General features: G+C 53.3%; 50 protein-coding genes, 1 pseudogene and 1 other annotated feature (1 of these 52 running past the window's edge). Of the genes and pseudogenes, 14 read left to right on the top strand and 37 right to left on the bottom strand.

Annotated features, from left to right (window positions below):
* The 6 genes from ABD796_RS09730 to ABD796_RS09705 form a co-directional block, all read right to left on the bottom strand.
* Positions 1-551 carry the 5' portion of a LacI family DNA-binding transcriptional regulator gene (locus tag ABD796_RS09730; RefSeq protein ID WP_344906583.1) on the bottom strand. The gene continues 430 nt to the left of window position 1, outside the view, so 551 of the gene's 981 nt are visible here — the first part of the coding sequence; it begins with the start codon at positions 549-551; the stop codon falls past the left edge of the window.
* A gap of 152 nt (positions 552-703) precedes the next feature.
* Positions 704-1,900: a radical SAM family heme chaperone HemW gene (gene hemW / locus ABD796_RS09725; RefSeq protein WP_344906580.1), complete on the bottom strand. Its 1,197-nt coding sequence runs from the start codon at positions 1,898-1,900 to the stop codon at positions 704-706.
* Between the two features lie 40 nt (positions 1,901-1,940).
* Entirely contained in the window at positions 1,941-3,755 is a 1,815-nt protein-coding gene (lepA, locus tag ABD796_RS09720) for a translation elongation factor 4 (protein ID WP_344906577.1), read from the bottom strand.
* 232 nt (positions 3,756-3,987) lie between these two features.
* Complete coding sequence (locus tag ABD796_RS09715; protein WP_344906574.1) at positions 3,988-5,697, bottom strand: hypothetical protein; 1,710 nt, start codon at positions 5,695-5,697, stop codon at positions 3,988-3,990.
* 262 nt (positions 5,698-5,959) lie between these two features.
* Positions 5,960-6,778 (bottom strand): squalene/phytoene synthase family protein, encoded by an 819-nt coding sequence (locus tag ABD796_RS09710; RefSeq protein WP_344907418.1) that lies wholly within the window; start codon positions 6,776-6,778, stop codon positions 5,960-5,962.
* A gap of 303 nt (positions 6,779-7,081) precedes the next feature.
* Entirely contained in the window at positions 7,082-7,606 is a 525-nt protein-coding gene (locus tag ABD796_RS09705; RefSeq protein WP_344906571.1) for an ADP-heptose synthase, read from the bottom strand.
* A 323-nt stretch (positions 7,607-7,929) separates the two neighbouring features.
* On the opposite strand from ABD796_RS09705, the gene ABD796_RS09700 reads away from it, so the two are divergent.
* Entirely contained in the window at positions 7,930-8,733 is an 804-nt protein-coding gene (locus ABD796_RS09700; protein ID WP_344906568.1) for a (2Fe-2S)-binding protein, read from the top strand.
* A 72-nt stretch (positions 8,734-8,805) separates the two neighbouring features.
* Here ABD796_RS09700 and ABD796_RS09695 read toward each other — a convergent pair whose 3' ends face one another.
* From ABD796_RS09695 to ABD796_RS09670, 6 genes are all read right to left on the bottom strand, one after another.
* Positions 8,806-9,255, bottom strand: coding sequence for a DUF3679 domain-containing protein (locus ABD796_RS09695; RefSeq protein WP_344906566.1), 450 nt, complete (start codon positions 9,253-9,255; stop codon positions 8,806-8,808).
* A gap of 41 nt (positions 9,256-9,296) precedes the next feature.
* Complete coding sequence (spoIIP, locus tag ABD796_RS09690; protein WP_344906563.1) at positions 9,297-10,619, bottom strand: stage II sporulation protein P; 1,323 nt, start codon at positions 10,617-10,619, stop codon at positions 9,297-9,299.
* Between the two features lie 64 nt (positions 10,620-10,683).
* On the bottom strand, positions 10,684-11,925 hold the full coding sequence (gene spoIIP / locus ABD796_RS09685; protein ID WP_344906560.1) for a stage II sporulation protein P: 1,242 nt from the start codon (positions 11,923-11,925) through the stop codon (positions 10,684-10,686).
* A gap of 196 nt (positions 11,926-12,121) precedes the next feature.
* A complete protein-coding gene (locus ABD796_RS09680) occupies positions 12,122-13,279 on the bottom strand; it encodes a hypothetical protein (protein ID WP_344906557.1) in 1,158 nt (385 codons plus the stop codon).
* Positions 13,280-13,427: 148 nt separating this feature from the next.
* The gene (locus ABD796_RS09675) at positions 13,428-15,008 is read right to left on the bottom strand and encodes an MDR family MFS transporter (protein WP_344907415.1); all 1,581 of its coding nucleotides are present in this window, start codon (positions 15,006-15,008) and stop codon (positions 13,428-13,430) included.
* Positions 15,009-15,115: 107 nt separating this feature from the next.
* On the bottom strand, positions 15,116-16,402 hold the full coding sequence (locus ABD796_RS09670; RefSeq protein ID WP_344906554.1) for a Gfo/Idh/MocA family oxidoreductase: 1,287 nt from the start codon (positions 16,400-16,402) through the stop codon (positions 15,116-15,118).
* A 171-nt stretch (positions 16,403-16,573) separates the two neighbouring features.
* Here ABD796_RS09670 and ABD796_RS09665 point away from each other — a divergent pair, with 171 nt between their 5' ends.
* Positions 16,574-17,404, top strand: a complete 831-nt coding sequence (locus ABD796_RS09665) for a helix-turn-helix transcriptional regulator (protein ID WP_344906551.1) — start codon at positions 16,574-16,576, stop codon at positions 17,402-17,404.
* A gap of 7 nt (positions 17,405-17,411) precedes the next feature.
* Here the strand turns inward: ABD796_RS09665 and gpr are convergent, their stop codons facing one another.
* Positions 17,412-18,416: a GPR endopeptidase gene (gene gpr / locus ABD796_RS09660; RefSeq protein ID WP_344906548.1), complete on the bottom strand. Its 1,005-nt coding sequence runs from the start codon at positions 18,414-18,416 to the stop codon at positions 17,412-17,414.
* 206 nt (positions 18,417-18,622) lie between these two features.
* Between gpr and rpsT the strand changes: the two genes are divergently transcribed.
* The gene (gene rpsT / locus ABD796_RS09655; protein WP_344906546.1) at positions 18,623-18,895 is read left to right on the top strand and encodes a 30S ribosomal protein S20; all 273 of its coding nucleotides are present in this window, start codon (positions 18,623-18,625) and stop codon (positions 18,893-18,895) included.
* Between the two features lie 188 nt (positions 18,896-19,083).
* Here the strand turns inward: rpsT and holA are convergent, their stop codons facing one another.
* The 3 genes from holA to ABD796_RS09640 all read right to left on the bottom strand — a co-directional run bounded on the left by holA (position 19,084) and on the right by ABD796_RS09640 (position 22,349).
* On the bottom strand, positions 19,084-20,097 hold the full coding sequence (holA, locus tag ABD796_RS09650; RefSeq protein WP_344906543.1) for a DNA polymerase III subunit delta: 1,014 nt from the start codon (positions 20,095-20,097) through the stop codon (positions 19,084-19,086).
* Positions 20,098-20,394: 297 nt separating this feature from the next.
* Positions 20,395-21,786, bottom strand: a complete 1,392-nt coding sequence (locus tag ABD796_RS09645; RefSeq protein WP_344907410.1) for a zf-HC2 domain-containing protein — start codon at positions 21,784-21,786, stop codon at positions 20,395-20,397.
* Between the two features lie 14 nt (positions 21,787-21,800).
* Entirely contained in the window at positions 21,801-22,349 is a 549-nt protein-coding gene (locus ABD796_RS09640; RefSeq protein WP_344906541.1) for an RNA polymerase sigma factor, read from the bottom strand.
* Positions 22,350-22,586: 237 nt separating this feature from the next.
* On the opposite strand from ABD796_RS09640, the gene ABD796_RS09635 reads away from it, so the two are divergent.
* The 3 genes from ABD796_RS09635 to ABD796_RS09625 all read left to right on the top strand — a co-directional run bounded on the left by ABD796_RS09635 (position 22,587) and on the right by ABD796_RS09625 (position 24,556).
* Positions 22,587-23,006, top strand: coding sequence for a BlaI/MecI/CopY family transcriptional regulator (locus ABD796_RS09635; RefSeq protein ID WP_344906538.1), 420 nt, complete (start codon positions 22,587-22,589; stop codon positions 23,004-23,006).
* Entirely contained in the window at positions 23,003-23,863 is an 861-nt protein-coding gene (locus tag ABD796_RS09630; RefSeq protein WP_344906535.1) for a M56 family metallopeptidase, read from the top strand. Before ABD796_RS09635 ends, ABD796_RS09630 begins: the two co-directional genes overlap by 4 nt.
* A gap of 102 nt (positions 23,864-23,965) precedes the next feature.
* Complete coding sequence (locus ABD796_RS09625; protein ID WP_344906532.1) at positions 23,966-24,556, top strand: thioredoxin-like domain-containing protein; 591 nt, start codon at positions 23,966-23,968, stop codon at positions 24,554-24,556.
* Positions 24,557-24,675: 119 nt separating this feature from the next.
* Here the strand turns inward: ABD796_RS09625 and ABD796_RS09620 are convergent, their stop codons facing one another.
* Complete coding sequence (locus ABD796_RS09620; protein WP_344906529.1) at positions 24,676-25,758, bottom strand: VanZ family protein; 1,083 nt, start codon at positions 25,756-25,758, stop codon at positions 24,676-24,678.
* A 144-nt stretch (positions 25,759-25,902) separates the two neighbouring features.
* Entirely contained in the window at positions 25,903-27,156 is a 1,254-nt protein-coding gene (tyrS, locus tag ABD796_RS09615; RefSeq protein WP_344907408.1) for a tyrosine--tRNA ligase, read from the bottom strand.
* 90 nt (positions 27,157-27,246) lie between these two features.
* Positions 27,247-27,487, bottom strand: a binding site (T-box leader).
* 304 nt (positions 27,488-27,791) lie between these two features.
* Here tyrS and ABD796_RS09610 point away from each other — a divergent pair.
* Both ABD796_RS09610 and ABD796_RS09605 read left to right on the top strand, forming a co-directional pair.
* Positions 27,792-27,998, top strand: coding sequence for a cold-shock protein (locus ABD796_RS09610; RefSeq protein ID WP_344906526.1), 207 nt, complete (start codon positions 27,792-27,794; stop codon positions 27,996-27,998).
* A gap of 122 nt (positions 27,999-28,120) precedes the next feature.
* Complete coding sequence (locus tag ABD796_RS09605; protein ID WP_344906523.1) at positions 28,121-28,426, top strand: HU family DNA-binding protein; 306 nt, start codon at positions 28,121-28,123, stop codon at positions 28,424-28,426.
* Positions 28,427-28,540: 114 nt separating this feature from the next.
* On the opposite strand, the gene ABD796_RS09600 is transcribed toward ABD796_RS09605, so the two are convergent.
* From ABD796_RS09600 to ABD796_RS09575, 6 genes are all read right to left on the bottom strand, one after another.
* Positions 28,541-29,182 carry an SOS response-associated peptidase gene (locus ABD796_RS09600; protein WP_344906520.1) on the bottom strand — a complete coding sequence of 214 codons (642 nt, stop codon included), beginning with the start codon at positions 29,180-29,182 and terminating at the stop codon, positions 28,541-28,543.
* Between the two features lie 133 nt (positions 29,183-29,315).
* Entirely contained in the window at positions 29,316-30,401 is a 1,086-nt protein-coding gene (locus tag ABD796_RS09595; protein WP_344906517.1) for a TolB family protein, read from the bottom strand.
* A gap of 30 nt (positions 30,402-30,431) precedes the next feature.
* A complete protein-coding gene (locus ABD796_RS09590; RefSeq protein ID WP_344906514.1) occupies positions 30,432-32,762 on the bottom strand; it encodes a helix-turn-helix domain-containing protein in 2,331 nt (776 codons plus the stop codon).
* A gap of 29 nt (positions 32,763-32,791) precedes the next feature.
* Entirely contained in the window at positions 32,792-34,381 is a 1,590-nt protein-coding gene (locus ABD796_RS09585) for an extracellular solute-binding protein (RefSeq protein WP_344906511.1), read from the bottom strand.
* Between the two features lie 80 nt (positions 34,382-34,461).
* Positions 34,462-35,331: a carbohydrate ABC transporter permease gene (locus ABD796_RS09580; protein WP_344906508.1), complete on the bottom strand. Its 870-nt coding sequence runs from the start codon at positions 35,329-35,331 to the stop codon at positions 34,462-34,464.
* A gap of 27 nt (positions 35,332-35,358) precedes the next feature.
* Positions 35,359-36,324 (bottom strand): ABC transporter permease, encoded by a 966-nt coding sequence (locus tag ABD796_RS09575; RefSeq protein WP_344906505.1) that lies wholly within the window; start codon positions 36,322-36,324, stop codon positions 35,359-35,361.
* Positions 36,325-36,601: 277 nt separating this feature from the next.
* On the opposite strand from ABD796_RS09575, the gene ABD796_RS09570 reads away from it, so the two are divergent.
* The 6 genes from ABD796_RS09570 (at position 36,602) to ABD796_RS09545 (ending at position 45,057) form a co-directional block, all read left to right on the top strand.
* Entirely contained in the window at positions 36,602-38,374 is a 1,773-nt protein-coding gene (locus ABD796_RS09570) for a glycoside hydrolase family 2 protein (protein WP_344906502.1), read from the top strand.
* Positions 38,375-38,407: 33 nt separating this feature from the next.
* A complete protein-coding gene (locus tag ABD796_RS09565) occupies positions 38,408-39,295 on the top strand; it encodes a carbohydrate ABC transporter permease (RefSeq protein WP_344906499.1) in 888 nt (295 codons plus the stop codon).
* A 20-nt stretch (positions 39,296-39,315) separates the two neighbouring features.
* A complete protein-coding gene (locus tag ABD796_RS09560) occupies positions 39,316-40,149 on the top strand; it encodes a carbohydrate ABC transporter permease (protein WP_344906496.1) in 834 nt (277 codons plus the stop codon).
* Positions 40,150-40,251: 102 nt separating this feature from the next.
* The gene (locus ABD796_RS09555; protein WP_344906493.1) at positions 40,252-41,595 is read left to right on the top strand and encodes an ABC transporter substrate-binding protein; all 1,344 of its coding nucleotides are present in this window, start codon (positions 40,252-40,254) and stop codon (positions 41,593-41,595) included.
* Positions 41,596-41,672: 77 nt separating this feature from the next.
* On the top strand, positions 41,673-43,493 hold the full coding sequence (locus ABD796_RS09550; RefSeq protein ID WP_344906490.1) for a sensor histidine kinase: 1,821 nt from the start codon (positions 41,673-41,675) through the stop codon (positions 43,491-43,493).
* Positions 43,471-45,057, top strand: a complete 1,587-nt coding sequence (locus ABD796_RS09545) for a response regulator transcription factor (RefSeq protein WP_344906487.1) — start codon at positions 43,471-43,473, stop codon at positions 45,055-45,057. Before ABD796_RS09550 ends, ABD796_RS09545 begins: the two co-directional genes overlap by 23 nt.
* A gap of 131 nt (positions 45,058-45,188) precedes the next feature.
* Here the strand turns inward: ABD796_RS09545 and aroC are convergent, their stop codons facing one another.
* The 13 genes and pseudogenes from aroC to ABD796_RS09475 form a co-directional block, all read right to left on the bottom strand.
* Positions 45,189-46,244 carry a chorismate synthase gene (gene aroC / locus ABD796_RS09540; RefSeq protein WP_344906484.1) on the bottom strand — a complete coding sequence of 352 codons (1,056 nt, stop codon included), beginning with the start codon at positions 46,242-46,244 and terminating at the stop codon, positions 45,189-45,191.
* Between the two features lie 272 nt (positions 46,245-46,516).
* The gene (locus tag ABD796_RS09535; protein ID WP_344906481.1) at positions 46,517-47,236 is read right to left on the bottom strand and encodes an amino acid ABC transporter permease; all 720 of its coding nucleotides are present in this window, start codon (positions 47,234-47,236) and stop codon (positions 46,517-46,519) included.
* 12 nt (positions 47,237-47,248) lie between these two features.
* Positions 47,249-47,941 (bottom strand): amino acid ABC transporter permease, encoded by a 693-nt coding sequence (locus ABD796_RS09530; protein ID WP_344907405.1) that lies wholly within the window; start codon positions 47,939-47,941, stop codon positions 47,249-47,251.
* Positions 47,942-47,974: 33 nt separating this feature from the next.
* Positions 47,975-48,850: a transporter substrate-binding domain-containing protein gene (locus tag ABD796_RS09525; RefSeq protein ID WP_344906479.1), complete on the bottom strand. Its 876-nt coding sequence runs from the start codon at positions 48,848-48,850 to the stop codon at positions 47,975-47,977.
* 28 nt (positions 48,851-48,878) lie between these two features.
* Positions 48,879-49,631: an amino acid ABC transporter ATP-binding protein gene (locus ABD796_RS09520; RefSeq protein WP_344906477.1), complete on the bottom strand. Its 753-nt coding sequence runs from the start codon at positions 49,629-49,631 to the stop codon at positions 48,879-48,881.
* Between the two features lie 48 nt (positions 49,632-49,679).
* Complete coding sequence (locus ABD796_RS09515; RefSeq protein ID WP_344907402.1) at positions 49,680-50,978, bottom strand: LLM class flavin-dependent oxidoreductase; 1,299 nt, start codon at positions 50,976-50,978, stop codon at positions 49,680-49,682.
* A gap of 48 nt (positions 50,979-51,026) precedes the next feature.
* Positions 51,027-52,010, bottom strand: coding sequence for an MBL fold metallo-hydrolase (locus ABD796_RS09510; protein WP_344906474.1), 984 nt, complete (start codon positions 52,008-52,010; stop codon positions 51,027-51,029).
* A gap of 13 nt (positions 52,011-52,023) precedes the next feature.
* A complete protein-coding gene (locus tag ABD796_RS09505; RefSeq protein ID WP_344906471.1) occupies positions 52,024-53,223 on the bottom strand; it encodes an aminotransferase-like domain-containing protein in 1,200 nt (399 codons plus the stop codon).
* Positions 53,224-53,236: 13 nt separating this feature from the next.
* On the bottom strand, positions 53,237-53,509 hold the full coding sequence (locus ABD796_RS09500; RefSeq protein ID WP_344906468.1) for a YciI family protein: 273 nt from the start codon (positions 53,507-53,509) through the stop codon (positions 53,237-53,239).
* Between the two features lie 348 nt (positions 53,510-53,857).
* Positions 53,858-55,450: an ABC transporter permease gene (locus tag ABD796_RS09495; protein WP_344906465.1), complete on the bottom strand. Its 1,593-nt coding sequence runs from the start codon at positions 55,448-55,450 to the stop codon at positions 53,858-53,860.
* Positions 55,447-56,328, bottom strand: coding sequence for an ABC transporter ATP-binding protein (locus ABD796_RS09490; RefSeq protein WP_344906462.1), 882 nt, complete (start codon positions 56,326-56,328; stop codon positions 55,447-55,449). Before ABD796_RS09490 ends, ABD796_RS09495 begins: the two co-directional genes overlap by 4 nt.
* Positions 56,325-56,966, bottom strand: coding sequence for a TetR/AcrR family transcriptional regulator (locus ABD796_RS09485; protein ID WP_344906459.1), 642 nt, complete (start codon positions 56,964-56,966; stop codon positions 56,325-56,327). Before ABD796_RS09485 ends, ABD796_RS09490 begins: the two co-directional genes overlap by 4 nt.
* Before the next feature lie 446 nt (positions 56,967-57,412).
* Positions 57,413-57,671, bottom strand: a pseudogene (locus ABD796_RS09475) (glycosyltransferase family 4 protein); the annotation flags it as partial.

Genomic DNA, 57,671 nt, shown 5'->3' with positions numbered 1-57,671 from the left:
AATTTGTCGGTTCTCGCCCCCAAAAAAGCGATCCGTCGGTGTCCCAATTCGGCCAAATGCCGCACAGCTTTGCAAACTGCGCCTTTCCGGTCGATTTCCAAACAAAACGTATGCCCGTTGGGCCGGTACCCAACCTCCAAAATGGTTCCGTGAAACGATTGCTTTGCCGCCGCAAACGATGCAGTCTCCTCCGCATACACCCAATGGATCACTTTGTCGATAAAATGTTCCTGAAAAGAGGCTAGGGCGTCCTCCGGCTCAGCCACCGAAAGCATAATTCTGTATCCGCGTCCGGACGCCTCCTGTTGAATCCGTTCGCTTAGGCGGTAAAAAAACAAGCCTTCGAATTTCGGCCAAATGATGCCGATGCAATTCGCAGAACGATCCACCATCCGCTTTGCCGCCAAATTCGGCACATAATTCATCTGTTCGGCGATCGCGCGTATTTTGGCCCTTGTTTTCTCGCTGACCCCCGGTTCGTCATTTAACGCCCTGGAGACGGTCCCGTATGTAACGCCGGCCTGCTTGGCGATATCCTTGATCGTGATCATCCTTCAGCCCTCAACCCTCAATTTCTTCTTAATAGCTTTACATTACACAAACGTTTGCTTTTCTGTCAATCTATTTTTGCCGACATAAAAAAACGATCCCTCTCCAAACGGAAGAGAGCGGGATCGTTTGAACATATTTGCCTGAAGCTGTTTTATTCCAAAAACGTTCCAAACACGTCGTTGCCGAACAACAAGCCCTGTTCCGACAGCCGGTAGCCGACATCGTCGGCGATCAGCATGTTCAGCCCCAGCAGCCGATCCAGCTTGTCTCCGAACGGCTCCTCGATGGAGACGCCGAACTGGTTGCGGAACGCTTCCTTGCGTACGCCGGACAACAGGCGCAGCCCGACCATCATGAAATCCTCCATTGCCTCCCGGCGGCTGACCCGGTGCGTCTCCTTGACCGGCAGACCGTTTCGGCAGGCGTCGATATAGGCTTGAACGCCCTTGATATTGAAATGACGTTCCCCGTTCGCGTAGCCGTGAGCTCCGGCGCCAAGGCCGTAATAGGCCAGATTGCGCCAGTACGCCTTGTTGTGCCGGCTTTCCTTGCCCGGCTTGGCGAAATTGCTGATCTCGTACTGGATGTAGCCAGCCTCCTTCATGCGGCGCATGACGGTCAGATACATCTCCAGCTCGTCGTCCTCGTCGGGCAGCGGCAGCTTGTTCTTATGATAAAGCGTATGGAACAGCGTGTTCTCCTCGATCTTCAAGCTGTAGGCGGACATATGCTCCAGTCCGAGCCCGAGCGCCGCATCGAGCGTGGCGTTCATCGCCTCGACCGTCTGATTCGGAAGCCCGAGCATCAGATCGATGGACAAATTGCCGAAACCGGCGCGGCGGGCGTTCTCGATGCTTCGGTAGACGTCGTCCGTGCTGTGGATGCGGCCGATGCCGGCCAGCAGCTTGTCGTCGAACGACTGCACGCCGAAGCTGATCCGGTTGATGCCGCCCTCGCGCATCGCCGCCAGCTTATCCGGATCGGTCGTCCCCGGATTCGCTTCCATCGTAATCTCGCAATCCGCCAGGCGATCGGCGAAATACGTCTGCACCGTGCCGAGAAAATAGCGCATCTGCTCCGGAGTCAATACGGTCGGCGTTCCTCCGCCGATAAAAATCGACTCGATCCGTTCCGCAGGCATCCGTTCGACCGTCAGCTCCATCTCCCGCTCCAGCGCGCGCAAGTAGTCCATGACCGGCTGTCCCTGCACGACGTACGAGTTGAAGTCGCAATAATGGCACTTGTTCGTGCAGAACGGAATGTGAATATAGACGGCTTTCGGCGGGGCCTGTTTGTAGTCGGGCCGCCCGCCGGCGCCTGTTTGCTCGCTTGCCTCGTTGTGCGTCATGGGCGCTCAGTCCTTTCCGTCGTCTTCGCCGCCTGCGGCTTTATTCGTCGATTTTCAGCACGGCCATGAACGCTTCCTGAGGCACCTCGACGTTGCCGACCTGCTTCATCCGCTTCTTGCCTTCCTTCTGCTTCTCCAGCAGCTTCCGTTTCCGCGAAATGTCGCCGCCGTAGCATTTGGCCAAGACGTTTTTGCGCATCGCCTTGATCGTTTCCCGGGCGACCACCTTCTGGCCGACCGCAGCCTGAATCGGCACCTCAAACATTTGCCGGGGAATGATATCCTTCAGCTTCTCGCAAATGATGCGTCCACGGTTGTAAGCCCGGTCGCGGTGCACGATGAACGAAAGCGCATCGACCTGCTCCCCGTTCAGCAAAATATCCATCTTGACCAGACTGGACTGGCGGTAGCCGGACACCTCGTAGTCGAACGAAGCGTAGCCCTTCGTGCTCGATTTGAGCTGGTCGAAGAAGTCGTATACGATTTCCGACAAAGGCACGTCATAGATGAGCGTCACCCGCGTCGCATCGAGATATTCCATATTGATGAATTCGCCGCGCTTGCCTTGGCACAGCTCCATGATCGCGCCGACATAGTCTTTGGGCACGATAATCGACGCTTTGACGTAAGGCTCCTCGACGAAATCGATCCGCCCGGTTTCCGGGTAGTTGGACGGATTGTCGATAAGCAGCGTTTCGCCGCTTGTCAGCGTGACCCGGAAAATAACGCTCGGCGCCGTCGTAATAAGCGGTATGTTGAACTCGCGCTCGATCCGCTCCTGGATGATCTCCATGTGCAGCAAGCCGAGAAAGCCGCAGCGGAAGCCGAAGCCGAGCGCCGTGGACGTCTCCGGCTCGTAGCGCAAGGAAGCGTCGTTCAGCTCCAGCTTCTCCAGCGCCTCGCGCAGATCGTTGTAGTCCGCCGTATCGATCGGGTACAGCCCGCAGTAGACCATCGGGTTGATTCTCCGGTAGCCTGGCAGCGGCTCCAGTGCCGGATTGCGGGAGTCGGTAATCGTATCGCCGACGCGCGTGTCCTTCACGTTCTTGATGCCCGCGACGACGAAACCTACATCGCCTACGGTCAGCTCGTCCACGACCGTCATGCGCGGCTTGAACGCTCCGACTTCGATAACCTCGAACTCCGCGCCGGTCGCCATGAAGCGGATCGGCGTTCCTTTGCGCATCGTGCCGTCGATTACGCGCACGTAGACGATTACGCCTTTGTACGCATCGTAGTGGGAGTCGAAAATAAGCGCCTTGAGCGGCTTGTCGCGATCCCCTCCCGGAGGAGGCACCTTCTTCACGACCTGCTCGAGAATGTCCTTGATGCCGATTCCGGCTTTAGCCGAAGCGAGCACCGCTTCGCTGGCATCGAGACCGATGACGTCTTCGATCTCCTGCTTCACCCGCTCCGGCTCCGCGCTGGGCAGATCGATTTTATTGATGACCGGCAAAATCTCCAGGTTGTTGTCGAGCGCCAAATACACGTTGGCCAGCGTCTGGGCTTCGATCCCTTGGGCAGCATCCACGACGAGCAGCGCTCCTTCGCAGGCTGCGAGACTGCGGGACACTTCATAAGTGAAGTCGACGTGTCCCGGCGTGTCGATCAGGTTCAATATATATTCGTTGCCGTCGTCAGCCCGATAAGCGAGCCGTACCGCCTGCAGCTTGATCGTGATGCCCCGCTCGCGTTCCAGGTCCATCTGGTCGAGCACCTGCTCCTGCATCTCCCGCGAGGACAGCGCTCCGGTAAATTCCAATATACGGTCGGCAAGTGTCGATTTGCCGTGATCGATATGGGCGATGATGCTGAAATTGCGTATCATGCTTTGTTTGTCCGTGCTTTGCGGCATGTTGACCCTCCCGATTTTCGCGCATTACACTCCATTATATCAAATATAGGGCACGCGCTTCAATGGAGGCTGCCGAAAGATGGATCAGGTCCCGGACGATGTGCAAAAACGCCCCCGTCACCGCTATTGAAGCGGCAAGGGAAGCGTTTTGCCTGCGAATGCCCGTCGACGGGCCTCCATCCAACATGAACTTCGGAATCGCCTTGACGTTCCGATCGGCCAAATAACTTAGCTACGCGTCATCCGCCATTACTCCGCTCCGGATAACACCCTCGCCCGCCGATTCCAGCTCGCGGTACGTCTTGTACCAGTCCGGCAGCATCCGCTCGGGAATCAGAATGTGACGCAATACCCCGAAGCCGTATACCCGGCGCCATAGCCTTTCCGTTAAGCGCAGCCGTTCCTTCATCGCCGCAACCGCCGATTCGCCGGGTTCCTCTCCGATAATTTCGTCCAGTCGCATCAGCTCGGCTTTCAGGTACAAATGGCCGAACGCCCATTCCTGCCATTCGTGCGTGCGCACTTCCGGCTCGACGGCACGCAAGGCTGCCGTCCATTCGTCGGCCCGCGATCCATCGAGCATCTCCATCTCCAGCAGCACGTCGACAAGCTTTCGGAGAGCCGCGCCGCGGAGCCGGTACATCATTCTGCCATAAAACTCGGCAATTTCGCGCACATCCCGCTCCGTATTCCAGCCCAGCAAACCGGCGGCAAATGCATTGAAATGATCACCAAACGATTCGTTGTAGGTCATAAAGCCCCGGCAATCCGCAGCGGCGAAAGACCGCAACACCGACTGAATGCGCCGCGATGCGCTATGTATGCCCGTCTTCGTATAAACATCCCTCCGGTCATGCGAAAAGCCGATATGCAAGAAGCAGCCCAAAGCCATGCCGCCAACCTTGCTTCGAATATCGTCCGGTAAAGCGAATACCCCGTAGGAAGCACTGTACTGAAAAGCCCCGAACCAGTCCCGGGCCGCACCTTCCGTCAAATCCTGCAATTGACGGCTTTCTTCCTCTGACGTCCACCAACCGCATATATCTACCTTCAATTCGGGATACAACGGACTTACGGTTTCATACACATCGCGCACCAGCTGCAGAAAGACCGGATAATAGGGCTGGCATGCGGCACAGCCGCAGCCGCCGTCGTCATACGGCGCGCAGACGATTTTGGCGATTTGAATGCCGGAACGGCGCAAATCCTCGAACAACCGCTGCTGATTGCCCAGGATGACTTCACGGGCGGCCCGGTTGGACGGACATAGCACCTGACCCTGCACGCGCAGCTTGTGATCGCGGACGCCGACCCATTCCGGCCGCATCTGGTCGGTGTACCCGATATTCGGGGTAACGACCAGCACGTTATCCAAACCGAGCTGCTGACTGTAAGCGAGCCATTCTTTTTTGCGGCGCCACAAGAACATCGACGTGCTATGGTAAACGTGCGGATTGTAAGGGTCCGGCATATCGTTGGGGTCGAACCAATCCCCATAGCCGCTCGCTCCTGCCAAAGCGAGATCTTCCAAGTATCGCCGCATCTCTCCGCTCCAGCATACTTCGAACGAGTTGCCGAAGTGGCCCGGCATGTAATGAACGCGGTCCCGGATTTGCGGAACCTCTTCCCATAATCCGGCTGCCAAGCCGGGCGTGACGCGGACGGAGCCTTCCTCCCCGCAATCCGCCGCAGCGAGCAAGCGGTTGAGCAGTTCCCCCAGCCCGGCTATGAAGTTTCTGCTCCGCTTGGCGCCGATCGTGGCTTCCAGCGGAGCCGTCACGTCCAGCACGTATCCTTCCGTGTCGCGTTCGGCGAACGTCAAGCGAAAAGGCATAGCTTCTCCGGCCGTCTCAAGTTCGCCGAACCGCTCGGCGGCGATTCGCGCCGCCTCTGCCGCCTCCGGACAGACGCAGCGGCACTCCAACAACAACCATGCATTCACGTTATCGCCCCCTTCTAGGTACGCTTCTAAAGCATCGCTTTTGCTTCGGCGATCTTCTTGTTCATATCTACCGGTGAAATCGCAAAAATGACCGAAGTAGAATCTTGCAAAATGCGTAATAACGCTTTCATTTGTTTAAGAATAAATGAGGGATGAGTTATTGTCAACAATATTATAGTAGACAACATAAATGGATTTACCCGCGCCAAAAAGGGAGCCATTGCGCTTGGCTCCCTCATGTCCCGTTTCATTTCTATACCGTTTAAGATTTCAACGCCCCGGTCACCCGGTTAACAATAGCCAGCACATCGGCTCTTTTCAGCTTGCTTCCCGCTGCCACCGCTTTCAGCGAACCGCGGGCGAGCGCGAGAGGAATGCTGCAAAACCGATAAATCGGCCCGGGCGGAATTTCCGCCAAGTAAGCGTCGGCCTGCTCCATATTTTTGCGGATATACGCCCCCATCTCCTCCATGCCCCAGCCGTCGGGAAAAAAGGTGACGCCTCTCGCCTGATCTTCTTTGCGGTTGAGAACAATATTCACGGCTTGAAGCGTGCGGCCGAAAGCGACGGCTTTCTCGCGATCCGTCTCCGTCCCGTCATACCACTTCCACAAATCCGTCAGCAGCTCGCCGACGGCTCCGGCCACGCAATACGTATAATAGTCCAAATCTTCTTCGGTTTCGATCTTCCAATTTCTTCCTACCCATTCCGCCATCTGCTCCGCCATCTGCGCCGTGCCTTGCAGAACGCGGTCGACAGTCGTATTCGGGCACAGATCGATCCAGTCGCTCAAGCGCAAAGTAACCTCATGCAGCGTTTCTTTGTACGGCTCGAATAAAGACTGTAGCGCATCTCTTCTCGACGGTTGCTCCACGGTCCCGCTAATGCCGGTTAACAGCTCCATCTTAACGTCCCGCGGCAAATTCGGGTGATCCTCCACCTCGTCAATCGCGCGCATGCAAAGATAAGCCGAAGCAACGGCCTCCTTCAAGCCCGCAACGAGCCCGCTGATCGGAATTAAAAACGTTCTGCTCGTGGAGGCCAGCATATTCATCGCATCTTTTGTCAGCTCATTCATCATTTTCACTAGTTGCCCGCTCCAAATGTATTCATTTATGATACAGTCGTTCCGACTATCTTTGCTCCATCAGAAGGCGGACAACCGCAACATTCTTTACTTTCCGCTCCCGAAACGAACTGCCTTATTCAAAAAGTATCACAATCCTTCTACTACTTTCAATGTTTTTACCCCATTTGGCGGCGAATATGTCACCGTTACATGAACATTTGATGAATATTCCGTGAATCCCATTATTCCGCAACGCCAATTACGCCTTCGAACCGCTGCTTGACGGTTGAAGGCGTCTTGGGCTTTTCCGGAATCTCAGATCGACTTCCAGTCTTCTTCCGTCAATTGCTCATCCAGCGCAAATTCGAAATCCTCGACGTCGTATGTTTGAACGGGTACTTCCCCGTCGATCACCTTGTCAAGAAACTCCAGCTGGTCCGTGACGATCGGCGCCTTCTCATGCAGCGCGGTCAAGATCAGCTCCGTCTCCACGGGATCGAACGTTTCTCCGTAGTGGGCGTTGTCGATTGAGTACACGACCGTGAACGTCACCTCGTCGTTGACAAGCAGCGGCGGGCTTTTCTTCCACGGCATTTGCAGGGCGCGCTCGATCTTTTTGCGGTTGAACGATTCCTCGAAAAACGCAATCAGCTCGTTAATTTTTTGTTTCACATGGGCATCGTCGTCCTGCTCGGGCATGACGGGTTCGTCGCTGTCTCTCATTTCGTACAGCTCCTGAATGGTGGAATACGGGACCAAATACTCCACGGGACGGCCCGGCACCAGCAGTTGACCGTATACGGCAACCAGGACGGCTTCGATGACAAAGCGCCGGCTCATCTTGATTCCTCCTTCGGGCTTTGCGAAGCAAAGCTTTCTTCAATAAGCACCACTCGGGCTTTGCTTGGCAAAGCTTCCTTCGTAAGCGTTCACTCATTCCACCCTATCATACCATTTGCGCACCGGACAAACCAGCGGGTGTTTGACCAATCCGGCGCCGGCGGCTTCCACCGCTCTGTCTGGCAGTCCTTCGACGCGCCTTACCGGGTAAAAATTGCCGTTCCCCCGCTTTCGGGCCGGACGGTTATCGGGTATAATGTTGAAGATGATAATCGTTCTCGAACGGAATCGCTTGCAACATTTCGCATAAGGAGGAAGGCCGCATGCAGCCAACGTTGGACATTTCTTTGGCCGACAAATTTTTTCACATTACCCCGCACGGGTCCGAGCACCCGGTTCTCTCCATGCCCGCCGTTTCACTGCTGGAACCGGAAACGATGCGCAGCCTGCTCGTCGCCGGACGCGACATGCTGAAAGGTCTCGGTCTGGACATCAGCTTGTCCTTCTTCGGGCTGGGCGTGTTCGGCCTCCCTGCCGTCGTCCATACTTATATGTGGCAGTACGACCAGGTGCTTGATTTATCGATCGAGAATATAACCGTGCAGGTGGAGACCCACAACGATCATGCCCATCTCGTGCTGTGCATCGACGAGGTCCGGTGGAAGCCGCTCCCTGCCGAAGGACGCCGGGAAGCGATAGCCGCCGAGCTGGAGCAGCTGTTTCGTCATACGGTCACCCCGCTGATCGAAGCGGCCGCGGCCTGCGCCGGCCTGAAGCCCGATCTGGTGTGGAACCAGTTCGGAGCCCGGATGATTTCCGTCAGCGACTATGTGCTCCAGCACGCGCCCAATGAAGCGTTGAAGGACAAATACCGCGCAGACCTCGAGCTGCTGAGAACCGGACTGCCGGCAGAAGTATTCCACCGCCGTAAAAACCCGTACGAGCATAAGCCCCGCTTCGTGGAAAGCCCGACCGATGCCGGGAAGCAGCTGCTGATCCGCTCGTCGTGCTGCATGTGGTACCGCCGGGAGCAGGGGGTCAAGTGCTACACATGCCCGATTCTAAACGACGCCCAGCGCGAGGAAATGAAATGCCAGATGCGCGAAAAGCAGGGCCATTCGGCTTGATTTTGCGATTAAAGCCGGTCTACCGCCCGGCTGCCAGGCGCCAATCGGATGCCGCTGCCGCCCCGTCACTCTTCAATTGACGATGCTGTCCAGCAGCGACACGATCGCGCGGATCGTCCCATGAGCGGCCGTCTGCAGCATATCGCCGATCTGGTTGCCGACGCGGTTCATGCCGGAATCGACCGCCAAAGGCTGCGGCTTGGGCGGCTGCGGCTGAGCAGCGACGGGCGCGTCCCCTTTGCCTGCCGAAGCCGTGCCCCCCATTCCCTTATCAGCACCCGCCTGGACGCCAGAGCGGTAAGGCTGACCGTTGGCGCCGCCCGTCCCCCCGGCCGCGCCCGGCTGCACACCGCCGGACGCCGGAGCAGACGGCTGGATCGCCCCCGTCCCGCCCTGCGCGGGATAACCGCCAACCGGACCCTGGATGCGTTCCATCCCGCGCGTAGCCAGCTCGATTCCAAAAAAAACTCCAAAGCACAGCATCAGCACTATAACAATGAACGTGACCGAGTGGCGGTTCATAGGCGAGCTCCCCTTTCGTTGGCCGGCTTCAGCGGCCTGCTTCACGGCTTTACGGCGAGCGCCGTCGACGCTCCCGCTGCGGTTTTGGCGACCGCGTTCACTTTCTCGGCGTCCCAGTACAGCCCTGCGATCGTCTTGGCCAGCACGTCAGCCGTCCGGTACGACTCTTCCAGCGTATTGTAAGGACCGCCGACCTCGATCAGAATACTGTTCGGCGAAAGCGACTGGTTGTATTCCGCATGTCCGCCGCTCCCTTTGTCCCAAATCCCCCGCGACAGCCCCGGATAATCGGCTTCCAGCTTCTCGTTAATCCGTTTGGCGAACGCCTCGTTTTGCTCCCAGCGCTCGTTCTTTTTCCCTACGATAAAATACACTTTGGCGTAATCCGTGCCGCCGATCTTCGCTGTCGTCACATCGCGTCCGGCCGAATCGCGGTGGATGTCGAAGAGAAACGCAATGTCTTTGTTTTGCGCGAACGCTTCCTTCACCGTCTGCAGCGAATATTTGTACGAATAGTTCCAGTTGTAGCCCTGCACCGCTGTCGGATAATCGGTATTGGACTGCTGGCTGCCGATGCCCAGCGCTTCCAGCTTGTCCACCAGACGCCGTCCGACGAGCGTAATGTTCGTCTTGGCGTTCTCCGCTTCCCCGGCGTTTTGAACGTTCAGCTCCGGCACCCACGATTCCCGCGGATGGGAATGGTAGACAAAGACGACTTTCCGCCCTTCGGTCGTCAAATGCGCCGGAGCGGATGCAGGCTCGCTTCCTTCCGCCACAGGCGCCGTCCCCGTCGGCTGCGGGACAATCGGCTCCTGCGTCGGCGGCGCGGCGGCGACGGCTCCGGTACCAGCACCGGTTCCCGCATCCGGCACAAGCGTTCCCGGATGGTCCTTGCCGGCTTCAACCGTCTGGCCTCCGTCTGTTCCGGCTAAGCCCGGAGGTTCCGGCGAACCGTTCGCCGTCTGTGCCGTACCCGACGCCATCAGGCGGCCGCGCATTCCCGGCATTTCGCTGGCCAGCAGCGACTTCGGCTCGACCGGATTGACATGCAGCAGCGACTCCGCCAAATAACCGCCGATCTTTTTGCCTGTAAAGGTCGTTTCCCCGGATCGCTTCAACGGAGCGGCCTCCAGCCCGAGCATATCGATGAAAAATTGCGGCGATACCGAAGCGGCCATCCTTTTCATCGCGTTTTTCGGCTTCACTGTCGCGTGCGCCTGCCATAGCGCCGTTGCCGCCGCCAGGGCCAGCAAGAGCAGCGCGACTCCGATATAGGCGGCAAACACGCGCCGCAGCACGCTGCCTTCCACTCTCCCGGGCCGTTCAGACTTCCAAACGCCTACCCACCTCGTCCACATGCTCATCCTCATGCCCCCTTTATCGCCCCTGTTCCGCTTGGCGTGGCCCCGTTGTCCCTTGGGCTCCCGCCTAACGCCCCGTGCTTGCGGCTCCGGCCGGCGCGTTGGCCTTGACCGCGTTGCGCTGAAGCTCGACGATAATGTCGGCCAGCAGATCGGCGGTGCGGTACATTTCCTGAAGCGTATTGTACGGGCCGCCGATTTCCATCAGAATGCTGTTGGGCGACAGTGACTGGTTGTATTCCCCGTTGCCGTTGGACGCCTTGCCGTACACCCCGCGCGAGATGCCAGGCATTTTTGTCTCCAGGGCGTTATGAATGCTGCTGGCGAATTCCGAATTGCGCTCCCACCCCGGATTTTTTTTACCGACCACAAAATACACCTGAGCGTAATCCTGATTCCCGATACGGACCGTCGTCTTGTCGCGGGCGAGCGAATCCCGGTGAATGTCGAAGATCATGCCGAGCTTGCTGTGCTGGGCCATCGCTTCCTTGACGGTTACCGCCGAATAGGCGTAAGACTTGGCGTAATTGAAATCTTTGACGCTCGTCGGGTAATCGGCGGTCGATTGCATCGCCGGAATGCCGAGCGCCTCCACTTTCTCTTTCAACCTTTTGCCGACCAGCGTGACGTTCACATCCTCGTCGTAGGCCAGGTCGGGCTTCGTGATTCCTTTCGCTTTCAGCTCAGGCAGGAACGATTCCCGGTTATGCGAGTGGTAAATGAAGATTTGCGGCTCCATGGCTGCGACGTCTCGTAGCGGCTGGGCGGGCGGCTGCGCCGTTCCGGCCTGGGGCTGGGCGGGGCTTTGCTCCGCCGGCGGGGCGACGGGGGCGTCGGCCAGCCCTTGTCCGGCGCGAAAGGCGTCGGGCGGCGGCGTAAAGTCGGCCGGCCCGTCGGTATCCTTCGTCGCCTGACCGGAATAGAGCAAGGCGCTCGCCTCGCCGCGCATCCCCGGCAGTTCGCTGGCCAGCAGGCTGGCCGGATCGGCCGGATGAATGCCGATCAAGTAGCGGACAAGGAAGGTCGCGGTGTTTTTGGGGGAGAAAGTGGCCGGCTTCATGTTTCCTTCGAGTTGGGGCATTTCCATAGCCAGCATATCCATAAAAAACGAGGCGGACAGCGAAGCGGCCGCCCCTTTCATTGTCGAGGACGACGTAACCGACCAATTGGCAAGGCCCATCAGGCCGGTAACGAACAAAAACAAAAGAACGGCTCCCGCAAGAGTCGCAAAGACGCGGCTCATGGAACGGACGGCGCGCAGCATGCGCGTCACGGTACTGACATTCATCGTGGCAACGACCCATTTCATGCAATTCCCTCCCGGTTGTCTAGCGATTCTATCTGTTATCAATCTATGAAACGCAAGACGTCGCTAGAACGGCCGGAAGCAAAAAAACCGCATCCGGCGGAGGCGGCATACCTATCAATCTGCCAATCTTTCACGGCTTTCGATGCGAAACGAAGCGGCCTGCGCTTTGCATTCGCGCAGGCCACCGTTCCAGTGCTTACATATCCATCCCCGAAATCGTCCAGGGGGAGGATACGGTATCGCGGGCAAACTTGACGCGGAACGTCTGTCGCTTCAGCCCGCCGCCGCGGCCGTCCAAGGTCGCTTTTACCGCCACCTCGGCCGAAAGTGATTCGGCAAAATCAACCGAGCCGTCAGCCGACTCGGCCCGCACGCCCTCGATGGTCTGCATCAGCTTCCCGAACGCCTCCAGCGTCGGGGCCGGCGCCCCGTGCAGGACGGCGCGAAGCAAAGCCCCGTCCTGCTGATGGAGCGCAACGAACAGCGCGTCCGCCAGCCGTGCGGGAGTCGCCGGCCGCAGCAGCTCTTGAAGTTTGCCGGCTGCCTTGTGCACCATCAGCTGGTGGGCCATATCTTCCTGGCCCGAGCGATGCGTGGAGCTGCCGAGAAAGTGGATGCAGAAATGGCCCGAGAAGTCGTTATCCGGTATACCGTCGCCGCCATGCGGCATGCCGTGCATGGAAGACGCGATCGGCGGCCGGCCTTCGGTGCGGACGAGAATCGCCCTTCTTTTCCAGCTCCAGGTCCCGCCGTATATCTGCTTCATCACCGCCGTATCGCTCTTCGTCAACGGCTGCACGTCGGCATGGCTGCTGCCGGCCCGCCTTTGCGCACGAAACGACAGCCCCGTCTCCAGATCGACGACGTCGACGTAGCTTTTGAGCGGAACCTGCGACTTCGCCTCGCTCCAAGGCACGGCTTCTCCGTAATGCCGCTTGCGCAGCTTCGCCGCCTGGCGGAGCCATTGACGGCGGATGCCGGCCGGCAGCTCCACGCTGCGGGCGGGGGCGGGTCCGAGTTCCAGCAGAACGCCGTCCTCGCGAAGGGCGTATTTCCGCACGGCGCCGGAATCTTCCACGTTCACGAAGCTGTCGGTATAAACGACCGTATCCGCCGTCTGCTCCTTCGCCTCCGCTCCTCGCCAAGCCCTTTCCCAGTCTTTGCGCAAAAACGTTTCGGCAGTAGCAAGCGAGGCTTCCTCACTGGCCTGTACGGCTATCGTAAACCGGATGGCCGGTTGTTGTTCCTTCTCTTCGGCGTATGCGCGGCCCGCAGAACCCGCTTCCGAACCGATAAGCGGTAGAAGAGTTAGAACAACAGCCAACCATGCCGGCAAGATGCTGCAAGATCTCATGACCGAACCTCCGGCTGTCAGGATGTATGTATTCATTGTTCGCCGAGACAGGCAAAATATGTGCGCAGGCGACGAAAAGCCAAAAAAGCCCTCCGCCCCTCCTAAGAAGGGCAGAAGACTTCAAGCATACAAAGCCCACAGATGGCTTTTAAACGGCGGCAGACGTTTCCGTCCGTTCTTCCGCCCGAGCGGTCTGCTTCGCCCGGGGGAGCAGCAGCGACGCCGCCGCGCCGAGCGCGGCAATGCCAAGCAGCAGCCAAAACAAATGATGCAGACCGAATACGAGCGCTTCTCTCAGCACACCCTGCACGTCGGCCGGAAGCTGTCCGGCCGCTTCGGGATTGATCAGCTCGTTCATCTGGCCGATTCCGGCCTGCCGTCCCCCGGAGGCCTCGGTTTCCGTCAGCCGCGCGCTCACCTTGGCGTTGAAGAAGGTGCCGAATACGGCCACGCCCACCGTTTGACCGAGCGTGCGAAAAAACATATTCGTGGCCGTCGCCGCACCCCGCAGCTCCCATCCGACCGCGGACTGCACCAACACCGTACACAGCGTAAAAACGGTACCGAAGCCGACGCCGATCACGGCGGTAATTGCATAAAAATGCAGCGTCGAAGACGACTGCCCTAGCGGCAGCAGCCATAAAGAGCTAACTGCCACCAGCGCCATACCGAGAAGCGCTATCGTTCGGGGGCTCCGCTTCAGCATCAGGCTGCCGCAAATAAACGAGCCGAACAGCCACGTAATCGACATCGGCGTCAATATAAAGCCGGCCACGGTGGCGCCGTAGCCGAGCACGCCTTGTACCCACATCGGAATGTATACCATAATGCCGATCAACAGGGCGTTGATTAGGAAGCTTACCGCATTGGAGGCAGTCATGCCCGAGATCGAGAACAGGTGGAGCGGAATAAGCGGCTCCTTGACCTTCGTCTCGATCCAGACGAACAAGCCTAGCAGGATAACCGATCCTAGCAGCAGCGCCAGCACCGTAGGAGAGGTCCAGCCTCCGGTTTCGCCGCCCCGCTGCATCGCGAACAGCAAGCCGAACATACCGATCGCGAACGTAGCCGTCCCCCAATAGTCGATGCTTTGCTTTTTCTTGTTCAGCTTCTCGTGCAGCGATACCGCGATCATCGCCATCGCGACGATTCCGAACGGAATGTTCATGAAGAAAATCCAATGCCAAGACATTTGATCCACAAAAAAACCGCCGACGAGCGGACCGGCGATTCCGGCGATGGCCCAGATCGTTCCGATGACCCCGATCATCTTGGCCCTTTTCTCGTAAGGATATATGTCGGCCATAATCGTCGACGTGACCGGCAGCACCGCGCCCGCGCCTATCCCTTGAATGGCCCGGAAGACGATAAGCTGCTCCATCGTGCCGGCGATCCCGCATAACGAGGAGCCGATCAGGAACACGAACGTTCCGGCCATGAACACTTTCTTGCGGCCGAACAAGTCGGACAGCTTGCCGAAAACGGGGACGGTTACGGCCGATAGCAGTAAATATACCGCGAAAACCCAGTTCATCAGCTCGATGCCGTGCAAGTCGCTGACGATTTTGGGCATGGCCGTACTGACGACCGTTCCCTCGATTGCCGTCAAAAACGTAGCGACGAGCAAAGCCGCGGTTACAATCCGCGTATTGGTTTGTTTGCCTTGCATGTGTTTCATCCTCTCTCTCTGTCTATCCAAAGGCGCGAGCTTAACAAACTTATTATATATTTTAGTATCATAATAGTCTACGACTATTTCTGCGGTACAATCAACGCAAAAAAGCCTCCGGGTCCGCTTGCGCAGAGTACCGGAGGCTTCCGCTTTGCTATATAGATTTAGAAACGGACCAGATCCCCGATCCGCACCGGCTGGCCGGTCTGCATCGACAAATTGCCGGCTACGCCGGTCAAAATCGAAACGGCCCCGTCGACGTGGGAAGCGGCACGCTCGAAGCGGTCCTCGACGCGCTCGCCGAACAGATCGTTCAACAGCAGCGGATCGCCGCCGCCGTGTCCGCCCGGACGCTCCTCGATCTCCACCTCGTAGGCACGCTCGAACATCGGCTGGACGGTAAGCACCTTGTACGACAGGGCGCCTTCGTCTTCCTTGCGGCCGCCGGAATTGACGTACGCCCGCTCGACCACTTTCATCTCTATCCGGCCTTTGCTTCCGTTGAATACGACATTGTAGCCTTCCCAAGGCAAGTAAGCGTTAAGCGAATACGTCATCACCGCTTTGTTCTGGTAACGGACCATAACGGCCAGCGTATCCTCGATGCTGATCCCGTCGCCGAAGACGCTTTGATCGCGCTGGTAGCCATCGTCCTTCTCCGCGTCGAGATAAAGCGCTTTGAGATGGGCGTTGTTCTCCAAGTGGATGGCAAACGGATCGTTCCGGGCAGCCTCGCTGCCGTGCGTGCGCTGGTAAAATTCCGTTACTCCGCGGCGCTCGGCATTTTCGCGGCCGTAGAACATCAGGCCGCCCATGGCGAACACCGTCTCCGGCTTCGTGCCGAGCCAGAAGTTGACGAGGTCGAAATGATGCGTCGATTTATGAACGAGCAGGCCGCCGCTGTTGCGCTTGTCGCGATGCCACCGGCGGAAGTAGTCCGCGCCGTGCATCGTGTTGAGCAGCCATTCGAAATGCACGGAGTGGACGTCGCCGATCGTTCCGTCCATAATCAGCTCGCGGATTTTCGTATTGTGCGGAGCGTACCGGTAATTGAACGCGACGCGCAGATCGCGGCCGGTTCTGTGAACCGCGTCGACGATCAGCTGGCATTTTTCCGCATCGATCGTCATCGGCTTCTCGGTCACCACGTCGCAGCCGAGCTCCATCGCGCGAATAATATACGTATGGTGCGTCCGGTCCACCGACGTGACGATAACCGTATCCGGCTGTTCCTGACGAATCATTTCGTCGAATTGCCCGCTTGCATACAGACGGACTTCCGGATGATCGTATTTTTCCTTCAACAAGCGGTTCGCATATTCCAGGCGAGTCCGGTTAATGTCGCAGAAGGCGACAAGCTCGCATTTTTCCCGAAAATCCCGGGCCAGCGCGCCGTAAAAAAACTCGGCCCGGCCTCCGGTACCGACCAGTACGTATTTTTTCTTTGCCATGAGAGAGCACTTCCTTATATGAAAAATAACTACGCTTTCATTCTATAGCAATATTTTAATGATTTCTTCCTAATTATTGCTCGATTCGACCGATTTTTGCACATATCTTGCTCATCTTTTCGTTACATTCCTGCCTTCGCTGTAGTACAATTCAGATGGGGGCGATGCGTGGTGAAGGAACCGTTTTATATTCATTTCAACCAAGTCAGCGGCTATCATTCGATGCCGTCCAATCATTTTCACGAGCCGTACGAAATTTATTATTTGCTGGCCGGGGAACGCAATTACTTCATTAAAGACCATACGTATAGGATCGGCAAAGGCGACCTCGTGTTTATCGCCAAAAACGAGCTGCACAAAACGAGCGATGCCGGGGTGCCGAATCACGAACGGATTTTGGTCAATTTCAACGACTACTTCGTTGAGCGGTTCGCCGAGCCGCTTCTATTCGAGCCGTTCCACGGCAAAATACGCCGGCTGCGGCTTAATTTGCCGGAGCGGGAATGGGTCGAGCGCGTGCTATTCGAGATGCTGCAGGAGGAGCAGGAGACGTTCGCGGGGAAGACGGCATCCCTGCAATCCCGTCTCGTCATGCTGCTCCTCTGGTGCGGACGCAAGCTGGAACGGCAGGCGGCGGAGCAGGACGTTTACGAGCACGAAAGCCCGGCGCACAAAAAAATTTCCGAGATCGTCGAGTTCATCAACGACTCCTACGAGATGCCGCTGTCTCTGGACATGGTGGCCAAATCTCATTATATAAGCGCTTTCCATCTCAGCCGGATGTTCAAGCGGGTAACCGGGTTTTCTTTCGTGGAATACGTCAATACCGTGCGGGTTCGCGAGGCTCAGCGGCTGCTCAAGGAGACGGACTGGAAGGTGACTCGGATCGCGGAGACGGTCGGATACGAGAATATCGGCCATTTTGGACGCGTTTTCAAACAAATGACCAAAACAAACCCGCTTGACTACCGCAAATCGGTCAAGCGGGCGGGGGACCGGTGAATCCGGCTCAATGCGTATAAGCGGCCACGTTGCTCTGGTCGATCGCATCATGCAGCGCCGCGTTGAGCCCGCTGGCGATAATGTTGGCCATGTCCTCGATGAACTGGTCGATATCTTTGGGCGTCACGAGCAGATTGTGGCCAACCGGGTCCAGCACTTCGCGGACGAGCTGCAGCCGCTCGTTTTCCTCCATGCTTTCGAGCATGCCGAAAATTTGGTTCGCATTGCTCGTCTGGTTTTTGAAATGGTTCAGCATCATATCCATCGTACTGTTGACGATGGTCGAGGCGTATACGACCGTAGGCACGCCGATGGCTATCACCGGCACGTTCAGGAAATCTTTCGTCAGCCCTTTGCGCTTGTTGCCTACGCCGGAGCCCGGATGGATGCCCGTGTCGGCGATCTGGATCGTCGTGTTCACCCGCTCCAAAGCTCTCGAAGCGAGCGCGTCTATGGCGATTACGAGGTCGGGACGCGATTTTTCCACGATGCCCTGCACGATCTCGCTCGTCTCGATGCCGGTCGTCCCAAGCACCCCTGGCGCGACTGCGCTCACCTGCCGGTAACCCGGACTTACCTGCTCCGGCATCAGCTCGAAATAATGCCGCGTGACCATGACATTGTCCACGACCAACGGGCCGAGCGCGTCCGGAGTAACGTTATTGTTGCCGAGTCCGATAATCAGAACCTTGGCTTCCTTGCCGATGCCGATCCGCAGCAGGAATGCCGCGAATTCCTGAGCGAACCGCGTCGCCACGCGATCCTGAAGGTCGGAATCTTTCTCCCGCAGCCGCGGCACCTCCAGCGTGACATAGTGGCCCGGCAGCTTGCCGACAGCCTGCGCCCCTTGTTCGTTATCGATATCCATAACGGTCACGATCATATCTCCGTCGTCGTCGGACACTTCCGTATGTACGCCCGGTATTGCGCCTCCCAGCTTGCCCGAAGCGATTTCGTTCGCTTCCAGCGCCAGGTCGGTGCGAACCGAATACAAGCTCAAATCCAGCTCCATCTGCACACTCTCCTTTCTCTTGCCGCTGGTCGTTAGTGTGTGAGAATGGAACGGCGATTATACAGGAATGCCGCGGGAATTGCGATTGCATTTTGGATTAGCCCATGGTAAAATGTATAAAGTTGTCGACATACCTGACATACTTTGATCGGATGTCCTGGACATAGTCGCAAGCACGTTTTTGTTTCGTAAGGAGGTGAACGATCGTGCCTAACATTAAATCCGCCATCAAGCGCGTAAAGACGAACGACAAGCGTCGCCTGCAGAACGCTTCGCAAAGATCGGCTCTGCGTACGGCAGTCAAAACGTTCGAAACCGCAGCTGCTTCCCAAAATGTTGAATCGGCCAAAGAAGCCCTGATTACAGCTTCCAAGAAGCTGGACAAAGCTGTCACCAAAGGCTTGATTCATAAAAATGCGGCAGCCCGCAAAAAATCCCGCTTGGCTAAACAGCTGAATGTGCTGTCCGCCAAAGGCTAAAACGAAAAAGTAATCCTTGCTCGTCTCGCGTAACGGGTCTCCCTTTCGAGGGAGTTATACCAGAAGTGGTTCAAAAAGCCAGCGGCTCTCCGCTGGCTTTTTGGTATATTGCTGCTTTTCTTCGAAAGAAAGCAGCCGCCCTCCTGTATTCTTCCAAGGAGAACGGCCGCCCTTCGCCATTAAGCTATTCAAGCCGCCAAACGCAGCAAAAACATTTCTAGCCCCAGCACCTTGTCCACCTTGCCACTCTTCATCTTGTAATCCAGATCGGCCAACTGCTGCACGATTTGCTCCAGCTGCTCTGGCGCAAACTTCTGTCCCTGCTCGGCCGCCACCTTGACCGCATACGGATGGAGCCCCAGTTGAGAGGCGATCTGCTGATGCGACAGCCCCAGCTTTGCCAGCTCCTTGACCTGCAGCACGATCCGGAACTGTCTGGCGATCAGCAGCACGAGCTTCACCGGCTCTTCCCGCTGCTTCAGCAGATCGTATAAAATTTGAAAGGCGCGGTTAAGCCTCAGCCTCACGATATCGTCGATCAGGATGAAGACGTTCTGCTCCGTGCTGCGCGTGACCAGCTTGTCCACGATGGTTCCGTCGGCGATCCCTTCCGGACCGACGTACAGCGACAGCTTCTCGATCTCCGCGGCAAGCGTCTGCAAGCCCGCCCCGGCGTATAAAATCAGCTGATCGGCCGCCCCGTCGGCGAACGAGAACGATTTGCGCTCCGCCTGCCGGATGACCCACTGCAGCAAGCTTTCGGCGTTCATCGGGACGAACGGAATTGCGACGTCTTTGAGCGCTTTGACGATTTTTTTGCGCTCATCGAGCTTCTCCGCCGCCACCGTGAGGACGAGAACGGCAAAATCGGACGGCTCTTTCATAAACTCAAGCAGCTTCTCCGGCTGGTGCTGCACCTTGCCGCTTTCCTTCGCGCCGGTAAAAAACACGGCGTTATCGGCGATAACGAGCTTTTTCTGCGCCATGAATGGGGGCGTCCGCGCGTCCTCCAGAACCGTTTCAAGGCTGGTTTCCGCCAAGTCGTATTTGCTGACGGCAAAATCCCGGTATTCCGGCTCGATGAGCTTATTCGTCAAAAAGCCGAGAAACTCGCGCAGCAAATACTGCTCGCTTCCGTAGCATAAGTACACGGGCGACAGGTTGCCCTTGCCGATCTCTCGCGCCGCGGCTTTGTAATCCAAGCTTGCTCCCTCCACATCCGTTGCCGTTATGGAAACAATCATAACAAAAAACGTTCGCCAGCGTCCACTTCGCCGGCCGCGCAAAAATAAAAGGATCACGCCAAAGCGACAACGCTTTGACATCATCCCTTTATCCCAGCGCATCTATATAAACATCCGGCCAAGGCTCCCAGGCGCCCGCCGCCGGACGGTCATACGTGCTTTCCTGCAACGAACTGTCTTGTTGCTATACTATATGATGCCGCGAGAAAAAGGTGCGGGCTCGCGGCCCGATCGACAAAGAAAAAGCCGAAAGCGTCAAGCTTTCGGCTCCTGCACCGACTCCTTATTGCGGGCAATGTCGATGACCATCGTTTTCGTCGTCTTGCCGTCGCCGGAGGCGATCGTATACGTCAGTTGGGCGCTTCCTTTCCACTGGACCAGCTTAGCCGTTTCGTTGGGACCCCAGGAAGCGGATATGAACATTTGCGTCCGCTTTTCGTCGGCGGTCGTCACCACAATCCAACGCTTCGAAGCATCGATCGAGGCTACCAGCACGCCGTCCTCGGATACAAGCTGCTCTCCGGCGATAGCCATCAGTCCGGCCATGCCCGGGGGCTGGGTTACTCCCTGGCTTTTGTCCGTCGGCCGGCGCTCCGGCGACGCTTTGTCCTCGCTCTTGTCCTTCGTATCCGCGGCCGCTCCTCCAGCAGCGGAGCCTCCGGTAGCGGAACCGCCATCTGCCGATTTCGTCTCCTGGGAAGACGCGAAGCCGAATCCGGTCTCGCCTCCCAACGGAGCTTTCGACTCCGATGCGGCAGGGGGCGGCGCCTCTTCCGGAACGGGCGTCTTCGGCGTCTCGCCTGCAGCCATGCCGGACGAAGGGGGAGTTGAACCGCTTGAACCGCTCCCGGTTGAAGCGTTTTGCCCGGCGTCCTTGGCGTTCGACATAAAGTCGTCCGTATTGGCCGCAGGCGCGCTCAAGCTTTTCCCCAGTTCTCCGCCGCCGCTGGCCGGCTCTTCCGAACGGGCAGGCTCCTTTTGGGCCGACGTCTGATCGGTCAGCTTGAGAGGAGGCGCTGCGGGAGCAAGCTCCGTACCGGACGCGACGGGAGTGCCGGAAGCAGGTCCTGCGTCCGCGCCTTCCGTTTCTTTCGGAGCATTCTGCGACGTCTGCATGTCCGTATCGGCCTTGTCCGGAGTCGCTTCCTGTGCGGATTTCTGCTCCTCCTTGGCATTGCTTTTGCTCATCACCCGGTCCTGTGCCGACGACGATGATTCGCTTCTGCCGGCCTGCGGGAGCAGCTGCGAATCTTCCGCGACCTTCGTTCCGTCCATATCGCTTATGAAAATAGCCAGCAGCAACCCGGCTGCGACGATACCCCCGGCGGCCGCCATGGACCAGGCCGCACGGAAGCGGCTCGGGCGCTCCGTCGTCATCGGAATTCCGACCGGCTCCGCGGCTCCTATGGCTGCGGCCGACACGGCCGGGCGGCCGGCATCGCGGTCTATCTCGGCAAGCTGCGGCAATATCGAATCGACCAAACTAAACGGGGGCGTCACTTTCGGCAGGCTGGCGAGTTCTTGGGACAATTGCTGCAATCTGGTGAACATTTCCTCGCAATCCGGACACTGCTGCATATGAGCTCGCATCGCCTTCTGCTCCTCGTCGTTCAAATCATGATCCAGATGTCGTTGCATCAGTTCCATCACCTCGTGACAATTCATCCCCGCACACCGCCTTTCTGATAATCTTGGAGTAATACTTGCAACTGCTGTCTCGCCCGGTATAAATACGATTTCACCGTATTGAGAGGCAGATCGAGGGAATCGGCGATTTCGTTGTACGAGAAATCCTGCAAATAACGAAGCACGACAACGGCCCGATGATGCTCCGGAAGATGATCGATGGCCTGCTGGATATCTTTGGCTACAAACGTGGACATCAGCTCGTCTTCCACGCTGTTATCCGCTGAAAATACCATATTGTGCTCCTCGATCGAAACGGTAGCCTTCGTCCGGCGAAACTTGTCGATGCAAATGTTGGTTACGATCCGCTGCACCCACGTTTTAAATTGCGCCTTCTCCTCATAGGAATTAATTTTCGAATATATGCGAATCAACGCCTCCTGAGCGGCGTCTTTGGCGTCCTGTTCATTCCCGAGAATGTAATAAGCCGTACGGTACACATGTGTTTCGATTTCTCGCAATAGGGTAATTAGAGCGTCGCGATCGCCCGATTGGGCAGCTTTGATCAGTTGCTGCTCTACCACAAGGATCCCCCTCTCTTGCAACCTTTTAAACGGGTGTTGTCGAAAAAAGGTTGCACCTGACTTTAAAAAATGTCGATCGTCCGATACTAGAATAACAGAAAACGCAGAGACGGTATACGGCGCCGTTTATTGAAGAAGGCCAAGGAATGGTTCCTCCGCCCCGGCCGAAGCCCGCCGTCTTGGCCGCTTGACGATTGAGCGTCCTCACACTACAATGAGTAGTGTGAGGTGACGCCGATGAAACTGCATCATTTTAAAGTAAATGAAAAAGGGCTGAACCGCTTCTTTGGACCGCTTGAAGCACGGGTTATGGACATTGTCTGGACAGACCCGGATATTTCGATCCGTGACGTTCAAGCCAGTCTGTCGCCGGAGACGACCGTCAGCTTCAATACCGTTATGACCGTATTGAACCGGCTGGCCGACAAGGAGCTGCTGTTCAAGCGGGTCGAAGGCCGGCAAACGCTGTATCGTCCGGTCTTGTCCAGAGAACAGTTCATGCACACCCGCTCCCGCGAGCTGACCCATGAGCTGGTCGAGGAATTCGGCCCCCTCGTCGTCAACCATATGCTCGACGCTCTGGAGGAGGCCGATCCCGCGTTGATCGCGCAGCTGGAGCAGAAGCTCCAATCGATGAAAAAGGACGCCCCGTCATGATGTGGCATACCCGATCCCAAAAACTGTTGTGGGCCTCGACGTCCATCGCCGGACTCGTCTTGGCGCAAATGATCGCTTACGCGCTTCAACTCTTGCTGGACCGCAGCTTCGGCTTCAACGTGTTCTCCGTATGCAGCGGCTGGCTGCATGCGATCGGCATGCCGGCGCTCGCCTACGGGCTGGACGCGCTGATCGCGTATACGTTTCTGTACGGGGCGTGGCAGTTGGCGAGACAGCTGTACTGGACTCGCCGCACATGGAGCGCTTTCCGGATGTCGGCGGATATGAAGAAGACGGAGCAGTTGGCGCAAAAGTTCGGTTTAGCCGGTAGCGCCGCCCCGCTGGTCGTCGCGAGCCGCAAGCCGCTGGCGCTGACGATCGGAATCGCTCGCCCGCGCATCGTCGTCTCCGACGGGCTGCTCCGGCTGCTGGACGACAACGAGCTGATGGCGGTCCTCGATCATGAGCGCCACCATCAGGCGTCGCGCGATCCGTTCGCATCATTCGTCCTGTCCTGGCTTGCCTCGGTCGTCTGGTATTTGCCCATCCTCCGCTGGACGAGCGAGCAATACCGTATCGCCCGCGAAGTGTTGGCGGATCAGTTTGCGATGTCCCGCTCCGGTTCCATGGAGCCTGTGGCGAGCGCCCTGCTCAAGCTGCTGCGCCTCGGACGTCCCGATGCTCCACGCCAAGGAGTCGTATACGCCTCGTTCGCGGAAACGTCGATCAATTACCGGCTGCAGCAACTGATCGATCCGCATGCGGCGCCGCAATTGCGCCTGCCGCTGCGCCCGATGGTCGTGTCCGTGCACGCCGCCGCTTTCCTGACGGCAGCCTTCGTGTGCATGCTCTGGTGAAGAGACGCCGCAACGCCGCTCTGACTTTACGAGTCGGAGCATATTTTTCGCCCCAATACACTACGCAATGTAGTGTTTATAAAATCAAGGAGCTGATTCACGATGGACAAGACCCGAACGACCGCCGCACAGCCGTCAAAGGCTGTGAACAAGAAGACGCATGCCGCTCTGCGCGCCGAAGAAACAAGAAGGCGGCAATGGCGCAAAAGAGCGGGATGGATCGGCGGAGCGGCGCTGCTCGTCGCCGCGCTGATCGTGCTGATCGCCAACCGTCCCCCTAAGCCGGGCGAACGGGTCGCCGTCATGCCCGACCAATCGCATATCGCCAATGCCGGCTCTCCGCACAAGCCCTACAACTCCGATCCCCCGACAAGCGGCCAGCATCTGCCTTACATAGCGCCTTGGGGCGTGCATAAGGAGCCTCTTCCGAAGGAGCTGCTCGTGCACAATCTGGAGGACGCCGGGGTCGTGATCTACTACAACGGTCAGACCGACGAGGAAACCGTCGGCAAGCTGGAGACGGTCGTACGGCGTTACCCGCAATACGTCCTCGTCAATCCTTATAAGGAAATGCCCAATGCCATCACTTTGACGGCTTGGGGCAGGATCGACCGGCTGGACGCGTTCGACGAGAAACGGATCGTCGACTTCATCAAGGCGTACAAAGGGATCGATCATCACCCGCGCAGCTGACGGACAAGGCTCGCATGCGTATCGCGTCCAGCCGGACCCAGCAACGTCAAGAGCCTTCGATCAGCCGCTTATGCGGCCGCGAAGGCTCTGTTTGTTTTTCCCCTTTTCCCCTTTTGCCCCTATACGATCTCATGCTCCGTGCGGCTCCAGCGCTCGTAGAACAACGTCTTGTCCTTGCGGAACAGCTTGGGCGCCGCATGCACGGCGAACACCAGATCGACGAGGCCCGCCGTCAGGAAACAGGCGGCAATCCCGATCGGCGGCAGCCCGCGCACGTATTGGTCGAACAGCGCCGCATTGACGCCTCCGATCGCTCCGTACAGCACCCCATACCGGATGAGCAGCTCGTGGAGCCGGATACGCGGACCCTTTCCTTTTACCCGGATCCGCACGATGAATTTCCCCAACGTCCGGCCGTTCGTCACATACGGCAGCACAATGAAATACCCGAAACAAACTGCGCCATAGATAACCAAGCTGGATTGCTTCATGAACAGCGCCAGCAGCGGAAGCAGCACCAGCAGATCGAGCTGCAGGGCGACCAGCCGCCGCGTAAAGCCGATCCGTTCCGTTTTCAGATCCACCCGCTCGTCCAGCCGCCTCGCCTCGGGCAGCAGCTTCGTCAAAAGCGGAGCCGCCGCATAGCCGACCGCCCCTCCGAGCGTATTCAGCATCAGATCGTCCACATCGAACAGCCGGTAAGGGCACATATAGATCCCGTACAGTCCGGTCACTTGGGTGATCTCGAAAAACAGCGACAAGCCGAACGCAGCCGCGATGGCTTTGACCGGACCGAAGCGGAAATAATAGCGCAAATAGACGCCGAGCGGCACGAGCAGCAGCACGTTGAAGGCCGCCTGGAGAAACGCCCGTTCCCGGAACAGCCGCAAGTAAGTCGAGGGCTCGGCGAACCGCACGCCCGTCTCCCGCAGGAAGTCGTTGACGAATTGGAACGGAATCCAGGACATGTACGACTCCCGCAGCCCGCTGCACGTATTCCGCGTGGCGGGAAGCGGCAGGATAACCAGATAGAGCGCGGTCAGCAGATAGAGCAGTAGCGAATAGATGACGAGCACGCGGATTTTGTTCAAATACCCGTACTTGCGATACTGGATGACCAGAAACGGGAGCGTGAACAGGAAGGCCAGCATCGGAAACGTCAGCAGCGCGTATCCGATCGGCAGCCAATACGCGTCGAGCATAACAGACCTCCCCGTCTCGGCAAAATAGGAGCTTTCCCCGGTACCGGGAATCCGTGCGCTTCCCGCACGAAAGCGACGGCGTCCCCGGCTGCCGGAGAAGGCTTGTGGGATACGGACGAGCTGCGCTCCCCCGGCGAGCCCGAATTACTGAAACTTAACGAGGTAGTAATTTTTTTTGCCGCGCCGCAGGACCGCATATTTACCGTGCAGCCGCTGATCCGGCCCGATTGTGCTGTCAATGCCGCTGACGCGCTCCCCGTTGACATATACCGCACCGCTCTCAATGTCCTGCTTCGCCTGGCGGCGGGAAGGCGCTGCTTTGACCGCGACAAGCAGATCGATGATGCCGGTTTCCGGCTGATCCTCCAGCACCGTCGTCGGCATATCCTGAAGCGCCTCGACAAGCTCCTCTTCGTTCAGCTTCGTCACCTCGCCCGAGAACAGCGCCTGCGTAATATTCTCCGCGCTTTCCACCGCTTCCTGACCGTGAACGATCCGGGTCACTTCGCGCGCCAGCTCGCGTTGGGCGACGCGCTTCTCCGGCCGCTCCTGCACTTCTTTCTCCAGCTCCGCAATCTGCTCCCGCGTCAGGAACGTGAAATATTTCAAAAACTTCACGACATCCTGATCGTCGGTATTGATCCAGAACTGATAAAATTGATAAGCCGACGTTTTGCTGCGGTCGAGCCAAATCGCGCCGGATTCGGATTTGCCGAACTTTTTACCGTCGCTCTTCGTCACCAGCGGCATAGTGATGCCGAAAGCGTCGCCCCCGCCCATCTTGCCGATCAAGTCGAGACCGGCCGTAATGTTGCCCCATTGATCGCTGCCGCCAAGCTGTAAGGAGCAGTTATGCTCCTGATGGAGCTTGTGGAAATCGTACGCCTGAAGAATCATGTAGCTGAACTCGGTGAACGAGATGCCGTTCGCAAGGCGCGAATCGACCGAATCTTTGGCCAGCATGTAATTGACCGTGAAGTTTTTGCCCACGTCGCGCAGAAACGAGATGGCATCCAGCGGGGCGAGCCAGTCGTAGTTGCTGACCAGCTTGGCCGGATTGTCCGCCAGCTCGAAATCGAGGAAGCGGGACAGCTGCCGCTGCAGACTGGACGTCCACTGCGCGACCGTGTCGGCCGTATTGAGGGAGCGCTCGGTCGAGCGTCCGCTCGGATCGCCGATCAGACCGGTGCCGCCGCCGACAAGCGCGATCGAATGATGCCCGGCCAGCTGAAATCGTTTCAAGCACAGAATCGGCAGCAGACTGCCGATGTGCAGGCTGTCTGCCGTCGGATCGAACCCGCAGTACAGAACGACCCGTTCCGATTCGAGTTTCTTTTGCAGCCCTTCGCGGTCCGTCACCTGATAGACGAGCCCTCTGTATTCGAGGTCCTCCAGCAATTGCGCATCGGTTATACGTGTTTCGCTCAACATGCATCTCTCCTTGTGTAAAGTTCGCGGAAACCAAAAAAGACCCGTCTCCTGTTCATGAACAGGGACGAGTCATCGCGGTACCACCCTAATTGACAGCTTCCGGGTAAGGGAAAAACTGTCCGCTTGCAAACGGATAACGGCCGTTTCGTCCGTCCTTCCCCTTCCGCGAGAAATCCCGCGACTTCGGTTCGGATGCTCCGGGACGTAATTCGCCTGCGTCCGCGCTCCGGCTCGCACCTTCCGCCGGCTCTCTGAAGCGCTGCTTACGCTGACTACTGATTCCCTTCCCAGCATATCTTCAACGTATTTCGTTTGATTCTTTATACCATTTTTCGCGGCCAACTGTCAATTCGGGACGTACGTCGCCACTGGCACCCGAACCGGACCACAGGTATCCGTTCGGATTCGGACTTGGACCGCGGTCCTCCGCAAAGACGGGTTGCTTATTTGGCCTGGCTATGGTAAGATTGATACAATTATAGAGTTCAAATCCAATTCACATATTGAAAAGGGCTTCATTTTATAATGGATCTCTTCTCAATGTGTGAATTTTTTTATTTTAAAAATGAACATGTTAAAACAATCTTCGGGAGGTTTTCCATTTGCAAACAGGTACAGTAAAATGGTTCAACAATGATAAGGGCTTTGGCTTTATCGAAGTCGAAGGCGGCGGCAGCGACGTATTCGTCCATTTCAGCGCAATTGAGGGCGACGGCTACAAATCGCTGGACGAAGGCCAACGCGTCCAATTCAACGTGACTCAAGGGAACCGCGGTCCCCAAGCGGAAAACGTATCGAAAATTTATTGAGTTTTCCCGGCTTGCTCCCTAGCAAACCGATACCGATTTGTCTGTTTCCCTTATTCCAAAGGCGTGCGAACGAGCATGCTGCCGATGTGCAAAAGAGTATAAGAAAGAGCGAGGTGTCGGGTATGAATAAGGAAGAGCTGATTGAAAAAGTGGCAAAAACAAGCGGATTTACGAAGAAAAATGCCGAAAAGGCCGTATCGTGCGTGCTGGATTCGATCTCGGACGCTTTGGTGCAAAACGAGAAGGTACAGCTGCTTGGCTTCGGCACCTTCGATGTCCGCGAACGCGAGGCCCGTATGGGACGCAACAGCAAAACCGGCAAGGAAGTCGAGCTGCCGGCAGGAAAAGTGCCCGTTTTCTCGGCAGGGAAAACGCTGAAGGATGCTCTGAACGAGCCTGAAGCGTCCCGGACTCCGGCACCGCAATAAACCGCTACGAAACAAAAACCTCCGTCGCCCTTCTATATGGGCTGCGGAGGTTTTTGTTTCGTAGCGGATCTATCCGGCCCTGCGCTGTTTCCATTAGCTCGCGTGCGACGGGGCTTACGCCGGAAACGGCTGCAGCCCTTCCCCTTCCTCCGCAGCCGGCTCGCCATACGGATACGTCAGGTTGCGCGGCTGCGCATCGACGATCGTCTCCACCATATCGCGAACGCCGAGCTTGTCCATAAACTCCGCCGACAGCCACGCCTCCGTCTGCTCCGGCCCGAGCACGATCGGCACCTGCTCGTCCCGGCCCGGGGCGGCGGAGGTCACCGACAAGATCGTGCACGTGCGCAGCTCCTCGCCCTGCGGACTGATGCGAATGTCGTATACGCCGGCAAGCGCCAACGGCTGTCCTTGCAGCAGCAGGACGCGCTCGGCTTTTTTCCGGCCTTGCTCCGGCACGTGGCGATAATAGGCGCTGCAAGGGATGACGCATCTTTGCCGCTTCAGTAGATAATCGAACGACTTGTTCCCCAGAATCGACAGCCCATCCGCGTGCACCGCATTGCGGGCCCAGAAGGGCAGAAGCCCCCAGCGAAATTCGTCCAATACGCGTTCCTGGCCTCTGCCGCAAATGGCCGATACGTATCCGGTCGGGGCGTATTCCCGCTCGCTCTCGATATAGGCCAGCAGCTGCGTGACCCCGAAATGCTCGGTTAACAGGCGGGCGTCCGCCTGCAAAGTAAAACGATAGCTCATCGGTAGGGACTCTCCTTCATCGCGGTGTCCGCTTTGGATATTTTCCCCTTTTACTATGCGCTATCGATTCCAGACTTATCCTTGCCAGGCACAAAAAAGAAACGCGCTCCAGAAAAGAGCGCGTTCCCAGCATTCATCCGGGCGAGCAGTCGGCGAGATCGATGATGCCCACCCGAAGCACATCCCGCTCATCCGAGAACGTGAATGCGATCTTGCGGCTGTCCGGACTAAACGACGGGTGCGGATGTCCGGGATGCACGCCGCGGCACGGCAATTCGCACAGCAGCTTCGATTGCTTCGCAGCTATGTCGATCAGGACGATTTTGGAAACGCCGGGCTCCTGCGTATCCGCCACGGCATACCGGCCGTCGGGACTGATGCCCGCATGCCAGTACTTGTAGTCCCCATTCACGAATTCGCTCCGCTCGCCCCGCTTCTCCGCGAAATAAACGCCTGTCGGTTTATCCGGACTTTGGGGATATTTTACGAAAATCAGCCCGCTGCCGTCATAGGCCCACATCTCGTGCCCGACATATTCCGCCAGTCGTCCGTCTTCGTCTTTTTTTTGTAAAAAGACGTTAACCGATTGTCCGCTACGGATGTCCGCGACCCATAGCCGATCCGGAATATGCTCGGTTTTCCCCTCATGGGCGTAGAATACAAGCTCGGGATCCGCCGGACTGATCATCGCATGATTCGCCACCGGATAAGGCTCGTCGAACAAGGGACGGGCCGCTTCGCGAACGACTCCGGTATCCGCATGCACGGTGCCGATCACCCACTGCTCTGCCTGCCCAGGAAGCTGTTCCTTCCAGTAGACGCCAAGCGTCCTGCCGTCGTTTGTAATCGATAAGGGGCCATGAAAAGAGCAATGCTCCCCAAGCTTGCATACCGTGCGCCGCGCTCCGCTCCACGCGTCGATGGCGTACAGCTCGTTGTTGTCGAACAAGTACAGGACGTCCTCGCACGAAACGACGCCTCGTCCCCAGCCCAGCCGCCTTTCCTCCAGCACCTGGGCCTCGCCCGTTTCCGTATCGAAGCGGACGACGTTTCCCGTCAGCTTCTCCCGGTCGATATCCGTATGGACGATCAAATGCCGGCTGTTCGTCAGCCACGTCATCGCCGTAAAATATTGATGCGCCGTATCGCTTTCTTCACACCCGATAGCGTAAATCGGCAGTCCGGTCATGGTATCCGCAAATGCCGTTTTCTTCAGCATCGAGCTCGCCTCCAGTAGGTTTCGTTCGAATTAGGGTTCCCCGGCCTCGCCGCGCGACTGCTCCCGTTCGCGGTATTCGCCGGGCGTAAATCCGCTGCTCTTCTTGAAAATCCGTACAAAGCTGTTGACGTTCGTGTAGCCGACCGCGCCGGATATATCCCGGATGAGCATATCCGTGTCCGCAAGCAGTTCTTTCGCTTTCTTCAACCGGATGCCCATCAAATAGTCGATGAAGTTGCCCCCCGTCCGTTCCTTGAACAGACGGCTCATATGCGACACGCTCAGCTTGAACTCGCTAGCCAGCACATTCAATGACAAATCGCTGTGCATATAGCGCGCGTCGATAAACGCGATGATCCGCTCGATAACGTCATTCCGTTCCCGGCTGCTCCGCCTCTCCCCGATTTGCGCCGCATACCGGCCAAGCTGCTCGTTCACGTAATCGGAAAGCTCGCGAATGCTCTCATACTGGTTCAGCAGGTCGAACAGCCGATGCGGAGGCGCCTCCTCCAGCAGCGCCGGGTCGATCTCGCCCACGGCTTTGGCCGCCTTCATCATAAACTGCACGACAAGCTGCCGGATCATATCGGGCGCAGCGCCGCTGCCGGCCATTTCCGCAAACCAACGTTCCGTCTGCTTCGCCATCTTCTCGCTATCCGTCAACCGCAGCGAGTCGATGATCGCATCCGTCATCCCGAGAAGATGGATGAATTCGCCGCTTGCCGGCTCGCGAATATCTTCACTGGAGATAATCGCGTTGCCGCCAAGAATCATTTTGTACGAAAGCGCCGCGAGCGCATCGTGGTAAGAAGACTGAAGCGTATCCGCCCCTTGCGTCATCCGGCCCAGTCCGATGGAAATCGTCCGCTTGAACTGCTCCTTCGTGTAGCTCTTGATCATATCCGCGATCGCCAGAGCCCGCAATGCATTCGCTTCGCCATCCGTCTCGGCGAAGCTGATGACGATAGCGACAAGTCCGTCGCGGGCTTCGATGGCAACGCCGCGGTATTCGGTGTTGATGATTTCTTCCGCCACGTTGCAGAGCGCGTAGCAATACAGGTGAAGATCCCGCGGCGAAGCAATTTCCGCTTGCCGATCGAATGCCGCAGCCATAACCATCGCCTGGACGGGGTGCAGCGGGAACCCGATCGCTTCGAGACTGGCCAGCAGCTCCGGATTTTTGCGCGCCCCGATCAAAGCATCCATCGCAAGCCGCCATTTGACGACCGGCTGCGTTTCGCGCATATGCCGAAACATGCGGTCGCTTTCCGCCAAAATATGCGATAGCGAAACTTCTATACCGGCCAATTCGTCGTCCGCCATTTGTCCCGTTTTGCTTTCATAGGCGCGGTGCGACTGAAGCTGGTTCGTCACATTGGAGAGCACCCGGTACACCGGCCGGAACATCCAGCGATTGACCGCCGCCGACATGCCGACGGCGAGCGCCAGCAGCACGAGAATAATCATGACCAGCATGTTCCGCACTTGGACAAGCGGCTTGCTAAGCTCCGTGTCGGATACGACGCTGACGATCTCCCAGCCCGTGAACGGACTTTTCATATAAAAAACCGTATTGTTCACGCCGTTCAGCTTCGTGCGGAACTGTCCTTCGCTTTTCTCGTTCATTTGGGCCGACCAGAGCGCTTCGCTCGTCCTCGTTCCGATCAGCGATTTATCCGCATGGCTGATAATCGTTCCTTGCGCGTCGGCAATAAACATGTAGCCGAGAGAAGGGTCGACCGCATGTTTAATCAAATTGAAAATGGACAGCTCGTCGATATTGACCGCGACGGCTCCTTTCCGGTATCCTTCCACGTGCGTAAGCGGATAGGAGCGAATGAGCGTCATCACGTTATGCCAGATGGCGTGGGAATCGTCCAGTGCCAGCTTCCGCGTGCCGATCAGCTGATAAAACCCTTTGTACCGTTCGAACGGGCCGATCCATTGGTAATCGACGCCCGCCTCCGCCTGCTGGAACGGAGTGGTCTGCGACCAGCGCTTTTTGGCGTACGAATACAGATCGATGGAAAAAATGACGTTATTGCTGAGCAATATATCGCCAATCCGGTTGTTGATCGCAATACTGTCTTGTTCGTCCCCGGAATCGTCCTCCATAAACGCCCACATATCCCGGCTGCGCAAAAACTGAATCGCTTCCGAATCGACAGCCTTGAGCACCAGCAGCAGCTTATCGTTTACTTCGCGGAGCAGCGACATGTTCGTGCGCTCGATTCCATCCTGAAGGTGATCGGTCGTGATGAAATAGGACAGCCCGGCCGTCGAAACGATGCAAACGCTTAAGAATAGTAAAATAACCGTGATCGCCCGCTTCGAATGACTCCGCCATCGCCCCCACAACATGTCGCTGCCCCCTTTTTTGCCGCCGGATATTATTTAAAGCCCGCTTTATTGCTCTCGTACCACTCTTGGGCTATTTGATCGGCCTTGTCTCCACCTGCGCTCTTGTACTCTTTGCGCATCATATCAAGCGCTTGCTCCGGCGTAATGTCGCCTTTGACGATCGCTCTCGTGCGAATTTCCGTCAACTTCGGCGCGACGCTTGCGAACACGTTGGCGATCTCCGGCGAGTTCGGCGCGTACGGGATATCGCGGCGGAACGGCACGCTAAGCGACGTCTTCATCGCTTCTACATTCAGCTTCGCCCAACGCTGCGAAAGCGGATCTGGAGCGGCTTTCGTAATCAGGTCCTCCAGCTTGAACGTCTTGGCGTCATTCCGGACTATCGCGTACTCGCCCGCATACGCGACCTCTTTCTTGAACTTGTCGGCATCGATGATTTGCGCGACGCCGTTCACTAATTTGTAATGCGTGTTCTCGACGCCGTTCATAAGCGAGTACCAGCCTTTATCCAACATCCAATCGAGATATTCGATCGCCGCCTTCGGGTTTTTCATATCCTTATTGAATGCGACGAAAATATTGGCCGGCGTTTCCTGGTAAAAGCCGAACTTGCCGTACTGGGTCGAGAACGCCGCCAGCGGCACCGGATTCGCATCGGGAATGTTCTTGATCAGATCTTTCATATAGCCGTCGATGCCGTTGCCGACTGTGCCGATCAGAATGCCCGTTTTGCCGAGCGCCCAATCGGTCATCGTCTTCTGGCTGTTTTTATCCGTCAAATATTCTTTGTCGATATACCCGTTCTCGTACAGCTTCCGCTCGAACGAGAGTGCGCCCACATTGCGGTCGACGAAGCTTGCGTTGGTCATCTTGCCCCCTTCGAGATACCATTGCGTGCTGTGCGTCGCATAAAGACCGCTTATGACGTTTGGCCACACATACATGGAAACGACCGGCGCGCTCGCACTCCCGGCGAGACCTTTATCCTTGAATGCCTTAACGACCGTGAAAAACTCTTCCTCCGTCGTCGGCGCCTTCATGCCCACCTTATCCAGCCAATCCTGCCGAATCCACATGCCGGCATTGGCCAGGCCGTTCATCGGCCGTCTTGCCGTGAACCCGTATATTTTGCCGTTGAACGTCATAAACGGCTTCAGATCCTGGTTTTCGCTTATATATTTCTTGAGCACCGTGCTGTATTTATCAATATAATCGTCAAGCGGCTGTACGACGCCCTGCGTAACGAGCGTGCCGATATAGTTGCGGTCGTATTCCCAGATGAGATCCGGCGCTTCGCCGGAGGCAATGAGCGTATTCAGCTTTTCCTGCGCCTGATTGCGGGGAACCGGAACAAATTTGACTTGAATGCCCGATTGCTCCTGAATCCACTTCGTCCAGCGGTTTTGCTCGTAGGATCCTTCATCCGCGGCGACGGCGCCCCGATCGTACATCGAAACGCTGATGGCCCTCGGCAATTTGTCGTACTTGTCCGAACTGCCGGAAGAGGACGGTTCCCCGCCGTTTGCCCCTTCCTCCGTTTTGCCGCAGCCGGTTAACGCCGTTCCCAGCGTAACCGCCATAATCGCGGTACCAAGCACCCACCGTTTTGTTTTGATCACACCATGACCTCCCATAGAAAATGATTATATCACACGGCAATTAGCGCCGTAATGAACCATGAACGCTGTGCGCTCGGCAACTATCCCTTTACCGAGCCCATCAGCACGCCTTTCACGAAATATTTTTGCAGGAACGGATAAATGAGCAGAATCGGCAGCGCAGCCAGCATGGCGGCTCCGGCGCGTACGCCTTCCGGCGGCAGCGCGTCGTTTCCTTGCGTCGGATCCCCTATCAGCAGCGACGGATCGAGGTTGTCGATCATCTGATACAGCTTGACCATGAGCGACATCTTATCCGAGCTTTTGATGAAGATCAGCACATTGTAGTAGGCGTTCCACCAGCCGACCGCATAGAAAAGCGTTAGCGCCGCAAGCACGGGAAGCGCCAGGGGCAGGACGATCCGCACCAGCACCACCCAATCTTTGGCCCCGTCGATGGAAGCCGATTCCTCCAACTCGCTAGGCAGACCCTCGAAGAACGTCTTCAGGACGAACAGATTGTACGTGCTGATCAGTCCGGGCAGCCATAGCGCCCAATACGTATTCATGAGGCCCAAGCTTTTAATGAGCAGAAACTGCGGAATCAACCCTCCGCCGAACAGCATCGTGAAAATGATCATTCCGAGTACCGGCCCCCGTCCGCGGAGATCGGTTTTGGACAGCGGATAAGCGGCCATAATGGTCACCAGTATATTGAGAACCGTGCCGACGACCGTCATCAGAGCCGTATTTCGCATCGCGACGAACAGTTGGCCGTCGTCCACCAAATTTCGGTAGGCGTCCAGGGTAAACGCTTTCGGCCAGATCGAAACGTTGCCGGAACGAATCGCTTCGCTGGAGCTGAGGGAAACCGCCAGCACGTTCAGAAACGGAAACAACGTGGAAAAGGCGCATAACGCCAGGAACACATACAGGATGCCGCGGAACAAGCGGCCTTTCGGGTTAGACATCCGCCGCCCCTCCTTTCCGTGCTTTCATTACCATAGCGCACGCTCTCCCATCGCCCGTATGATGCGGTTTACCGAAAGCACCAGCACCAAACCTATGATGGATTGAAACAATCCGATTGCGGTCGTGTAGCTGTATTGAAGGTTAATCAAGCCCAATCTGTAAATATACGTGCTCATCACATCGGAAACGCTCGTCACCATCGGATTCGTCAGCACCCACACGTGCTCGAAGCCGACGTCGAGCATGCGGCCCATTTGCAAAACGAGCATGAGCGCGATCGTGCTCCGGATTCCCGGCAGCGTCACATGCCAAATTTGCCGCAGCTTGCCGCCTCCGTCTATTCGCGCCGCCTCATACAGATGCGGATCAATGCTGGACATCGCCGCCAAATACAAGATGGTGCCAAACCCAGCGTCCCTCCATATGCTGGAAAACACATAAACGAACGGCCACCAAAAGGTGCTGCCCATAAAATAGACCGGCTCGAAGCCGAACGCCTTCAAAATATGATTAATAAAACCGGTGCTTGGGGACAACAGTCCGATTACGATGGTGCCGAGAATAATCCACGATAAAAAATGCGGCAAATAAAGCAGGTTTTGCACGATGCGCTTGTACCATTCCAGCCGCACCTCGTTCAAAATAATGGCGAGCGCAATCGGGACTGGAAAGCCGATACATAGCCCGTATAAGTTTAAAAGCAGCGTGTTGCGGATAATCTTGACCAGATCGCTGCTGTGCACCAAACGGTTGAAGTGCTCCAGCCCGACCCATTTGCTGCCCCAAATCCCGTCCGCCAGCCGAAATTCTTTGAATGCGATAATTTCCCCATACATAGGAAAATATTTGAATACGATAAAGTAGGCGATTACGGGGACGAGCAGCACATACAGAAACGGTCTGCGCTTCAAGTCCCTCCATAACGATTTTCGTTTCACCGTCGGGCGGACGCTTTCGCGGCTTGCGGGATCGGCGGCCGGTTGTGCAAGCATTCCTCATTCTCCTTTCCTTCCTCCTGATGTCGGCCGGTTACGTTGCGGCTCGATCCCACTATAACAACCGCTGGAATCGCTGGAAATATTCCGTTTTTTTCAGCCTCCACTTGTTTTGCTCGGAAGGACTACACCTTTTTTGCTCCGATATGCCTTTCATGATAATACCTGCAAGGTAAAAATATTTTAGGATTGGTCAATTCCCTTTCTTGTCAATGGATGCCCAAAAAAGGTTTAATAGGTGCTACAACGACCAAAACCGAAAGGGAGTATTCACTTGAAACAAGCGGCGAACTTTGTCGATCATCTCCATAACCCTTCTTATTTGAGCCCGTACTTATCGAAACCGATCACGCATGAAAGCATGATCTATGACAGCGGAAGAGAAAAAGAATCTTTGAACGGCTTCTGGAATTTCGGAATCGATCAATACGATACTTGCCTCCGGGCCAAGTGGTTTGAAGAACAGTACACGGATGAAGACGGGAGAACGAATCCGATCGATTTCAGCTTTGACGAATGGGAGAAAATCAAGGTTCCCTCCTCTTGGAATACGCAAAAGGAAAAATTTTTCTATTACGAAGGAAGCGCCGTTTATACCCGGACCTTCATGTATGCCGGCAAAAGCGAAGAGAGAGTGTTCATCAAATTCGGAGCGGTCAATTACGACGCCAAAGTTTTTTTGAACCGGGAATACGCGGGCTTTCACAAGGGCGGCTCCACTCCCTTCTTCCTTGAAGTGACCGGCCGTTTGAAGGAGTCGAACCGCATCCTCGTCGTGGCCAACAACACGCGCAAACGCGAGCAGGTGCCGAGTGAAAATACGGATTGGTTTAACTACGGAGGCATGTATCGGGATGTGGAAATCATCCGGCTGCCGCAAACGTTCATCAAGGACTTCGCGATCCATTTGGTGCCGGGAAGCTCTTTCTCGAAAATCGGCGTAGAGTTTGTCCTCGACGGACCGGAGCTGGACGGCGAAGCCATGTTGACGATCCGGGAACTCGGCCTATCGCTGCCGATCGAAGTCAGGAACGGGCAAGGAACGGCCGTCCTGGATGCGGTACCGGAGCTGTGGAGTCCCGAACATCCGAAGCTGTATGAGGTAACCGTCGAGTACGGGACAGACTGCATCCGCGAATCGATCGGATTCCGCGAAATACGCGTAGAAGGTACCGACATTTTGTTAAACGGCAAACCGATCTACCTGAAGGGAATCAGCGCGCACGAAGAAAGTGTACCGAACGGCAAAGCCGTATCGGAAGAAGAAATGATCGAGAACTTCAATCTGGCGAAGAAAATGAATTGCAACTATATGCGGCTGGCTCATTATCCCCATACGGAAAAAGCCGCCAAATTGGCCGATCGCATGGGCATTATGCTATGGGAAGAAATTCCGGTGTACTGGGCGATCGAATTCGATAATGAAGAAACGTACCGGGATGCCGAAAATCAATTGACCGAGCTGATCAAGAGGGACCGCAACCGGGCAAGCGTCATCATATGGTCGGTCGGCAACGAGAATGCGGATACGGAAGCAAGGCTCCGATTCATGAGTTCTCTGGCGAAGAAGGCCAAGCAACTGGACCCGACCCGTCTCGTCTCCGCCGCATGCCTTCTCGATCATGACAACCACGTGATCGACGACAGACTGGCCGATTATTTGGACATCATCGGCGCGAATCAATATTACGGCTGGTACCAGACCGATTTCAGCAATTTGATCAAGCTGTTCGAGAACAGCAAGCCGGATAAGCCCGTGGTCATTACGGAATTCGGCGCCGACGCCAAAGCCGGACACCGCGGTACCGTCGACGAGAAAGGGACGGAAGATTGCCAGCTGGACATTTACAAGAAGCAGGTCGAGGTTCTCGGGAACATTCCGTACGTGAGAGGAACCAGTCCCTGGATCTTATACGACTTCCGCTGCCCGCGCAGGCTCCATACGACCACTCAGAACTATTACAATACGAAGGGTCTGCTCTCCGAGGATAAGAGCTATACGAAGCCGGCCTTTTATGTGATGCAGCAGTTTTATGAGAACAAATAAGCATACCGAACGACTAGGGCGAGGTGAATTCGAATGAAAATCAAGAAGGAGAAGGAAGAAAACTTGGCCGGCTACATCTTCGTCGCTCCGATGATGATCGGATTAATCGTCCTGACCATCGTCCCGGCGCTCATCACGTTTATATTAAGCTTTACGCAGTGGAGCTTTATAGCCGGCATCGATAAGATCAAGTTCATCGGGTTCCAAAACTACGTAAAGCTGTTCGACGATCCGCTGTTCGGCATCTCGTTTCGCAACAACATCATCTTGCTGCTGGCCGTACCGATTCAATTGATTGTCGCTTTAGCGCTTTCCGTTATTATCGATAAATTCGTTTACCTCAAAGGTTTAATGAAAGTCATGTTTTTCATGCCCTACATTTCCAGCATTGTCGCGGTCGCGATCGTCTTCCAGCTGTTGTTTCACCCGTCGTACGGACCTGTCAACCAAACCTTGAACGCGTTAGGTATGGCGAATCCGCCGAAATGGCTGGCCGACATTCATTATGCACTGCCGTCGGTGATGATCATTATGGTGTGGATTGGGATCGGCTTCTGTCTCATTGTTTATTTGGCCGCTCTGCAATCGATTCCGAAGGAGCTTTACGAAGCGGCGGAGATCGATGGCGCCGGATCGTGGAAAAGGTTCTGGAAGGTGACGCTGCCGCTCGTATCGCCGACTACTTTTTTCCTGATGGTAACCGGCCTCATCAGCAGCTTCAAATCGTTCGATATCATTAAAGTATTGACGGACGGGGGGCCCTCCAACTCCACTTCGGTCGTAACCCACTATTTGTACAATACGGCCTTTGAAGGATTAAAGACGGGATATGCTTCCTCGATGGCGTTGATCTTGTTCGGCTGCGTCATGCTCATTACAATCGTGCAATTGTACGGTCAGAAAAAATGGGTGAACTACTAATTCGGTAAGCGGAGGTTGTTATGAAAAACAGGTACAATCTCGGGAAGCTGGCGGCCACCGTGCTTATGCTGATTTTGGGATCGCTCTTCTTACTGCCCTTCATCTGGATGATATCGGCTTCCTTCAAGCCGGAGGTCGATGTATTCAAATATCCGATCGAGTGGATTCCGAGAAATTGGCAGATCGTGGACAATTATAAGGAAGTGTGGTTCGGGGAGCATCCGTTCTCGCTGTACTACTGGAATACGATTAAAGTCACGTTATTGACGACATTCGTTTCCGTTGCCGTCTCCAGCATGGCGGCCTATGCTTTTTCCCATGTCCCTTTCAAAGGAAAGAACTTCCTGTTCGTCGTCGTGCTCATGACCTTTATGGTGCCGAACCTGTCGATTATCGTGCCGCAGTTTATTATTTTGAAATGGATGGGGTTGGTCGACACGCATCTGGGCCTTATTCTCGTAGGCTCCTTCAGTGCGCTAGGCACGTTCATGCTGAGGCAGTTTTTCCTGGGGATTCATAAGGAGCTGCTGGATGCCGCCCGAATCGACGGCGCCGGGCAATTCAAAATGTTTACGTCGATTGCCCTTCCGTTGGTTCGCCCGGCGTTGGCTACCTATGCGATTTTGCGTTTTATTTGGACGTGGAACGATTACGCCAACCCGCTTGTTTTTATCCGAAGCCACCATCTGGAAACGGTGCAAATCGGCATACAGAAGTTCGCCTCGGAAAGCGGCGTCTACTACTCGCTCATTATGGCCGGAACCGTATCTGCCATCATCCCGCTGCTGATCATTTTCATCATCGGACAGAAGCAGGTTATTGAAGGAATTGCATTAGGCGGGGTAAAAGGGTAAAAATAGTGCAAAAAGAGTAAAAATAGAATCTTTGATCGATTCCCGCGCGATGGTAAAGTTCAGATATCAAAGAGATATGCGATCATAAGGGAGGTTTTTTAGATGAAGAAAAAGGTAGCCTCGCTAACGGCGTCCGCCATCCTGACGGCCGGCCTTCTGTCCGCCTGCGGCAGCGCCGACACCAAGCAACCGTCGAGCGATCCCGGCAAAGATCCGGCAGCAACGGGTCAGAAGGTTGAAATCAAATTTATTAACTGGGAGCCGCCTGCCGTCTACCAGCCTGCGATCGATGCATTCGAGAAAAAGTATCCGAATATTAAAGTCAAATATGTGCCGCTCGTCGAAAACGATTCCAACGAAACGTTGAAAAAGCTCGATATGATGTATGCATCGGACGAAGCGTTTGACGTCTTCTCCCTGAATTCCACACCCAACTTCAGCCAAAGAGCCTCCAACGGAATGCTCGAGCCGCTGGATAGCTATATTGGCAAAGAAGGCTTGAAATACGAGGACGAGTACAAAGCCGAGCAGATGAAGGTTGAAGGAAAGCGCTATTCCTTGCCAGGCAAATTCGGACCGTGGCTTGTTCTGCTCAACAAATCGCAGCTGGATGCGGCAAATTTGCCGGTTCCCCAAAGCTGGACTTGGGACGAATTCCGCGATTACGCGAAAAAGCTGACGAGCGGCGAGGGAGCCACGAAGCAATACGGGGCGCACTTTCATACATGGAAGGATTACCTCTTGTTGCGCAAATACAGCGGTTCAAGCAACCAAGGCATTATGAACGACGAGGGCAAAGCCGTCGACGCCGACAACCCGCTGATGAAACAGTCCCTGCAGCTTCGTTACGATATGGAAAATGTCGATAAGTCCGTAACCCCTTATCAGGATGTCATTACGCAAAAAATCCCGTACCGCGATCAATATTTCCAAGGGAAAGCCAGAATGATGCCGACAGGTCCTTGGATGATTGCCGAAGCGGGCGGAACCGACAAAATTCCGGCCGGGTTCGTATCGGCGTTCGCCCCATGGCCTACGAACAACAAAGGCGACGACGTTTACTCCTTCGGCGGCGCGGACTCGCTTGTCATCTCCGCCAAGTCGAAGCATAAGCAAGAAGCTTACCAATTCATCCGCTTCTTGTCGACCGAAGGAATGGCTTTGACGAAACAATTATCCGCTTGGAAAAAAGCCGATCTGGAGAAAGAAATAGACGCGATTATCGCTTCCACCAAATCTCCGGACAAAATCGACAAAGCTTCCCTGCTCAACACGCTTAAAGTAACGAAGCTGCCAAACCCTCCTACCGTCGTGCCTTACGACGCCGAGCTGGAAAAAGCCTATATCGCGGAGGCGGAAAGCTACTTGCTCAAAGTATCCGATCTCGATACGACGATGGCCAATATTAAAACGAAATTGAAAAAAATCGTCGATTCCAATAAGTAATTGGCTAAGCTATACTGAAAGGGAGGATGTCTTGACGACATCCCCTTTTTCATTCCTTGAAGAACGGAGGCGATGTCATGCGATTCATGAAACGACTGGCCATGAGCTGGAGGCAAAGGTTAATTACCACCTCCCTATTGTGCTTAGTTCTGCCCTCCGTTACGACTTTGGCCTTGACCGGCATCCATACGAAGAACGAATTTGAGAAAAAGGCTATCTTGAAAGCCGAGCAATCGCTGGAAGTGGCGGAACTATACGTCTCGAATCTTGTGCATGATATGATGATCGCGTCCAACTCGATTCAATACGATAGCGAACTGATCACGACTTTCCGGACGGCGTATACGAAATACAACAGCGATCCGTCCGAATCGGTGGACATGTTCGCTTTCAAGCAAATTACGGAAAAGCTGAATACGATTACATCGTTCGGGGAAAGAACGTATATTACGATCCTGCTTCCTAACGGGCTGTATTTTACCAATTATTCGACCTATAAGACCGATTTGGGGAGCATGTACCGGCAGCCGTGGCTGGAGGAGCTGTCCAAAGCCCCGATCAATACGACCCACTGGCTGGGAGCGCAAAAAAATTACGTGCTTTCCGAAGCTGAAAAATCGAAAAATCTCATTACGATCGTCCGTACTTTTCAGCTTTATTCGAAAAGTCCCAACGCCTATATTATGATCAGCAAGCCCGAAACGCAGTTTCATCAAATTTTCAGCAAATATGGCCCCGATCAGATCATGATGCTACAAGATGCTGCGGGCGCCGTTCTCTCGCAAACCGATGACCGGCTGATCGGACAAACCGTTCCTTCGCCTAAGGCAAGCGGGAAGGACACTCTCCTTCGCTGGAACGGAGCGGATTATTTTGCGGTCAACCACCCTCTGCCGTTCGCTGGCTGGACTTTGCAAAGCTTCATGAGCGCCAAAGACGTTATCGGCAAATTCGGCAATTTCATCAACTCCATTTTTATTTTGCAAATTTTATTTTTCGTTGTATTCTCCGTTGTCATGTACTATTTGCTGCGCCAGTTTACGAGACCCATTACGTCCTTGGCCAAAACGGCGAAAAAAGTGGAGATCGGCAATCTGGACGTGCGATCCGGGATCAAGGGCGAGGATGAGGTCGGACATCTCGGCCTGTCTTTCGACCGGATGCTGGAGCGCATTCAGGAAATGGTCCGCCAGATCGAATGGGAGCAAAACCGCAAACGAATTGCCGAATTGGAGCTGCTGCAAGCGCAAATCAATCCGCATTTTTTGTTCAATACGCTCAATTCCATTCGTCTGCAAGTGATGATGAAGGGAGAGAACGAGATCGCCAACACGATCGAGTCTCTATCCACCCTGCTGCGGATGACGATTAATCGGAATAACGAATTTCTGCCCTTGCACGAGGAAGTCGGCACCGTGGAGCAATACATGAAGCTGATGAATTTCCGACACATGGAGGATGTCCAGTTTACTACCAATTTGGCTTCCGATACGCTGTTGGAAAGCATCCCCCGTTTTACGCTGCAGCCTTTGATCGAAAATGCATATATTCACGGCTTGCAGCAAAAATCCGGCGAAATTTCGATTTCCTCGCGTAAACAAGGGAACTCGCTATATATAACGGTTCAAGATAACGGGAAAGGTATGACCGAAGCGGAATTGAAAAATGTCCTGAAGCTTATTGACGAGACGGTGGAGGAAAACGCTCCAAGCCGGTCCAGAGCGAATATGTCGGGGATCGGACTGCGCAACGTTCACGAACGTCTGAAAATCATTTATGGCTCCGCCTACGCCATTGAAGTGGAAAGCTCGCCCGGCATAGGTGTGTCCATTACTTTAAGATTGCCATTGTCCGTTAAGGAGGATGAGGCCGGCCATGTACAAAGCTTTGATCGTTGACGACGATGTGGCGGTACTTGCGTTTTTAACCAAGATGATCTCGTGGGAGCAATACGGGTATCGGCTAATAGGCGCTTGTTCGAATGCTCACGACGCTCTGGAAATGAGCAAGGAGCAGATGCCGGACTTGATCATTACCGATATCGGGATGCCGGGAATGGACGGAATCGAGTTTATTAAGGCGCTTCAGCAAATAGACGAGCATCCCCGCTTTGTTATTTTATCGTGCCACGACGATTTCAAATTTGCCCAGCAAGCCGTTCAATTAGGCGTACAGGACTACATCCTGAAGGAGACGCTCCAAATCGAGCTTGTGCAGGGCATACTCGAACGGTTATACCGTCGGCTCGAAGAAGATAGCCGTCTGCACAAAAAAGTGGAGAAGCTGCATTATCAAGCGGTAAAAAGCAAGTCGGTCTGGAAGGAGCAGTGGCTGCGCGATTTTCTGACTACGCCGCTGGCCGATAAAGCCAAATGGCGGGAGCAGCTTGCGGAATACGGGCTGAATCCGGATATGAGCCATATGATTCCGGTCGCTTGCAGCGTGTTCCGGTTTCAGGACGCCTTAACCCGATACCAGAACGAAGATATGGTGAAGTTTATTATTTGCAACGCTTTGGAGGAGCTGCTGCAGCAGGAGCCGAATGCGATCTCGTTTTCCTACTCTCCCAAACAATTTTGCTTCTTGTTCGCATGCCGGAAAGACTTGGCGACAAAGCCCGACGAATGGGCCGAACAAATTTGCAAACAGGTGCAGCGAACGTTATCCAAAGTGTTGAAAATACAGGTTTCCTTTTTTATCGGAGAGATCGAGCAGGACTTTACCGCCATTAAGCAGCAGCTGCTGGGATTGCTTCATGCCGACGATCAAGCGTTTTACTCGGCGGAACCCCAAATTTTTAAGTCCGGTCAGTTTCGGCTGTTAAATAACCCGGAAGATTGGATGCCGTTTTATTCCGGGTATACGGAGCAGGTCCATCATCTGATCGTAGAAGGAAATAAGGACGTTCAGCCTGTAGTCGATGCCTTCGTCCAGTTCGTTGCGGCTCGAAGAATTCAGCCGATCATGGTCAAACACTTTTTGTTCAAACTGATGCTGGATATTCAAATGAAGCTCACGTTCAGCCATCAATACAACAATGAAAAGATGCAGGGGCAGCTGGAGGAAATGGACAATATCGGCCAGCTCCGGGAATGGATGATCCGGTTTTTCGAACGAGCCGTTTCCTTGATGGACCAAATCTCGACGAAAAGCAAGAAAGCGGAAATCATCGATGCCCAGAAATATGTTTTGTTGCATTTGGATCAGAAAATTACGCTAGTCGAGGTTGCCGAGCGGCTATTTCTGAACGCCAGCTATTTCAGCCGTTTGTTCAAGAAGGAAACCGGGGAAAATTTCATCGAATATGTCAATCGCATGAAGATGGAGAGGGCGAAGGAACTTTTGCAAGAGTCCAACCGGACGATTGAAGACATTGCGCTGGCATTGGGATACGACAATAAGGGCTATTTCGTCAAACTGTTCAAGAACCATTACGGGGTTCCGCCGAGCCGCGTCCTTTAAGAGCGGTTCATGCGCGGCGCTGCCTCCGGAACATTCGTACAGCAAAACCCGGTCCTGAGCGGAACGCACGACCCTGAGGGCCGGGGGCTGCTCCGCCCCCGGGAACAGCAAAGGCCGGGGCTTCGGACCGCTCAATTTCTCAGCGCAGCTTGCCGTTTGTACATGTCCTCGACGACGAGGCAGGCCATCGCCTCCACGACCGGGACGATTCTGGGGCATATGCACGGGTCGTGCCTGCCCCGGGTTTCGATAATCCGCTCCTCCCCGTCCACGCGGACGGTATGTTGCGGAACGGAGATGGACGACGTCGGCTTGACGGCGATGCGGAACACGATGGGCTGCCCGGTGCTGATCCCGCCCGCAATACCGCCCGCGTGGTTGGTCAGGAAGCCGTCGGCGCTCATCGCGTCGTTATGCTCGCTCCCCTGCATCGCCGCAGCGGCAAAGCCGGCTCCGAACTCGATGCCCTTCACCGCCCCGATCGACAGCATCGCCTTGGCCAGCTCGGCGTCGAGCTTGTCGAACACCGGCTCGCCGATGCCGGGGGCTACCCCGCGCACGACGCACTCCACGATGCCGCCGCAGCTGTCCCCGACGGATGCCAGCTGCACGACTTTGTCCACCATCTTCGCCGCCGCTTCCGGGTCGCAGGCCCGAACCGGGTTGCGCTCGATCTCGCTTTCGTCGAACGTCCGGCACGCAATGCCGCCGATTTCCTTCGTGTACGCGACGACCTGCACGCCGCGCCGCTCCAGCAATTTGCGGGCTATGGCCCCCGCCGCCACCCGACCAGCCGTCTCCCGTCCCGAAGCCCGGCCGCTGCCCCGATGATCGCGCAAGCCGTATTTGTTCAAATACGTATAGTCCGCATGTCCCGGGCGGAACGATTCGCGAATATCGTCGTACGCTTCCGGTCTCATGTCCTTGTTATATAAAATAACGGTAAGCGGCGTTCCCGTCGTTTTGCCTTCATAGATTCCGGAGACAATGTGCACGATATCGTATTCGTTGCGGGGCGAAGTGACGGCCGACTGGCCCGGTTTTCTGCGGTCCATCTGGATCTGGATGTCCCGCTCGTGCAGTTCCACCCCGGGCGTGACGCCATCCACGATAACCCCCACCGCCTCGCCGTGAGACTCGCCGAACGTGGTGATCTTCAAACATTCCCCAAAGCTGCTTCCTGCCATCGCGCTAGCCTCCGTCTTATGTGATAGTATAGCTTGATTGTAATCCAGGGAATGAAATAAATAAAATCCAAATCTTATATGCATTCCATAGATACAATCTATATCACTTCAGAGATTTCACATTACTAAGCGCCTGTGCAGCAAACGATTCCATGATCGGGATTACGATTTTTTATGAGCTGAAGTCAATAAACGCAAAAAAGCAAAGGAGTTAAGCATACAAGCTGCTTAACCCCCTTGCTCCTAGTCCCAAGTGTCTGACTTTCACTTCATTACCCTCTAGAAACAGCGCGATGTTTTTTCTGATTTGAAAAATATTTTTCTAAAAATACGAATGCCCGTTCAAATGCCAATATCAAAACCCAGTAGACAATTGCAATGAGCACATACATTTCCAAATAGCGATAAGTAGAACCCGCTTCCATCTTTGCAACTGCCATAATATCAACTACTTTTATCGTAAAAGCAAGTGACGTCTGCTTAAATAAAGCAATAAATAAATTTGCAAAATTCGGAATGGCACTTACTAATGCTTGAGGAATAAAAATCCGAATCAGCGCTTGTGGTAAGGTCATCCCGACCGATAATGCAGCTTCCATTTGATTGTAGTCCACTGCACGAAGTGCGGAATACCAAACCTCTGCCTGGTATGCTGCTGTATACAGCGAAAAAATGAGAAGCGCAATAAACATCTTGTTAAACTCGGCAGGAAAAAATGTAATTGCAAAAGCCTCATTTACATACACAAATAAATGTGGTAATCCAAAATAGACGAGGTACATTTGAACAAGCAACGGTACGCCGCGGAAAATGGAAATGTACGCTGTTGCCAGTTGGGATAACACGGGTATTTTATAAGAACGAACAATAGCTAATAAAAAACCGAAAATAAACCCGATGAATGCCGATACCAACACTAACAGCAACGTTCTCGGTATTGCTTCAATAATTAAAGGCAGCTTGCTCAACATATAATCCCAATCCAATAACATATGGAATCACCTCTATGCCCTTCTAGCCATAATCTTATATTTCCGTTCCGTACGATTCTGATAGAAGGTAAGCAAACGGCCAAATATCATCGAAAAGAACCAATAGATAAACGATACAGCCAAATAGGTTTCAATTAGAGTGATCCCATATTTACGCTGGGTTAAGATTTGAGCTTGACCCATTAAATCAACAACACCGACGGTAAACACCAGAGACGATTCTTTAAAAATCGAAATCGCATTATTTCCAATAACCGGAGTTGCAATGCGCAGCATTTGCGGAATAATGATGCGTCGCAACGATTGGAAATACGACATTCCGACTGCACTCGCTGCCTCATATTGCGATTTCGGTATAGCCAAATAGGCAGAACGAATTACTTCTGACATCACGGCTCCACAATGCAGTCCAAAGGCGATCACTGCAAACGTAAAATTACTCCATGAGTTAATATGGATGCCAACTTGAAGCAATAGCTTCGGTAGTCCGTAAAAAATTAAAAATAATTGTACGATACCAGGCGTGCAGCGCATAAAAGAAATATACACAACAATCAATTGAGAAAGCACCGGGATTTGAAAAATTCGAATTAGCGCTAACACAAATCCCAGTAAAGTCCCCCCAACTAAGGCCAATCCCGTAAAGGATAACGTAAGGGGCAGTTTAGGAAGAAGCTTCCAAAACGCATCGATGACTTCTGCCATATTAAGCAATGGGTTGCCCCTCCGTTCAACAAATTATTTAAATTTATATTGCTCGTTCACGTCTTTAAGCGATTTGAACATGTTCACGCCAAACCATTTTTCAGAAAGTGCCGGCAATGTACCGTCATCAATCAAGGCTTTTGTTGCTTCGTCAAAACGTGCGGCCAGGTCTTTTTTGTCTTTGTTAAATAATACCCAAATCGGTTCCTTTGTTACGTAAGCCGCAATTTTCAAAGGCAATTTCAATTGCGCATTTACGTTCTCGAATACTGTCGTATTGGTTAAAAAGGCGTCATATTTACCGCTTGCTACCCATTGCACAGCTTCTGCATCCGTTACTGCATCGATATCTTCAACAAGAATGGGATTGCTCGCATTTTTCTTGTTGTAATCGACGACCAACGTGCGCAATCCAGTGGATGGGCTCATCGGAGTTAATTTTTTTCCTTTCATATCGTCCAAGCTACGAATATCATCCCGATCTTTTTTTACGATCAAAGAATTCAACGAATACCCATATTCGACTGCGCTGAACAAATATTTCGCTTCGCGCTCCGGGTTACGGTAGTAGAAATTTGCCGCGAAATCGTATTTACCGGACTCTACACCGACAAGCATAGCTTCGCGAGCGATTTCTTCATATTCGAACTTATATTCTTCCAGACGCTCGTCCAATAATTTCAAATACTCCACCGTATATCCGTCCATTACATTTTTGTCATTCAAATAACTGAACGGAGGATTGGGTACTGCATTTCGTGCTACTTTAAGCACCGTTACCTTTGCAGCAGCAGGTTGACCGCCGCCTGTCGAAGGCGCTCCGCCGTTGTCTTTGTTGGAACTAGAGCCGCATGCCGTTACCGCCAAAGCGGATGCGAGGATAACTGCTGCTAAAGAAAACTTTTTCATATCTCATACTCCCTTTTCTATGGATTAATCAAATATCATAGGACCATTCGGATATGCGACTACTAATAAACTCTTTGGTTCGCTGTTGCTGGGGGTTAAAGAAAAGCTGCTTCGGTGTAGCTTGTTCGACGATATTCCCTTTTTCCATAAAAACGACTTGTGTGGAAATATCTCGAGCAAAACTCAATTCGTGCGTAACGATAATCATCGTTACCCCCTCTTGAGCTATATGTTTAATCACGTCCAGCACTTCTCCCACCAATTCGGGATCTAACGCAGACGTTGGTTCATCGAATAAAATAACTTCAGGATCTAAAGCGAGCGCTCTTGCGATACCGACACGTTGTTGTTGTCCGCCGGATAATTGAGACGGATAATGATCGGCTTTGTTTGCCAATCCCACCTTCTCAAGCAGAGCCAAGCTTTTTGCTTTTGCTTCCGCTCTCTTCATCTTCTTAACAACAATCAAACCTTCCATCACATTTTCCAGTGTATTTTTGTTGGCAAATAAGTTATACGACTGGAATACCATCGCTGTTTTTCGACGTAGTTTCAAAATATCTTTGCGGGATAATTTCTCGGCATCGACCGATAAATCACTGATAGTAATCGTTCCTTTATGGGGTCTCTCCAACAAATTAATGCATCTTAAGAGCGTTGTTTTCCCTGATCCGCTTGGACCGAGAATCGAAATAACGTCCCCGCGATTGACCTGTAAGGAAATTCCTTTCAGTACTTCTTCCGAACCGAATTTTTTATGGATATTGTCCAACTGAAGCATTTCTCCACCCCCAATTCTCACGTTGCTCAATCGAGAACAGTGTTCCTATCAAGCTTTAGCATAACGATTTGGAACAAAATCCAGTCCCAAGTTTCCGCGCAATGTCGTAGATTCATATTCTTCTCTAAACAATCCGCGTTCACGCAAGATCGGTAATACAAGGTCAATGAACTCTCGTGTTCCTTCACTGTACGGGGGCCATACGAAGAAACCGTCGCATGCTCGACCCTCAAACCATTTTTGCATGCGATCTGCAATTTGTTCGGGAGTTCCTACAAACTCGGATTTTGGCGATCCATAGCGAAATGCAGCTTGTCGAAGGGTTAGGCCTAATTCTTTTACCGCTTTTTTAATACGATTTGCCATATAGCTATACCCTTCATTTCCTTCATCTTGCAAGTCAGGGAAAGGTGCATCCGGGTCCAGTTTAAACAAATCGACATTTTTAAAGAACAGCTTTAACTCGGTTAATGCCTCTTCATAGGTGATATAAGAAAGAACTTCTTCAAACTTTGCTTGTGCTTCTTCTTCTGTTCTGCCAATGACCGGATTCAAGCCGGCAAAGATCAGAATATCGTCTTCGTCACGACCCGCTTTTACAACACGAGCTTTTAAATCTTCAAAGAATAGATGTGCTTCTTCATACGTAATCGGTGTTGTATATACGCCTTCCGCATAGTCTGCCGCAAATGTTTTACCCGCTTCCGATTGACCTGCTTGAAAAATCACGGGTTGTCCTTGTGGTGAACGATTGATGTTTAAGGGACCGCGAACTTTGAAAAACTCACCTTCATAGTTCAAAGTGTGGAGCTTATTTTTATCGTAAAAGACATTGTTTTCTTTGTCATAGATGAACGCGTCATCTTCCCATGAATCCCATAAACCTTGCACAACATCCAAGTGCTCTTTGGCACGTTTGTACCGTTCGGCATGCCCATAATGGACATCGCGGCTAAAATTTAAAGATGCTCCGCTTAATGCGGTAGAAACAACGTTCCAACCGGCACGACCGCCGCTAATTTTATCAATCGTCATAAATTGACGCGCGACGTTAAAAGGCTCTGAATAGGAAGTCGATAGTGTAGAGACTAGACCAATATTTTTGGTAATGGAAGCTAGTGCGGCAAGCAACGTTAAGGGCTCAAACTGATTTAATGACTTTGGAGCGCTATGCTCGTCAAAGTACAGGCGATCAGAGAAAAATACGAAATCAAATTTTGCCGCTTCCGCTTCTTGAACTTGACGGACATGCTCTTCAAAGTTTACATTGCCGTCCGACGGTACGTTGGGATGACGCCAAGAGGTACGATAATGTCCAATTCCGAATACACGGGCACCTAATTTCATTTGTTTCTTGCGTTTGGCAGTCACTGCATTGTCCCCCTCTCTGTTACATCACGAGCTTATTTTTCTATATTTCACGATTCCGTTTTGTTCGGATTGCTCAATTAATCTTTCAGACAAAGCATACCGGACTCGCGATATGGTTTCTGTAAAATGAAATCGTTTTTGAATCAAAGCCGGTACGGGTTCAAATACGCCGTAATACGCTTCGTAAGCCGTTTTCCATTCCTCTGTCGTAAATTGATCCACCACTTTTTGTTGACGCTCGGCGTTCAACCGTTTCAATTGCTCTAACCGCTCGCCAAAATGGGCAAATGGCTGATGATGACCAGGAAACGCCACTTGTACGGAATACGGCTTTAATTTATTTAACGAGTGGATAAAACTATGAATTGGATTCGGATCAAACTCGTCGGACACGTAGCATGTATCCGGCAAGCTATCGGGCATGACTTGATCGCCTACAAAGATCACTTGCAACTCTTCACTGTAAAATGCACTGTGACCTGCAGCATGACCCGGGATATGCAATACCTCGAACGTTGCATCTCCGATTTGAATCGTTTCTCCTTCATCCAATGTAGTCAGTGTCGGCTTTGGAAGCACTTGCTGCATATTGTTTTTCAAATGTTCTCCCAACTGCTCGAGCAAGTCTGCCGGAAGTCCGTTCTTGCGATAGGTTTCTAAGAAATAAGAAACAAGCGGTCTGCCTTCTCCCCATAACCCTTCAATTTGTTTTTTCGCAATAGTAGATACATAAACGGGTGCATCGGATTGCTGTTGAAACCAGCCGGCAAGACCATAATGATCCGGATGATGATGCGTCACTAAAATTTTACGAATTTGATCAAATGTAAACCCGATCTCTTCACTGATTTCCTGCCACAAAGCAATAATGGCTTCTGTGTTAAAGCCGGGATCGATCAATGCGTAGCCATCCCCATCCGGCAGCAAATAACTGTTCATCCAAGGCGGGTTACCCATTGGGAGACGAATTTGATAAATCCCATGCGGCTGCAGCGTATAATGACTCATATTATTTTCCACCTCAAGCCTTAGTCGTATCGTTTAATTGTTGGTACGCCTCATATAAACGCTGAATACCGACCGCGATTCTTTCCTTGGAGCAATACGTAAAACACAATCGGATTGTGCTTCTTCCTTCGCGATTTGCATAAAAGGCACTACCATTCAGGACGCTAACCCCGCGTTGTTCCGCAATCTGCGTCAGTTGAATGACATCGGTCTGTTGTTTGAAACGAACGCTCAAGAAAAATCCGCCCTGTGGTACTTGGACGTCTATAAGATCTCCAAATGTGTGTACAAGCGCATGTACCATCGTATCTCTTTGATCCTTGTAATGGGCATTCACGCCGTCCAAATACGCTTGAAAATCGTTGTTCTGCAAATAGGCGGATACGATCTCTTGCATGTATGGATTCGTTTGCGAACCGCTCATAAATTGCTGTACAAATTTCAGTAATACCGGAGGAACGACTGCCCATCCTAAGCGAACGCCAGGACCGATAATTTTAGAGAAGGTCCCAATATGAATCACATGCTCTGGAGCAAAGGTATGAATGGCAGGCAGATACTTGTTTGTATAGTTCAACTCCAGATAGGCATCGTCTTCCAATATATAAAATCCATACGTTTTCGCTAAATCAGCCAATTGTTTTCTGCGTTCAACAGACAAACAAACTCCCGTTGGATTTTGATAGTTCGGCATGACATACAACAGCTTGGGCAATGCCTCGCCTGCGTGCACTCTTCTCTCCAATTCCACTTTCAAGGGTTCGATCACAATGCCGTTCGAATCGATTTCAAATGGTCGAATGATCGAGGCGCCCGCAAGACCAAACATACGAATGGCACCAAAGAAACTGGGATTTTCGACCCACACTTCATCGTCTGCGTTACATAGAATACGCGCCATGACTTCGATCGCTTGCGCAGCGCCAATCGTAATTTTGATTTGTTCGACCGGCACTTGGATCCCGATTTTTTCAAGACGTCCGCCTACCCAGCTTGGCAAGTAGGAAATGGCGGGGCCGCCGAAATAATGAAGAGCACTTTTTCCTTGATCGAAAGTCGCTTGTCTTGCCGCCTCCGCGAGCTCTTGAATCGGAAACAAATCGGAATAAGGATACCCGAACGATAAATGGACTTGATCCGGATTATCATTTTTCGTGCCGCCCATTGTTCTCGTATTTTGTAAAAAGCGATTATAGATAAAAGATTCGATCATATTTATCGCTCTCCTAAATTTCAGGTCCCCATTTCGCTACCCATTCATGAACTTTAAACTCGCGAACACCATGAATGGCGAAAGGAGAACGAGATAAAATGTCTTCTACTTCAGCTTGAGACTCGCCACGGAATATAATCAATCCCAAGGAACCATCGGCAAATTTGCCGTTTGCAATAATGGTTCCTTGATCGCGTAAATCATCCAAATATTTCATATGATCCGAAAAATATTGATCTTTTTTTGTATTATCCAATTCGGTTACAAATACAGCAAAAAACACCATTCCCCATCTCTCCTATAAGACATATTATTTATAGTGGTTTACTATGAATTAAAGGCTATTATAGTCTATGAAAATCACTTTTACAATGAATTATTCGTTAAATTTCGACATTTTTTTATTAAAAAACCGAAAACCAGACAAATTTCTTGGGACCTATGGAATAATCAGGTTCTTCTGGTTTCCCTTAGCGGAGCAAACATCCGATCGATCAAACAAAAGCACCCTCAAATCCACTAAGAAAGTGGAGATGAAGGTGCTTTTTGCCACAATGAAATCATGTTCTTGACGGGGACCAGAAATCGTATTTTCTTCCCGTCACTTCTGGACAAATCATTATGCTTGCGCTAATTAAATGATCTCCCGCTTCCTAAATTTCCATGAACCCGCAATGGCGAGTATTCCGGTAATGATTGTAAGGACAATTGTCGCTAGTAGCGGGAAGGTACCTACAAATACTTTAGAATAGTGAACGTAGGCAAGCGGTGACAAGGACAACCATTCCCATCCAATAAAATGAGATTCCCATAAAAGTTCCAGAGCGGCCACCAAACCTAACACACCAAAGCTTCCGAGCGCAGAAATTTTCGGAATGAAACCATATAACATCACCGCTACGCCTGTGAACAACCAAATGGCAGGTAATTTTGCCATGCATGTGATCAGCATGCGCCATACTTGGCTCTCACCGCTTGCCCAACCATAGCCTAGTCCAAGAGAAATTCCGAAAGCCAATAAGATAACCGCCATTCCCCCAAATGAAAACACCAAGTGACTTTGTATAAACTCGTTGCGGGATACCGGCAAGCTCAGCAGAAGCTCTGCTCTTTGTTCTGTTTCTTCTACGCGCATTTTTTGAACGGACAGTATCCCATAGATTGGAAACGCGAAACAAAGGGCATATACGAAAATCGATATAAATGCATCAGCGCCCGCCATCTGATTCATCCAACCATAGTCGCCTAATTGATTAAGCACATCCATGCCCGGCACATCCATAACACTTGCAGCTACCATACCTACAGCATCACCCGTCAAAGCGATAGCAACCACCCATGAGACGAACAATCCTCTTTGTTGCCGCCACGCCAATGCCAAAGGCGTTCTAGGATATGATTTGTTTAATTGGGGCTCTCTTCCTTGATAAATGCCCGATCCCAGATCCCTTTTCAGACAAAACCAGAAGGCACAACTCGAAATCAACACAGCAATGACTATAGGGTATAGAAGAAATATCCAGCGATTTTCCGCAAATGGCAACGAGATTCGATTCCATGCCATAGGGGTTAGCCATTTGAGTGGGGTATATCCACCGTTTCCATTGTTAATCATTTGTACGAGTAATTGAATCCCAAGCGATGTAAACGCTAAACCTCTTGCGCCCGATGACGAGCGGCTCCATTCTCCGCAAAGCAAAGCAATAGCGGCAAAAACCCAACCAGCGGCAGCCATAGTAAGCCCCATAAGGAGTGACTCGGAAAACATAACTCCATTGCCGCTCAGAGTAGTCGCAATAAGAACCCCAATAATAGCTTCAATGCCGCAAACCACAATGAGGATAGCCGTCGGTGCAGCTAACTTCCCAATGGGTGCAGATAAGAGTAGCTCCCGTCTTCCCGCTTCTTCCTCGGCACGCGTATGTCTAATAACCGTCAAAATACTGAATAGCGCAAAGAGAATAACCATTTGTCCGCTTGAACGCCAGGCAACGATACCGCCTAAAGTTTCCGAATGCACAGAACCTAAAAGTGCACGCACAACAGGGTTGCCGGCCATTTCATTTGCGAATTCCTCTAAGGAACCACCCGTGGCTAAAAAGGCAGCGGCACTGCTAACAGTGGACTGAGGAATTAAAATGCCTAATCCAATCCATAAAAAAATCATCCATCTCTCACGGCGCAGGAATAATCGAATGTGACGTAAAGTACCCGTAAATGCGTTCATGTAATCGTCTCCCCGTAATGCCTCATAAAGAGTTCTTCTAATGTAGGCGGTTTGCAGACAAGAGATTTTACACCAAAGCAGGTAAGCCTTTTTAAAACTTCATCCCAATTGCTTGTATCCACCGAAAAACGTAGTTTACCACCCTCTGTTGACTTATCGAAAATAAACTCCCCCAAATCGGTAACGGGTTTTATCGTTTCCACGATGACCGTAGTACGCGTTAAGTGACGGAGTTCATCCAAAGTACCCGTTTCTATAAGCTTCCCCTTGCGGATAATTCCTACTTTGTCACAGAGAGCTTCTACTTCAGCTAAAATATGGCTGGATAGAAAGACCGTTTTGCCTTGCTTTTTCATCTCAGTAACACAGTCTTGGAACACCAGCTCCATAAGCGGATCAAGTCCAGAAGTAGGCTCATCTAAAATATAAAGGTCTACATCCGATACGAAAGCCGCGACAAGAGCTACTTTTTGCCGGTTACCTTTGGAGTACGTATTGCATTTTTTGCGAGGATCCAGTTCGAATCGCGCCAAGAGCTCGTTTTTACGTTTTACTTCAAAGCCGCCTCTCATATTTCCTAACATATCGATCACTTCGCCGCCTGTTAGATTGCCCCATAAGCTGACATCGCCGGGAACATAGGCAAGCCGCTTGTGAAGAGTAGACGCATCTCTCCACGGATCGCCGCCAAGCAGCTCTACCTCTCCGCTTTCTTTATGGAGCAGTCCAAGTAAAATACGGATGGTGGTAGATTTCCCTGCCCCATTCGGGCCAATAAATCCATAAACCTCACCCCGTTCAACGGATAAATTCAGATAGTCCAGAGCCACCGTTTTTCCATACGATTTATGAAGATCCTTGCATCTGATTGCGTTCAATGGAATGCCTCCTTATACAAGGCTCTTCGTAAAATAGATATATAATCATCCATTCGGATTAACATGTTTTCGATCTCCGACTGTTCTTGGAAGAACGGCTTTTCCATCCGTTTCTTTTCTGCCGCTACAAATCCATCGATAGACCAAATGATGATATGAATTGCTTTTTGAGCATCCAGTTCTTCTTTAAAAAGCGTTAAATCCAACCCATGAAACAGTTTTTCTTCTCCGTACTCGACAAGGATTTGTTGGTTGATCAACGCAATATCTTGTTTCACATCTGCGGCTTCTTCCTTATTGGCTATTGCTGCAAATTCAAAAATCATTGGATGTTTCTTCGTCATTTCCAGTTTTAAGAATGTTAAGTGTCTCCAACGAATTAACAGGTCGCCTTGACTTAAATCCAACTCCGCAAAAACTTCCTCAGTAGCCAACCGCACGACATGTTGGTAAAGGAACAAATATAATTCTTTCTTACTGCCAAAGTAATGAAACAACATCCCTTTTCCAATTTCTGCTTCGGTCACAATGGCATTTGTAGAAGCGGTGTCATAATCTTTAGTGGCAAACTCCATAAGTGCCGCATTGATGATGCGATCTTTTTTTTCGGGTTTAAGTGCTTCAAAACGCTTAAGCATAAACAACACCTGCTTTCTAAAAATCGACCAATGTGGTCTATTTCCAGAATACTACAATCGACCAGTGTAGTCTATAGCCTAAATGAAACCGCGGCGGACTAGGACTTTGAATCATAAAGTTTTGGTCTGTCGCTGTTTCTGCTTTTGTGCCGATACTTGTAGACATTGATCGTCCCTATGTATTAAACGGTCCGGTGATGGAACGACCTATTCGAAACACAGTTTGCCGGTTGCAGCGAATATCCTTAATCGGCAGTTTCGGCCAGAGGCTGCCAATTAAGTCTGGGCGACTACAGCCGTAAAATCGTGGGATTCCAGATAGCCGAACGCATGACGAAGGAGTTGGTGACGATATGGAAGGCAGCATGAGCCGCAAAGGAAGGGTGAGTAACCCGGAGGAGTTGCACCTCCCGGCTCTCTCAGATCCGAACTTGAACCTCTCATCTCTATTTTACAGACTCTTTGATTTCCACAACTTTTTTTAATGCGGCTCCGGCTCGGTTCCACGAAAACTTTTTCATATCCAGACGTCCTTGTCGACCTTTCTTTTTACAAAGCTCAGGGTGACGATACGCCAAGCTCATCAGGCTTTTTAGGCTCGATAAATTCGGCTCTGCCCATCGGTGCCCTTTCCCTGAAAACAACGAACGAAATCTTCTTGCAATCGCATGGTTGCTATTCATGCTGGTTTGCGGGTTTTGCAGC

Source organism: Paenibacillus hodogayensis (assembly GCF_039536325.1).
In the GTDB taxonomy this organism is placed as follows: Bacteria; Bacillota; Bacilli; order Paenibacillales; family NBRC-103111; genus Paenibacillus_AB; species Paenibacillus_AB hodogayensis.
Note: the sequence above shows the minus strand (reverse complement) of the source record. Positions and strands in the feature narration are given on the sequence as shown.

What these genes read in the sequence shown, in the direction of transcription:
- hemW (WP_344906580.1), bottom strand. Translation starts at nt 1,900, where the DNA reads ATGACGCACAACGAGGCAAGCGAGCAAACAGGCGCCGGCGGGCGGCCC.
- lepA (WP_344906577.1), bottom strand. Translation starts at nt 3,755, where the DNA reads ATGCCGCAAAGCACGGACAAACAAAGCATGATACGCAATTTCAGCATC.
- ABD796_RS09710 (WP_344907418.1), bottom strand. Translation starts at nt 6,778, where the DNA reads ATGATGAATGAGCTGACAAAAGATGCGATGAATATGCTGGCCTCCACG.
- ABD796_RS09705 (WP_344906571.1), bottom strand. Translation starts at nt 7,606, where the DNA reads ATGAGCCGGCGCTTTGTCATCGAAGCCGTCCTGGTTGCCGTATACGGT.
- ABD796_RS09700 (WP_344906568.1), top strand. Translation starts at nt 7,930, where the DNA reads ATGCAGCCAACGTTGGACATTTCTTTGGCCGACAAATTTTTTCACATT.
- ABD796_RS09695 (WP_344906566.1), bottom strand. Translation starts at nt 9,255, where the DNA reads ATGAACCGCCACTCGGTCACGTTCATTGTTATAGTGCTGATGCTGTGC.
- spoIIP (WP_344906563.1), bottom strand. Translation starts at nt 10,619, where the DNA reads ATGAGCATGTGGACGAGGTGGGTAGGCGTTTGGAAGTCTGAACGGCCC.
- spoIIP (WP_344906560.1), bottom strand. Translation starts at nt 11,925, where the DNA reads ATGAAATGGGTCGTTGCCACGATGAATGTCAGTACCGTGACGCGCATG.
- ABD796_RS09680 (WP_344906557.1), bottom strand. Translation starts at nt 13,279, where the DNA reads ATGAGATCTTGCAGCATCTTGCCGGCATGGTTGGCTGTTGTTCTAACT.
- ABD796_RS09670 (WP_344906554.1), bottom strand. Translation starts at nt 16,402, where the DNA reads ATGGCAAAGAAAAAATACGTACTGGTCGGTACCGGAGGCCGGGCCGAG.
- gpr (WP_344906548.1), bottom strand. Translation starts at nt 18,416, where the DNA reads ATGGAGCTGGATTTGAGCTTGTATTCGGTTCGCACCGACCTGGCGCTG.
- ABD796_RS09645 (WP_344907410.1), bottom strand. Translation starts at nt 21,786, where the DNA reads ATGGAACTGATGCAACGACATCTGGATCATGATTTGAACGACGAGGAG.
- ABD796_RS09635 (WP_344906538.1), top strand. Translation starts at nt 22,587, where the DNA reads ATGAAACTGCATCATTTTAAAGTAAATGAAAAAGGGCTGAACCGCTTC.
- ABD796_RS09630 (WP_344906535.1), top strand. Translation starts at nt 23,003, where the DNA reads ATGATGTGGCATACCCGATCCCAAAAACTGTTGTGGGCCTCGACGTCC.
- ABD796_RS09625 (WP_344906532.1), top strand. Translation starts at nt 23,966, where the DNA reads ATGGACAAGACCCGAACGACCGCCGCACAGCCGTCAAAGGCTGTGAAC.
- ABD796_RS09620 (WP_344906529.1), bottom strand. Translation starts at nt 25,758, where the DNA reads ATGCTCGACGCGTATTGGCTGCCGATCGGATACGCGCTGCTGACGTTT.
- ABD796_RS09605 (WP_344906523.1), top strand. Translation starts at nt 28,121, where the DNA reads ATGAATAAGGAAGAGCTGATTGAAAAAGTGGCAAAAACAAGCGGATTT.
- ABD796_RS09600 (WP_344906520.1), bottom strand. Translation starts at nt 29,182, where the DNA reads ATGAGCTATCGTTTTACTTTGCAGGCGGACGCCCGCCTGTTAACCGAG.
- ABD796_RS09595 (WP_344906517.1), bottom strand. Translation starts at nt 30,401, where the DNA reads ATGCTGAAGAAAACGGCATTTGCGGATACCATGACCGGACTGCCGATT.
- ABD796_RS09590 (WP_344906514.1), bottom strand. Translation starts at nt 32,762, where the DNA reads ATGTTGTGGGGGCGATGGCGGAGTCATTCGAAGCGGGCGATCACGGTT.
- ABD796_RS09580 (WP_344906508.1), bottom strand. Translation starts at nt 35,331, where the DNA reads ATGTCTAACCCGAAAGGCCGCTTGTTCCGCGGCATCCTGTATGTGTTC.
- ABD796_RS09575 (WP_344906505.1), bottom strand. Translation starts at nt 36,324, where the DNA reads ATGCTTGCACAACCGGCCGCCGATCCCGCAAGCCGCGAAAGCGTCCGC.
- ABD796_RS09565 (WP_344906499.1), top strand. Translation starts at nt 38,408, where the DNA reads ATGAAAATCAAGAAGGAGAAGGAAGAAAACTTGGCCGGCTACATCTTC.
- ABD796_RS09560 (WP_344906496.1), top strand. Translation starts at nt 39,316, where the DNA reads ATGAAAAACAGGTACAATCTCGGGAAGCTGGCGGCCACCGTGCTTATG.
- ABD796_RS09555 (WP_344906493.1), top strand. Translation starts at nt 40,252, where the DNA reads ATGAAGAAAAAGGTAGCCTCGCTAACGGCGTCCGCCATCCTGACGGCC.
- ABD796_RS09550 (WP_344906490.1), top strand. Translation starts at nt 41,673, where the DNA reads ATGCGATTCATGAAACGACTGGCCATGAGCTGGAGGCAAAGGTTAATT.
- ABD796_RS09545 (WP_344906487.1), top strand. Translation starts at nt 43,471, where the DNA reads ATGTACAAAGCTTTGATCGTTGACGACGATGTGGCGGTACTTGCGTTT.
- aroC (WP_344906484.1), bottom strand. Translation starts at nt 46,244, where the DNA reads ATGGCAGGAAGCAGCTTTGGGGAATGTTTGAAGATCACCACGTTCGGC.
- ABD796_RS09535 (WP_344906481.1), bottom strand. Translation starts at nt 47,236, where the DNA reads ATGTTATTGGATTGGGATTATATGTTGAGCAAGCTGCCTTTAATTATT.
- ABD796_RS09530 (WP_344907405.1), bottom strand. Translation starts at nt 47,941, where the DNA reads ATGGCAGAAGTCATCGATGCGTTTTGGAAGCTTCTTCCTAAACTGCCC.
- ABD796_RS09525 (WP_344906479.1), bottom strand. Translation starts at nt 48,850, where the DNA reads ATGAAAAAGTTTTCTTTAGCAGCAGTTATCCTCGCATCCGCTTTGGCG.
- ABD796_RS09520 (WP_344906477.1), bottom strand. Translation starts at nt 49,631, where the DNA reads ATGCTTCAGTTGGACAATATCCATAAAAAATTCGGTTCGGAAGAAGTA.
- ABD796_RS09515 (WP_344907402.1), bottom strand. Translation starts at nt 50,978, where the DNA reads ATGAAATTAGGTGCCCGTGTATTCGGAATTGGACATTATCGTACCTCT.
- ABD796_RS09510 (WP_344906474.1), bottom strand. Translation starts at nt 52,010, where the DNA reads ATGAGTCATTATACGCTGCAGCCGCATGGGATTTATCAAATTCGTCTC.
- ABD796_RS09505 (WP_344906471.1), bottom strand. Translation starts at nt 53,223, where the DNA reads ATGATCGAATCTTTTATCTATAATCGCTTTTTACAAAATACGAGAACA.
- ABD796_RS09500 (WP_344906468.1), bottom strand. Translation starts at nt 53,509, where the DNA reads ATGGTGTTTTTTGCTGTATTTGTAACCGAATTGGATAATACAAAAAAA.
- ABD796_RS09495 (WP_344906465.1), bottom strand. Translation starts at nt 55,450, where the DNA reads ATGAACGCATTTACGGGTACTTTACGTCACATTCGATTATTCCTGCGC.
- ABD796_RS09485 (WP_344906459.1), bottom strand. Translation starts at nt 56,966, where the DNA reads ATGCTTAAGCGTTTTGAAGCACTTAAACCCGAAAAAAAAGATCGCATC.